The sequence below is a fragment of the Pseudomonas sp. MF06569 genome (genome assembly GCF_059862735.1).
In genome coordinates this window covers 227493-285163 of record NZ_JCBCUZ010000002.1, presented here as the reverse complement: position 1 = coordinate 285163, position 57671 = coordinate 227493, and the positions used below count along the sequence as shown (strand labels likewise).

At 58.3% G+C, this 57671-nt stretch carries 52 protein-coding genes and 1 tRNA gene (2 of these 53 cut by a window edge); 21 read left to right on the top strand and 32 right to left on the bottom strand.

Annotation, left to right across the window (positions count from 1 at the left end):
• Both AC19YQ_RS03710 and AC19YQ_RS03705 read right to left on the bottom strand, forming a co-directional pair.
• Positions 1-1289: the 5' portion of a sigma-54-dependent transcriptional regulator gene (locus AC19YQ_RS03710; protein WP_500594606.1), read on the bottom strand. Its footprint begins 52 nt before the window's first position; 1289 of the gene's 1341 nt are visible here — the first part of the coding sequence; the start codon lies at positions 1287-1289; its stop codon lies beyond the left edge, outside the window.
• Between the two features lie 7 nt (positions 1290-1296).
• Entirely contained in the window at positions 1297-3054 is a 1758-nt protein-coding gene (locus AC19YQ_RS03705) for an ATP-binding protein (RefSeq protein WP_133077792.1), read from the bottom strand.
• Between the two features lie 142 nt (positions 3055-3196).
• Here AC19YQ_RS03705 and AC19YQ_RS03700 point away from each other — a divergent pair, with 142 nt between their 5' ends.
• Complete coding sequence (locus AC19YQ_RS03700) at positions 3197-3439, top strand: ParD-like family protein (protein ID WP_133077793.1); 243 nt, start codon at positions 3197-3199, stop codon at positions 3437-3439.
• A complete protein-coding gene (map, locus tag AC19YQ_RS03695; RefSeq protein ID WP_500594605.1) occupies positions 3436-4227 on the top strand; it encodes a type I methionyl aminopeptidase in 792 nt (263 codons plus the stop codon). The genes AC19YQ_RS03700 and map overlap by 4 nt, the downstream gene beginning before the upstream one ends.
• A gap of 27 nt (positions 4228-4254) precedes the next feature.
• Here the strand turns inward: map and AC19YQ_RS03690 are convergent, their stop codons facing one another.
• Positions 4255-5151, bottom strand: coding sequence for a LysR family transcriptional regulator (locus AC19YQ_RS03690; protein ID WP_326398280.1), 897 nt, complete (start codon positions 5149-5151; stop codon positions 4255-4257).
• A gap of 118 nt (positions 5152-5269) precedes the next feature.
• On the opposite strand from AC19YQ_RS03690, the gene AC19YQ_RS03685 reads away from it, so the two are divergent.
• Positions 5270-6697, top strand: coding sequence for a mechanosensitive ion channel family protein (locus AC19YQ_RS03685; RefSeq protein ID WP_219262466.1), 1428 nt, complete (start codon positions 5270-5272; stop codon positions 6695-6697).
• Positions 6698-6833: 136 nt separating this feature from the next.
• Here AC19YQ_RS03685 and ycaC read toward each other — a convergent pair whose 3' ends face one another.
• From ycaC to AC19YQ_RS03660, 5 genes are all read right to left on the bottom strand, one after another.
• A complete protein-coding gene (gene ycaC, locus AC19YQ_RS03680; protein ID WP_133077800.1) occupies positions 6834-7460 on the bottom strand; it encodes an isochorismate family cysteine hydrolase YcaC in 627 nt (208 codons plus the stop codon).
• Positions 7461-7492: 32 nt separating this feature from the next.
• Complete coding sequence (locus tag AC19YQ_RS03675; RefSeq protein ID WP_339474270.1) at positions 7493-9331, bottom strand: amidohydrolase; 1839 nt, start codon at positions 9329-9331, stop codon at positions 7493-7495.
• On the bottom strand, positions 9328-9939 hold the full coding sequence (locus tag AC19YQ_RS03670) for an antibiotic biosynthesis monooxygenase (RefSeq protein WP_500594604.1): 612 nt from the start codon (positions 9937-9939) through the stop codon (positions 9328-9330). Before AC19YQ_RS03670 ends, AC19YQ_RS03675 begins: the two co-directional genes overlap by 4 nt.
• 115 nt (positions 9940-10054) lie before the next feature.
• Positions 10055-10879 carry an alpha/beta fold hydrolase gene (locus AC19YQ_RS03665; RefSeq protein WP_339474272.1) on the bottom strand — a complete coding sequence of 275 codons (825 nt, stop codon included), beginning with the start codon at positions 10877-10879 and terminating at the stop codon, positions 10055-10057.
• A 122-nt stretch (positions 10880-11001) separates the two neighbouring features.
• Positions 11002-11952, bottom strand: a complete 951-nt coding sequence (locus AC19YQ_RS03660) for a GlxA family transcriptional regulator (protein ID WP_339474273.1) — start codon at positions 11950-11952, stop codon at positions 11002-11004.
• Positions 11953-12201: 249 nt separating this feature from the next.
• Here AC19YQ_RS03660 and AC19YQ_RS03655 point away from each other — a divergent pair, with 249 nt between their 5' ends.
• Positions 12202-12924 (top strand): pirin family protein, encoded by a 723-nt coding sequence (locus AC19YQ_RS03655; RefSeq protein WP_500594603.1) that lies wholly within the window; start codon positions 12202-12204, stop codon positions 12922-12924.
• 231 nt (positions 12925-13155) lie between these two features.
• Here the strand turns inward: AC19YQ_RS03655 and AC19YQ_RS03650 are convergent, their stop codons facing one another.
• A complete protein-coding gene (locus tag AC19YQ_RS03650; protein WP_500594602.1) occupies positions 13156-14133 on the bottom strand; it encodes an AraC family transcriptional regulator in 978 nt (325 codons plus the stop codon).
• A 468-nt stretch (positions 14134-14601) separates the two neighbouring features.
• Here AC19YQ_RS03650 and AC19YQ_RS03645 point away from each other — a divergent pair, with 468 nt between their 5' ends.
• The 3 genes from AC19YQ_RS03645 to AC19YQ_RS03635 all read left to right on the top strand — a co-directional run bounded on the left by AC19YQ_RS03645 (position 14602) and on the right by AC19YQ_RS03635 (position 16662).
• Positions 14602-15417, top strand: a complete 816-nt coding sequence (locus tag AC19YQ_RS03645; protein ID WP_500594601.1) for a MinD/ParA family ATP-binding protein — start codon at positions 14602-14604, stop codon at positions 15415-15417.
• A 41-nt stretch (positions 15418-15458) separates the two neighbouring features.
• On the top strand, positions 15459-15836 hold the full coding sequence (locus AC19YQ_RS03640) for a hypothetical protein (RefSeq protein WP_500594600.1): 378 nt from the start codon (positions 15459-15461) through the stop codon (positions 15834-15836).
• 388 nt (positions 15837-16224) lie between these two features.
• A complete protein-coding gene (locus AC19YQ_RS03635; protein ID WP_500594599.1) occupies positions 16225-16662 on the top strand; it encodes a hypothetical protein in 438 nt (145 codons plus the stop codon).
• On the opposite strand, the gene AC19YQ_RS03630 is transcribed toward AC19YQ_RS03635, so the two are convergent.
• The 6 genes from AC19YQ_RS03630 to dapA all read right to left on the bottom strand — a co-directional run bounded on the left by AC19YQ_RS03630 (position 16634) and on the right by dapA (position 20609).
• The gene (locus tag AC19YQ_RS03630) at positions 16634-16756 is read right to left on the bottom strand and encodes a hypothetical protein (RefSeq protein WP_500594598.1); all 123 of its coding nucleotides are present in this window, start codon (positions 16754-16756) and stop codon (positions 16634-16636) included. The genes AC19YQ_RS03635 and AC19YQ_RS03630 overlap by 29 nt on opposite strands.
• Before the next feature lie 155 nt (positions 16757-16911).
• Positions 16912-17001, bottom strand: a tRNA-Ser gene (locus tag AC19YQ_RS03625).
• Between the two features lie 91 nt (positions 17002-17092).
• Positions 17093-17806 (bottom strand): phosphoribosylaminoimidazolesuccinocarboxamide synthase, encoded by a 714-nt coding sequence (gene purC / locus AC19YQ_RS03620; protein ID WP_019410660.1) that lies wholly within the window; start codon positions 17804-17806, stop codon positions 17093-17095.
• A gap of 28 nt (positions 17807-17834) precedes the next feature.
• Entirely contained in the window at positions 17835-18593 is a 759-nt protein-coding gene (locus AC19YQ_RS03615) for an MBL fold metallo-hydrolase (RefSeq protein WP_133077811.1), read from the bottom strand.
• Positions 18594-18597: 4 nt separating this feature from the next.
• Positions 18598-19713 carry an NlpB/DapX family lipoprotein gene (gene bamC / locus AC19YQ_RS03610; RefSeq protein WP_133077812.1) on the bottom strand — a complete coding sequence of 372 codons (1116 nt, stop codon included), beginning with the start codon at positions 19711-19713 and terminating at the stop codon, positions 18598-18600.
• A gap of 17 nt (positions 19714-19730) precedes the next feature.
• A complete protein-coding gene (dapA, locus tag AC19YQ_RS03605) occupies positions 19731-20609 on the bottom strand; it encodes a 4-hydroxy-tetrahydrodipicolinate synthase (protein WP_500594597.1) in 879 nt (292 codons plus the stop codon).
• A gap of 326 nt (positions 20610-20935) precedes the next feature.
• On the opposite strand from dapA, the gene AC19YQ_RS03600 reads away from it, so the two are divergent.
• Positions 20936-21496, top strand: a complete 561-nt coding sequence (locus AC19YQ_RS03600; RefSeq protein ID WP_133077814.1) for a glycine cleavage system transcriptional repressor — start codon at positions 20936-20938, stop codon at positions 21494-21496.
• 13 nt (positions 21497-21509) lie between these two features.
• Complete coding sequence (locus tag AC19YQ_RS03595; RefSeq protein ID WP_133077815.1) at positions 21510-21983, top strand: peroxiredoxin; 474 nt, start codon at positions 21510-21512, stop codon at positions 21981-21983.
• A 109-nt stretch (positions 21984-22092) separates the two neighbouring features.
• On the opposite strand, the gene queF is transcribed toward AC19YQ_RS03595, so the two are convergent.
• Both queF and copI read right to left on the bottom strand, forming a co-directional pair.
• Positions 22093-22923, bottom strand: coding sequence for an NADPH-dependent 7-cyano-7-deazaguanine reductase QueF (queF, locus tag AC19YQ_RS03590; protein WP_500594596.1), 831 nt, complete (start codon positions 22921-22923; stop codon positions 22093-22095).
• Positions 22924-23004: 81 nt separating this feature from the next.
• Positions 23005-23541, bottom strand: a complete 537-nt coding sequence (gene copI / locus AC19YQ_RS03585) for a copper-resistant cuproprotein CopI (protein ID WP_133077817.1) — start codon at positions 23539-23541, stop codon at positions 23005-23007.
• Positions 23542-23695: 154 nt separating this feature from the next.
• Here copI and AC19YQ_RS03580 point away from each other — a divergent pair, with 154 nt between their 5' ends.
• The gene (locus AC19YQ_RS03580; RefSeq protein WP_219262478.1) at positions 23696-24376 is read left to right on the top strand and encodes a heavy metal response regulator transcription factor; all 681 of its coding nucleotides are present in this window, start codon (positions 23696-23698) and stop codon (positions 24374-24376) included.
• Positions 24376-25725 carry a heavy metal sensor histidine kinase gene (locus AC19YQ_RS03575; protein WP_500594595.1) on the top strand — a complete coding sequence of 450 codons (1350 nt, stop codon included), beginning with the start codon at positions 24376-24378 and terminating at the stop codon, positions 25723-25725. The genes AC19YQ_RS03580 and AC19YQ_RS03575 overlap by 1 nt, the downstream gene beginning before the upstream one ends.
• Positions 25726-25828: 103 nt before the next feature.
• Here AC19YQ_RS03575 and AC19YQ_RS03570 read toward each other — a convergent pair whose 3' ends face one another.
• The 3 genes from AC19YQ_RS03570 to AC19YQ_RS03560 form a co-directional block, all read right to left on the bottom strand.
• Entirely contained in the window at positions 25829-27073 is a 1245-nt protein-coding gene (locus tag AC19YQ_RS03570) for a lipoprotein-releasing ABC transporter permease subunit (protein WP_339474284.1), read from the bottom strand.
• 63 nt (positions 27074-27136) lie between these two features.
• Complete coding sequence (gene lolD / locus AC19YQ_RS03565; protein WP_219262480.1) at positions 27137-27820, bottom strand: lipoprotein-releasing ABC transporter ATP-binding protein LolD; 684 nt, start codon at positions 27818-27820, stop codon at positions 27137-27139.
• 7 nt (positions 27821-27827) lie between these two features.
• Complete coding sequence (locus AC19YQ_RS03560) at positions 27828-29078, bottom strand: lipoprotein-releasing ABC transporter permease subunit (protein WP_500594594.1); 1251 nt, start codon at positions 29076-29078, stop codon at positions 27828-27830.
• A gap of 94 nt (positions 29079-29172) precedes the next feature.
• Here AC19YQ_RS03560 and AC19YQ_RS03555 point away from each other — a divergent pair, with 94 nt between their 5' ends.
• Both AC19YQ_RS03555 and AC19YQ_RS03550 read left to right on the top strand, forming a co-directional pair.
• Positions 29173-29757, top strand: coding sequence for a PilZ domain-containing protein (locus AC19YQ_RS03555; RefSeq protein ID WP_500594593.1), 585 nt, complete (start codon positions 29173-29175; stop codon positions 29755-29757).
• Positions 29758-29793: 36 nt separating this feature from the next.
• Positions 29794-30516 (top strand): glycerophosphodiester phosphodiesterase, encoded by a 723-nt coding sequence (locus AC19YQ_RS03550; RefSeq protein ID WP_500594592.1) that lies wholly within the window; start codon positions 29794-29796, stop codon positions 30514-30516.
• Between the two features lie 42 nt (positions 30517-30558).
• Here AC19YQ_RS03550 and sthA read toward each other — a convergent pair whose 3' ends face one another.
• Positions 30559-31953, bottom strand: coding sequence for a Si-specific NAD(P)(+) transhydrogenase (gene sthA / locus AC19YQ_RS03545; RefSeq protein WP_219262483.1), 1395 nt, complete (start codon positions 31951-31953; stop codon positions 30559-30561).
• Positions 31954-32275: 322 nt separating this feature from the next.
• Between sthA and AC19YQ_RS03540 the strand changes: the two genes are divergently transcribed.
• Positions 32276-32839: a chalcone isomerase family protein gene (locus AC19YQ_RS03540; protein ID WP_500594591.1), complete on the top strand. Its 564-nt coding sequence runs from the start codon at positions 32276-32278 to the stop codon at positions 32837-32839.
• 155 nt (positions 32840-32994) lie between these two features.
• Positions 32995-34293, top strand: a complete 1299-nt coding sequence (locus AC19YQ_RS03535) for an MFS transporter (RefSeq protein WP_500594590.1) — start codon at positions 32995-32997, stop codon at positions 34291-34293.
• A gap of 154 nt (positions 34294-34447) precedes the next feature.
• Here the strand turns inward: AC19YQ_RS03535 and AC19YQ_RS03530 are convergent, their stop codons facing one another.
• Positions 34448-35911: a glyceraldehyde-3-phosphate dehydrogenase gene (locus AC19YQ_RS03530; protein WP_133077828.1), complete on the bottom strand. Its 1464-nt coding sequence runs from the start codon at positions 35909-35911 to the stop codon at positions 34448-34450.
• A gap of 286 nt (positions 35912-36197) precedes the next feature.
• On the opposite strand from AC19YQ_RS03530, the gene mfd reads away from it, so the two are divergent.
• Positions 36198-39647 carry a transcription-repair coupling factor gene (mfd, locus tag AC19YQ_RS03525; RefSeq protein WP_500594589.1) on the top strand — a complete coding sequence of 1150 codons (3450 nt, stop codon included), beginning with the start codon at positions 36198-36200 and terminating at the stop codon, positions 39645-39647.
• Positions 39648-39658: 11 nt separating this feature from the next.
• Entirely contained in the window at positions 39659-42361 is a 2703-nt protein-coding gene (locus AC19YQ_RS03520; RefSeq protein ID WP_500594588.1) for an SNF2-related protein, read from the top strand.
• A gap of 208 nt (positions 42362-42569) precedes the next feature.
• Here AC19YQ_RS03520 and nagZ read toward each other — a convergent pair whose 3' ends face one another.
• Complete coding sequence (gene nagZ, locus AC19YQ_RS03515; protein ID WP_219262539.1) at positions 42570-43568, bottom strand: beta-N-acetylhexosaminidase; 999 nt, start codon at positions 43566-43568, stop codon at positions 42570-42572.
• Between the two features lie 181 nt (positions 43569-43749).
• Positions 43750-44457, bottom strand: a complete 708-nt coding sequence (locus AC19YQ_RS03510) for a TetR/AcrR family transcriptional regulator (protein WP_133077832.1) — start codon at positions 44455-44457, stop codon at positions 43750-43752.
• 260 nt (positions 44458-44717) lie between these two features.
• Between AC19YQ_RS03510 and lexA the strand changes: the two genes are divergently transcribed.
• Positions 44718-45326, top strand: coding sequence for a transcriptional repressor LexA (lexA, locus tag AC19YQ_RS03505; RefSeq protein WP_019827486.1), 609 nt, complete (start codon positions 44718-44720; stop codon positions 45324-45326).
• Positions 45327-45336: 10 nt separating this feature from the next.
• The gene (gene sulA / locus AC19YQ_RS03500; RefSeq protein WP_133077834.1) at positions 45337-45810 is read left to right on the top strand and encodes an SOS-induced cell division inhibitor SulA; all 474 of its coding nucleotides are present in this window, start codon (positions 45337-45339) and stop codon (positions 45808-45810) included.
• Between the two features lie 69 nt (positions 45811-45879).
• Here sulA and AC19YQ_RS03495 read toward each other — a convergent pair whose 3' ends face one another.
• The 7 genes from AC19YQ_RS03495 to AC19YQ_RS03465 form a co-directional block, all read right to left on the bottom strand.
• On the bottom strand, positions 45880-46113 hold the full coding sequence (locus tag AC19YQ_RS03495; RefSeq protein ID WP_003446620.1) for a hypothetical protein: 234 nt from the start codon (positions 46111-46113) through the stop codon (positions 45880-45882).
• Between the two features lie 119 nt (positions 46114-46232).
• Positions 46233-46754 (bottom strand): DUF6586 family protein, encoded by a 522-nt coding sequence (locus tag AC19YQ_RS03490; protein ID WP_500594587.1) that lies wholly within the window; start codon positions 46752-46754, stop codon positions 46233-46235.
• Between the two features lie 279 nt (positions 46755-47033).
• A complete protein-coding gene (topA, locus tag AC19YQ_RS03485; protein ID WP_133077836.1) occupies positions 47034-49661 on the bottom strand; it encodes a type I DNA topoisomerase in 2628 nt (875 codons plus the stop codon).
• 114 nt (positions 49662-49775) lie between these two features.
• Positions 49776-50012 (bottom strand): DUF1653 domain-containing protein, encoded by a 237-nt coding sequence (locus AC19YQ_RS03480; protein WP_133077837.1) that lies wholly within the window; start codon positions 50010-50012, stop codon positions 49776-49778.
• Between the two features lie 87 nt (positions 50013-50099).
• Positions 50100-51275: an acetyl-CoA C-acyltransferase FadA gene (gene fadA, locus AC19YQ_RS03475; RefSeq protein ID WP_500594586.1), complete on the bottom strand. Its 1176-nt coding sequence runs from the start codon at positions 51273-51275 to the stop codon at positions 50100-50102.
• A gap of 27 nt (positions 51276-51302) precedes the next feature.
• Positions 51303-53450, bottom strand: a complete 2148-nt coding sequence (gene fadB, locus AC19YQ_RS03470; RefSeq protein ID WP_133077839.1) for a fatty acid oxidation complex subunit alpha FadB — start codon at positions 53448-53450, stop codon at positions 51303-51305.
• 408 nt (positions 53451-53858) lie between these two features.
• On the bottom strand, positions 53859-54296 hold the full coding sequence (locus tag AC19YQ_RS03465) for a hypothetical protein (protein WP_339474295.1): 438 nt from the start codon (positions 54294-54296) through the stop codon (positions 53859-53861).
• Positions 54297-54399: 103 nt separating this feature from the next.
• Between AC19YQ_RS03465 and AC19YQ_RS03460 the strand changes: the two genes are divergently transcribed.
• Complete coding sequence (locus AC19YQ_RS03460; protein ID WP_019827477.1) at positions 54400-54840, top strand: universal stress protein; 441 nt, start codon at positions 54400-54402, stop codon at positions 54838-54840.
• Positions 54841-54917: 77 nt separating this feature from the next.
• Here the strand turns inward: AC19YQ_RS03460 and AC19YQ_RS03455 are convergent, their stop codons facing one another.
• A complete protein-coding gene (locus AC19YQ_RS03455) occupies positions 54918-56834 on the bottom strand; it encodes an ATP-binding cassette domain-containing protein (RefSeq protein ID WP_219262488.1) in 1917 nt (638 codons plus the stop codon).
• A gap of 214 nt (positions 56835-57048) precedes the next feature.
• Here AC19YQ_RS03455 and AC19YQ_RS03450 point away from each other — a divergent pair, with 214 nt between their 5' ends.
• Positions 57049-57671, top strand: partial view of a transglycosylase SLT domain-containing protein gene (locus tag AC19YQ_RS03450; RefSeq protein ID WP_339474298.1) — the 5' end (the start) only. 1306 nt of this gene lie beyond the right edge of the window; 623 of the gene's 1929 nt are visible here — the first part of the coding sequence; the start codon lies at positions 57049-57051; the stop codon falls past the right edge of the window.

The window sequence follows — 57671 nt, the reverse complement described above, 5'->3', positions numbered from 1 at the left end:
GCGTGCCGGGAAATCCCCAGCAATTGCGCGGCCAGGCCTTTGTGGCCCGCCGTGCGGGTCAGGGCATCAGTGACCAGTTCACGCTCGGCACGTTCGAGCTGATCACCCAGCATCAGGGCCGTGTTGTCGGGCAATGGGGATTCTTGCAACTGCGCCGGCAGCATCCCGGCACTGATCCCTTGCCCCGGCAAAAGAATGGTCAGGCGCTCAACCAGGTTCTTCAACTCACGCACATTGCCCGGCCAGCGATGACGGCGCAGCCGTTCGACGCAGTCAGGCAAAAACCGGATCGGACTCACGCCCTCTTCCAGCGCCTGGCGCTGGGCAAAGTACTGGGCCAGAAGCAGCAGATCATCTTCGCGTTCACGCAAGGCCGGAATATCCACGGTGATCACGTTCAGGCGATAAAACAGGTCTTCACGAAACCGTCCTAGGCGGACATCGTCGGCCAGGTCCCGATTGGTGGCAGCCACCACCCTGACATCCGCGCTGCTGGCCTGGCTGGCACCCACGGCGCGGTAGTTTCCGTTCTCCAGAAAATGCAAAAGCTTGGCTTGCAGACTCAACGGCAGCTCACCAATTTCATCCAGAAACAGCGTCCCGCCATTGGCCTGGCTGACCAGCCCGGCACGCTTTTGATGGGCACCGGTGTAGGCACCCTTTTCGGAGCCAAACAGTTCAGCCTCAATCAACTGTTCCGGCAAGGCCGCGCAGTTGACCTCGATAAAGGCGCAGCCAGCACGTGAGCTGTAGCCGTGAAGGGCCTGGGCCACCAGGGTCTTGCCCGTGCCGGACTCGCCCAGCAGCAAGATCCGCGTTGCCGAACTGCGGGCAATTCGTTGCACGGCCCCATGCAATGCCAACATGACCGCGCTCTGGCCTTGCAGGCCTGCCGCCAACTCCCCACTGGCGACCGGCTCCGACCCATCAAGGGCCAGGGTGCTGCTGATGGTGGCGAGCAAGTCATCCAGTTCAAATGGCTTGGTCAGGTAATCGGTCGCACCGCCCTTGACCGCCTGAACGGCCGCACGGGTATCCCCATGGGCAGAAATCATGATCACCGGCAGCAGCGGGCAGCGCAGGCGCAAGCCGTCCAGAGTGGCCATGCCGTCAATCCCCGGCAGGCCAAGATCGAGCAGGACAATGTCGATGTCATCCAGGGCATGCTGCAGTGCCGCTTCGCCACTGCCGGCCGTGCTGATGCGCATGCCCTCCTCACGCAAGGCATAGCTGAGCGAGCGCACCAGCGCTTCTTCATCGTCGACGATTAAAACGTGAACATCGGACATCAGCGACTCACTTCAATTCGTTCTCTGTTGGGACGTGTCCTGCTAGCAGGGGGGATGGCGGCATCGGGCAATCCAGTATCACCCGAGTGCCCTCGCCTACGGTGCTGGCGATTTCCATTCGGGCGCCGTTGGCCTCCAGCAACTGCTGGCAAATGCTTAGCCCCAAGCCGGTGCCACGGGCCTTGAGGGTGAAGAATGGCTGGCGGATATTCTGCAAGTCAGCGGCCGATATACCGCAGCCCTGATCAGTGACCACCATACGTACCCGCCCTTGCCAGGGCTCGGCGTCAAGCCGGACAACCTGCCCCTCGCTGCTGGCCTGCAAGGCGTTCAAGCATAAATTAAGCAACACCTGCTGGGCCTGATCCGGGTCGATATACACCTGCAGGTCCGGCGGCGCAGCGCACTGAAAATCAATGTTGCGTGCCTGCATCTGGGGCCCGACCACATGCGCGGCGTGGGCAAAAAGCTGCGCCACCGACACCTCTCGCGGCTGAGCCGGGCGCGGCCTGCCGTACTCCAGCAAGTCATTGGTGACCCGTGACAGGCGGTCGATTTCCTTGACCAGATCACTCAGCAGCAGGCGTCGTTGCGGCTCTTGCTCCCGGCGCAGCAGGGCCTGGACGGTGGTTTTCATGGTTGCCAGCGGATTGCGCACTTCATGGGCAACACCGGTGGCGAATGTACCGAGCACCGCGAGGTTTTCGGTGCGCACGGTTTTTTCCATGACCTGGGCCAGGCGCTCTGCCATCACGTTGAACGCCCGGGCTACATGGCTGATTTCATCGTCACGGGGCTGCCGGGCCAGACGGTAGGTCAGGTCGCCCATGGACAGCTGGTGGGCACCTTGCAGCAGCGTACTGACCCGTGAACGCAGTTGCCGGGACAGGGTGAAAAACACGATCAGGATAAAACCGATGAAACCCGCAGCGACCCAGTACAGCCACCACCGGGCATCGTTGAGCGGCTTGAGGATCGCTCCCGGTTCCACGCTGAAGACCAACTGCCAGCCCGGCAGAATGACCGGTCCTTCATGCCATTGGGTCGGGGCCTTGACCTGACGGCCAGTGGGGTCGACAAACTCGCCTCCGGGCACGCGCAACAGCGGCGCAACCACACCGCTCATGCCTGCACTGACCAGCAGTTCGGTCAAGGACGCCAGGCGTAGATGCAGCGCAATCCGTACCCGCTGGTTGGTGCGGCCGTTGCGCACGCTCTTGCGGATCAGAAAGCTGCCCGAACCTCCCGCCTTGGGCAGCAGCGGGCCAATGACCTCCACATCCCCCACCTTTTGCACCGCCAGGCCCGCGATGGACCAGTGCTCACTGCCCCAGTAAGGCTCTCCGGAGGCAGACTGACCTGGCAATACCTTGACCAGCCGGTCCTGCTCATCGAAAAACAGCACCCCGTACATGAAGGGCAAGTCCCCCTCCAGCTTGAGCAACGAATCCACGTCACTGATCAGGGGTGACGGGTCGGCGATAAAGTCAGGCATGTTGGGGTGATTCGACAGGGCCGAGAGCTGGTAGAAGCGGTCATCCAGAAACGATGACAAGCGGTTTGCCGTCGACAGCGCCTGAGCATCGAGCCGCTCACCGGTCAGGCGGTTGAGCAGATCCTTGGCCAATTGCTCGTAAAGAACGGCAAGGGTGATCAGCGCAATGCTCATCACAAAAACCGAAAGCAGGGTATAGCGCGCCACCAGGCTTCGGTGCGGCCGGGCCAGCCAATGGAGCAGCGCATGGAAAGAGGCATTGAGGGTCATGGTGTGCTTGATTGTTTTTTTAATGGCACCAGCATAGGGATCGACCCTGCGCACTGTCCATGACAAACAGACCTTTGAGTTGCGATCGGGCACCCCTCTCGATTAATATACGTTTCATATACATTTCATATTGAGCATTCAGATGGGCATCGTAAAGATCTCGGACGCCACCCATGAAAACTTGCGGGTCGCCAGCAACGCACTCAACCGTTCGATCAATGCACAGGCAGAGCACTGGATGCGTATCGGCATGTTGACCGAATTGCATCCCGACCTGGATCACAACCAGATCTGCCGCTTGCTGATACAGGCCGAACTGCAAGGCGGTCTCGATTTGAAGCACGTGTGCGAACTGGCTGATGCCACTGCGGGAGCAAATCAATGAGAAACAACGTCGTTATCAATAGCCCGGCACAGATTGCCCAGTCCAAGGTGGCGGGCAAACTGGCCGCCGAGGTGCTGGCCATGATCGGCGAACACGTAAAGGCGGGCGTTACCACCGACCAGCTCGACCAGATCTGCCACGACTACATCGTCAATGTGCAGAAGGCCATTCCGGGCAACGTGGGCTACCACGGCTTTCCGAAAACCGTGTGCGCGTCGGTCAATGAAGTGGTGTGCCACGGCATCCCGTCGAACCGGGTGCTGCAGGACGGCGACATCGTCAATATCGACATTGCGGTGGTCAAGGATGGCTGGTTCGGCGACACCAGCCGCATGTACTTCGTCGGCGAACCCAGTGCCGCCGCACGGCATCTGGTCAAGACCACCTACGACGCCATGTGCGCCGGTATCCGCATGGTGCGCCCCGGAGCAACCCTGGGCGATATCGGCCATGCCATCCAGACCCTCGCCGAGAAAGAAGGCTTCAGCGTCGTGCGCGAGTACTGCGGCCACGGGATCGGCAAGGTCTATCACGACGAGCCGCAAGTGCTGCACTACGGCTATCCGGGCCAGGGCATGAGGCTCAAGACCGGCATGATTTTCACCATCGAGCCCATGCTCAATGCCGGCAAACGCCATGTCAAAACCCTGCCCGATCACTGGACCGTGGTCACCAAAGATGGCGCGCTATCGGCTCAGTGGGAGCACATGGTGGCCGTGACCGACGATGGCTTTGAAGTATTGAGCCCGTGGCCGGACACGATGGCCGACTACCCCGCCATCGTTTGACGGGTTGTAGGGGGAGCCTGACTCCCCCTACAACCCTCCTTGTACCTGATCCAGCCGCTCGCGCAAGAACTCGATCAATGCCTGCACCGGCTGCGAGCGCTGGCGGTGCTGCGGATAGACCGCCGATAACGCCAGCGGCGCGCAGCGGTAATCGTCCAGCACCCGGACCAATTGCCCGCTCTCCAGCGCCGAGCCGACGATAAAGGTCGGCAAGTAGGTAATCCCCAGCCCGGCGATGGCCGCATCCTTGAGCAACTCACCATTATTGACCCGCATGCGCCCGCTGACGTTGAGGGTCAGGGGCTTGCCCTGCCCTTCGAAACGCCACTGCACTTGACGGCCATGACCGTAGGGCAGGCAATCATGCTCGTGCAGCTCCTGGGGTTTGAGCGGTGTGCCCCGCTCGGCCAGATAGGCCGGGCTGGCACAGTACACGCGATCGATGCTGGCGATACGGCGGGCAATCAGGGTCGAGTCTTCCAGCACGCCGATGCGCAAGGCCAGGTCATAGCCTTCGCTGAGCAAGTCCACTGGCCGGTCGCTGAGGTCCACCTCTACGGTCACGCCGCTGTAGCGCTGCAAAAACAACGGCAGCAGGCAGCCCAGATGGGCCATCGCAAAGGACAGCGGCGCACTGACCCGCAGGGTGCCGCGCGGCTCGCTGGTCTGGCCGGCGATGCCCTGCTCCATGTGCTCGACGTCGTTGAGCAAGCGCATGGCCGACTCGTAATAGGTCTGCCCCAGGGGCGTGACGTCCAGTCGCCGGGTAGAGCGGTTGAGCAGGCGCACGCCCAGTCGCGCCTCCAGTTGCATCAATCGTCGGCTCACGAATTGCTTGGACAGGCCCAGTTGGTCGGCCGCCGCCGTGAAGCTGCCGGAGTCCATGACCTGGCAAAAAATACGCATGTCTTCAAAGGGGTTCATTGTCACTACCTGGTGGACAGTTAAACCCTTTATAGCGGCTTTTTCCCTTTTCAACACCCGTCTATTCTCTGTGCACGGTCCCCCTCTCTCGCCTGCTTTCTGAAACTGGAGTTTGCCCATGTCCTTTCTCCTCGATCACCCGCTGTCCTGGGGTGCCGTGCTGTTGGTGATCGACACCGCACTCTGGCATCTGGCGCCGTTCAAGCAACGTGTCACCCGGGTGGGAGTGCGTCTGGCGCTGTTTGCGATGTTCAGCGCGTTGATCATCAACGCTGGCGTCAGCCCGTTGCAGGCCCCGCTGTTTACCGATGACCGGGTGGAGCAATTGGGGGCGACGGCGCTGGGAATTGTATGGTGGCTGTACGCGGCGCGGGTGCTGACCGAAGTGATCGGCCTGGTGCTGATGCGCCGCATCGGTCACAGCGGCCGCCTGCTGCAGGATGTGATTGGCGCCCTGGTGTTTCTGGCGGCCATCGTCGCCGCAGCCGGGTACGTGCTGGAGTTGCCGGTCAAAGGTTTGCTGGCGACGTCCGGGGTGGTCGCCATTGTGGTCGGCCTGGCCTTGCAGAGCACCCTCAGTGACGTGTTTTCCGGCATCGTGCTCAACACCACCAAGCCGTATCAGGTGGATGACTGGGTGGTGATCGACGGTGTCGAAGGCAAGGTGCTGGATATCGACTGGCGCGCCACCCACCTGCTGACCAGCGCGGGCAGTACGGCGGTCGTGCCCAACTCGGTGGCGGCCAAGGCCAAGATCGTCAACCTGAGCCGGCCCACGAATCTGCATGGCGTGTCGATCAGCATTCAGGTGCCCAACCATGTTCGCCCGCGCCGGGTGCTCGATGCACTGGAGCGCACGCTGCAGGGCAGCAGCAGCCTGCTGCTCAATCCTGCGCCCAAAGCGGTGCTCAAGGAGGCTGGCGAGATCATGTCCGAATACGTGGCCAGCGGGTTCATTGCCGACTTGGCCAGGAAAAGTGAAGTGCGCAACCAATTATTTGACCTGGCCCACCGACACCTGGAAGCGGCGGGTATTTCACGCCAGCCTGACGCGATAATCGAACCCGCGGGCCGGGCGCGGGCCTTGCTCGACGAGGTGAAAGTCTTCCGTTCTCTGAGTGAGCAAGAGCGAGACCAGATCGCCCTCTCCATGGTTGCCCAGCAATACGCGGCCGGTCAGGTGGTGCTGGCGCTGGACGAGGTGCCGGACAGCCTGATGGTCATCGCCACCGGAGTGGTCAGCGTGACCGTGCCCGACGCAGCGGGGCCTGTTGAGGCCGGACGCATGGGGCCGGGAGAGATCATGGGCGAGGAAAGCATTCTCACGGATTCGCCGTCCCAGGCGACCTTTACCACCTTGACCTCAAGCATCATTTATCGGCTCGACAAGTCTGTGACCCGCGAATGCATGGCGCAGCGCACAGAGGTTGGACGGGCGTTGAACAGGTTGCAGGCCGTGCGCCAGCAAAGTAGCCGCATGGCGCTGATGGCCGCGCCGGCACCGGCCATCAAAGGCGGTTTTTTGAGTTGGTTGCACAGGCGCTGAGAAGTGAGGGTGATATCTGTAGCCGCTGCCGCAGGTTGCGACGGGTTGCGAAGCGACCCTCGTTCCAAAACCAAACGAAGGTCCTGCGGCCCTTATCGCAGCCTACGGCAGCGACTACAACAGCAACGGAGCTGCCTTACTTGGCGGTCAATACCGAATAGCTGTTCATCAGGTTGCGGTAGTTGGGAATGCGCGGCGACAGCAGGTTCGCCAGGCCTTCCATGTCATTGCGCCAATCCCCTTGCAGCTCGCACGCCACCGAGAACCAGTTCATCAACTGTGCACCCGCTGCCGTCATTCGCGCCCAGGCGGCCTGTTGCACGGTTTCGTTGAAGGTGCCCGACGCATCCGTCACCACAAACACGTCATAACCTTCAGCCAGCGCCGACAGGGTCGGGAAAGTCACGCATACATCCGTCACCACACCCGCAATGATCAGTTGCTTGCGACCGGTCGCCTTGACCGCCTTGACGAAGTCTTCGTTGTCCCAGGCATTGATCTGGCCAGGACGCGGGATGTACGGGGCGTCCGGAAACTGTTCCTTAAGCTCCGGCACCATCGGGCCGTTGGGGCCGTTTTCAAAACTGGTGGTCAGAATGGTCGGCAGTTTGAAAAACTTGGCCACATCGCCCAACGCCAGCACGTTGTTCTTGAATTCGTTTGGCGAGAAATCCTGGACCAGCGAAATCAGACCGGTCTGGTGGTCAACCAGCAACACCACAGCATCATCTTTGTTCAGGCGCTTGTACGGAACAGTGCTCATGTGAAACTCCTCGATAGATAGGTGTTACGGGATCAAAAGGCGAAACAGGAGCAGCCAAAGGCGCCCCAGAATCCGGCAAAGTCGCTGACCGGTGCATTCGACAAACGTGCTTTTTCATGACCGTGGGCATGCACCGCGCATGGCCCGCTGCATTGGTGGACCTGCGCCTGCAGCGGCGCACCCGGGCGCCAGTGGCCGGGGACTTTCACCACCGGCGACCAGTCGGGCAACACCGGTACGCGGGCCGGGCCAAGTTTTTCGAAGTCGCCGGCGGCATACACCACCTTGCCGCCCACCACGGTCAGCACGGACTCGATCCACTTGATGGCTTCTTCGTCGACGCTGAAAAAGTCCGCGCTCAGGGCCGCCACGTCTGCCAACTGGCCGACCTTGATCTGGCCCTTTTTGCCCTGCTCGGATGAAAACCAGGCGCTGCCGTGGGTGAACAGCTCCAGCGCAGTGAGCCGGGGCAGGCCTTCGGCGTGCAGCTCAAGCCCCCCGACCGTGCGACCGCTGACCATCCAGTAGAGCGAAGTCCACGGGTTGTAGCTGGACACGCGGGTGGCATCGGTGCCCGCCCCCACCGGCACGCCTTCGGCCAGCATGCGCTTGATGGGTGGCGTGGCTTCGGCCGCTTTGGCGCCGTACCGCTCGACGAAATACTCGCCCTGGAACGCCATGCGATCCTGAATCGCAATGCCGCCGCCCAGGGCCCTTACCCGCTCAATGTTTTGGGGGGTGATGGTTTCGGCATGGTCGAAAAACCACGGCAAGCCATTGAACGGAATATCGCGATTGACCTTCTCGAACACGTCGAGCATGCGACTGATGGATTCGTTGTAGGTGGCATGCAGGCGAAACGGCCAGCGCTGCTCCACCAGGTGGCGCACCACGGGCTCCAGTTCGTCTTCCATGGTTTGCGGCAAGTCCGGGCGCGGTTCAAGGAAGTCCTCGAAGTCCGCTGCCGAGAACACCAGCATTTCTCCGGCGCCGTTGTGCCGCAAAAAGTCATCGCCCTGATGCAGGGTGACGCTGCTGGTCCAGTTCTTGAAGTCGGTCAGTTCTTCCTTGGGCTTTTGCGTAAACAGGTTGTAGGCAATGCGGATGGTCAATTGCTGGTCTTTGGCCAGTTGCTCGATGACCTGGTAATCATCTGGATAGTTCTGGAAACCACCACCCGCATCAATCGCGCTGGTGAGGCCCAGGCGATTGAGTTCGCTCATGAATTGGCGGGTGGAGTTGACCTGATACTCCAGCGGCAGCTTTGGCCCCTTGGCCAGGGTCGAATAGAGGATCATCGCGTTGGGCCGCGCCACCAGCATGCCGGTCGGATTGCCGTTGGCATCGCGCACAATCTCGCCACCCGGCGGGTTCGGGGTATCGCGGGTATAGCCAGCCACTCGCAGCGCGGCCCGATTGAGCAACGCCCGGTCGTACAAGTGCAGGATAAAGACCGGAGTATCCGGGGCCGCCTGGTTCAGTTCCTCCAGGGTGGGCAGGCGCTTTTCGGCGAACTGGAATTCGTTCCAGCCGCCGACCACGCGCACCCATTGCGGAGTCGGTGTGCGATCGGCCTGATCCTTGAGCATGCGCAACGCATCGGCCAGGGATGGCACGCCTTCCCAGCGCAGTTCGAGGTTGTAATTCAGGCCGCCACGGATCAGGTGCAGGTGCGAGTCATTAAGGCCCGGGATGACACAGCGCCCCTTGAGGTCGATGACTTGCGTGCCCGTACCGCGCAGAGCCATTGCCTGAGCATCGGTGCCGACGGCCACAAAGCGGCCATCGCGGATGGCCACGGCACTGGCATGGGGGTTTTCGCGATCGACGGTATTAAATTGGCCATTGAATAAGATCAGATCGGCGTTCATCGCGGTTCCTCGGGTTCAGTGGCAGCAGTCAGCCAGGGCGCGAACACACGCGTCGCCAATGGCATAAACAGATAAACCACCGAAACAACGATGGTCAGCGTGATCACAAAGGTGGCGACCACGTACTGGGAGAAAAAAGGGCTCATGCCCAGCAAGGGCTTCCAGATCAGCGGCACCAGCAAGGTATGGGGGAAAATCACCATCAGCGTCAGCACGGCCTGCTTCCAGCGGGGTGGTGGCGTTCGGGACTCGGTGTGGGGTGCGAACCAGAATTCGTTGAGCGGATTGACCTCGGTCTGGTCGCCATCCGCCAGCATGGGAGTGGCTTCGTTGACCAGTTCGCGACGTTGCGGCGAGTCCAGCCAGCGCTGCATGGCGTCAGTGGAGCAAAAGCGCAGCACGCAGGTATAGGTGTCCAGACCGGCACTCTTGCCGGGCACGACATCCACCCCCAGATGCCCGTCCCACTGCCCGGCGATGCGCACGATCTTGCGCAGCCACGCGTTGTAGGGCACTTCAAAACCGGCCTTGACCCGATGCTTGACCACCAGGGTCACAACCTCATCGAAAGCCCGGGTCGGCGGATTGATCTCAGTGGATTCAGACATGACGCAAGGCTCCAACCCTATCCAGTCGAATATTCCCTGCAGACACTTCAACCGCGGGAACGAGAGGCTCGCTCCCACGGTGGATCGCTACAGAGTTGAAGTGAAGCAACGCGTATCAGCCCTTGAGAAACGCCAGCAGATCGGCATTGAGCTGATCCTTGTGGGTATCCGTCAGCCCGTGGGGGGCACCGGGGTAGATCTTCAGCGTAGAACCTTTGACCAATCCTGCCGACGCAATGCCCGCAGCTTCGATCGGCACCACCTGGTCGGCGTCGCCGTGGACCACCAGGGTCGGTATGTCGAACTTTTTCAGGTCTTCGGTAAAGTCGGTTTCAGAGAACGCCTTGATGCAGTCGTAGGCGTTTTTGTGGCCGCTGGTCATGCCCTGCATCCAGAACCAGTCGATCATGCCCTGGGAGGGTTTGGCCCCCGGTTTGTTGAAACCAAAGAACGGGCCGCTCGCGAGGTCGATATACAGCTGCGAACGGTCCGCCAGTGACGCCTGGCGAATCCCGTCAAACACCTCAAGCGGCAAGCCGCCAGGGTTGGCCTCGGTCTTGAGCATCAAGGGCGGCACCGATGAAATCAGCCCCGCCTTGGCCACCCGGCCCGTACCATGACGACCGATATAACGCGCCACTTCACCGCCGCCGGTGGAAAAACCGAACAGCACGGCATCCTGCAGGTCCAGCAGCTCGATCAACTGCGCCAGGTCATCGGCGTAGGTGTCCATATCGTTGCCTGCCCACGGCTGGCTGGAGCGCCCGTGGCCGCGGCGATCATGGGCGATCACCCGATAACCCTTGGACGCCAGGAACAGCATCTGCGATTCCCAGCTGTCGGCGTTCAGCGGCCAGCCGTGGCTGAACACCACGGGCTGCCCCGTGCCCCAGTCCTTGTAGTAGATTTCGGTGCCATCGCGGGTGGTGAACGTAGTCATGGGGCGGTCATCCTTGTGCAAGTGCAAAGAGTTCTCATCTATCTTGGCAGGCATCGATGACAGCACAACTGCTCTGGTAGGAGCGTTACGGCCATATCGGTGCCCACCACGGACAGTAGAGGCTAGCTGAACTGCTCGCGGTACTGAGCCGGGGTCAGGCCAAGCTTTTCATTGAACAGAAAACGCATGTGCCTGACGCTGCCGAAGCCACTTTTGAAAGCGACTGTTTTCAGGGGCAACTCACTGGTCTCCAGCAGGTTTCTGGCCCGGTCTATACGCGCCCCCTGAAGAAAATCCATGGGCGTCATGTTGACCTCACGGGCAAAAACCCGGGCAAAGTGCCTGGCACTCATACTGGCCAGGCTGGCCATGGATTCAATGCTGAAAGCCTGATCGAGGTGTTCGAGCATATGGTTCTGAACCCGGGTGATGGGGGTTTCCTGGGGGCCAACCGAGGCCATCAGCGGGCTGAACTGCGCCTGGCCGCCCTGACGTTTCATGACCACCAGCAGGACTTTGGCCACGTCCAGGGCGATTTTTTTGCCGTGGTCATTGGCGACGACCGACAGCGCAAGATCGATACCGGCCGTGACGCCGCCAGAGGTAATGAGATTGCGGTCCTGCACGAAAATCTGGTCGACCTCTACCCGGGCCGAGGGGAAGGCCTTGATCAGCCGCTCGGTGTAGTGCCAATGGGTCGTGACGCGATAGCCATCCAGCAAACCGGCAAAGCCCAGCACGAATGCCCCGGTGCAGATGGACCCGTATTGCCCGGCCCGGGTCACGGCGCCCTTGAGCCACTCCAGCAATGCCTGCGGTTTATCGTTGTAGGCCCCCGGACCACCGGGTACCAGCAGCAAGTCATAGTGCCCGCTGGCCTGGTCAATATGCCGATCCGCCTGCAGCTTTACGCCATTCGAGGCGCGCAGCAGGCCGGGCTCGGTCGCCAGAGTGGTCAATTCATACTGCTGATCCGGCTGTAGATAGCGGTTGGCAATCGAGAACACCTCCATGGGCCCCGCCATGTCGAGCAGCAGAAAGTCTGGAAACAACACCATCGCCACGGTTTTCATAAGATAGATTTCACTGTAGGCAGCTGCATGCGCGAGTCCGCTGTGGATTAACAATAGTGCGCCGCATCCGGGCCACTGCAAACGCGCAGTTCATGAGCGGGCGTCGGAAAAATCATACGTGATAAATCCGCTAAAATTGTCAACTACAAAGAGACACTGTTTCAGTTTCCATCTACTTAATTTACTGATCAGTAACCATTAACCTTCTCCTCACTCGGACGAATCAACGTCCACACAGGAGATGTCATCATGCTGACCCTTCGCAAAGCATCCGATCGCGGCGCCGCCAACCATGGCTGGTTGAAATCCTTCCACACCTTCTCATTTGCCAACTATCGCAACCTGGATGAACAAGGCTTCTCCGACCTGTTGGTGATCAACGACGACCGCGTGGCAGCGGGCAAAGGGTTCGGCCAGCACCCCCATCGCGACATGGAAATTTTCTCCTATGTGCTCGACGGTGCGCTGGAACACAAGGACACCCTGGGCACAGGTTCGGTGATCCGTCCGGGTGACGTGCAATTGATGAGCGCCGGCAGCGGCGTGGCGCACAGCGAGTACAACCACTCGCACAACGAGCCTGTGCACTTTTTGCAAATCTGGATCGTGCCTGACGTCGGTGGCGCCAAACCCCGCTACCAACAAGAGCACTTCACCACGCAAAAGAAACGCGGACGCCTGCAACTGATCATCTCGCCCGATGGCGCCGATGGTTCGCTCCACGTACGCCAGGATGCCCGGGTGTATTCAGCCCTGATAGACGGCCAGGAAAGCGCCACGCTGGAACTTGCCGCCGACCGCTACGCCTACGTGCACGTGGCACGTGGTAGCGTCGAACTCAACGGCATGACACTGCAGGAAGGCGACGGCGTGCGCGTGCGCAAGGAGCAACGGCTGACCTTGGGTAATGGCAGTGACGCCGAGGTGCTGGTGTTCGATCTGCGGGCGCAGGAATTGCCGCAGATGCCTTGACGGGCTGAAGCTGGGTTATGCGTACGATCAATGGCGTCGCTAACAAGTCGTCTGGGGTGCTGCCGGTGATAAAACACGCTGGCGGTACCATCATTCGAGCATTGCTTGCGAAGGAGAGTGCTATCAAACATTTTAATTGCGGCAGGCACACGACGTATTAAAAACCCGGCCTACCAAAACTCGTCTCTTTATAGCCGCACGACAAGACCGTCAGCACTGCAACTTTATTTCTTACTCTGCCAATTCACGATATTTCTGGGGCGTCATACCAAACCAACGCAACGACACCTTGTGGAAGCTGCTCTTATCACAAAAACCCAGAGTCGCGCATATATACTTCAAGTTATACGCCGAATCCTTCAACAAATGACGCGCCAGCTCTTTTCGAGAGGCCTCAAAAATAGCCGTAAATGTAGTGTCTTCACGCTGCAAATAGTTTTGCAGTGTTCTGGCACTCACCTTCATGGCTCTCGATACCGTTTGAACGGTAGGAATACAGCCAACCAACAACCCATCAGATACGATTTTTTTAATCCTGGATGACATGAGCCCGCTTATTGAATTTTGCAAATAAACATTCAGCACATCCGTGTGCACGACATTCAATGTCGGCGAGGCAGATATCAAAGGATAATCATACACCTCCCTCCTGAAAAGCAGACTATTCGACGCTGAAGAAAAGGTAATATTTTTCCCAAATATTGCTTTTAATGCATTTAATTCTACCGGCTCAGCATATGTAAACTCCGCAGCGACTGGTTGAACAGCCTGATGGGGGACTAGCCACTGCATCAAGCCTAAGAACACTGACGCTCCTGAATCAATGAACACTCTTGGTGGTTTATCACCCACTTCAAAACCTAGAACCTTTAGATATTTTCCGCGAAACTCGACTTTCAAAAAAGAGCCATTACTAATTAAGGGATGGTACGTGACCAACCGCTCCAGCGCATGCCCCAATGTTGAACATGACATCACCGCGTACCCGAGAACACCCAGCATGGCGGGGTGTGCATTGCCAAATGCTTTCAAACCAAGGTCTGGGTCCCCCACCTTGGCCGTCAAATCATTCAACCATTCATACACCCGTGCAATATCTATATATTCACCAGACTCCAGCACTTCCACATCAAAGCTGTCTTTATTCGAAAAGTGATAACCAAGTGCATGACCAAGCAACCGCACATACGCCGTACTAATATTAAACATCTACGACACATCCCTGATATAAAATACTGCAAGCTCAGAGTAGAGCAGCTTATATGAACGATTAAATCTTTAATGACGGGGTGCTTGGACGTCAATAGTGCATGCGCCCATGGACACCATTCTATCGCACCAGAACACTTATCATTCAATCAGAATCGTGCCACTATACCGTTGAAAAAAACTGGATCCAATACTTTAATTAAGTAGTTCAATCAACGATGACACTCAATCAAAAGCGCAATCAAGGCAAAGGATGGGTATGGGCCTTCAAAAAGATAAGGTCCTATCAATTTTCAATCACCACCGCTTTTTTTCGAGCGACGCTCTACCTCTTGACAGGCGATACCGGCATATTTGGACGCAAGGACAGCTACACAAAGTTTCGAATAAAACGGTGAATGTTCAATCCAGGTAATGATTTGCACCGAGACACAAACCACTTAGAACTTATCAAGCGGCGCACTTATAATGAGCCAACACCCTCAAGTCATAGTGATTGCGAGTGGCAAAGGTGGGACGGGCAAAAGTACCTTATCGATCAACCTCTCAATGGCACTGGCAGACCTTGGTAAACGCGTTGCGATTCTCGACGCCAACCTGGAACTTCCCAGCATTGCCACGCTTTTGAACATCTCACCTGACTATACCATTACAGATTTAATCGAAGGGACCAGTTCCCTTCGAGAGGTCATCTATAACGGACCTAAAGGCATCAACTTGATGCTCGGCAGCCACCTGTCGAAATCGATGAGAAACTTATCGACTGCCCATCACTTTGGCATCATTAACGCGCTCAGCACTATTGCCAAAGAACTCGACATCCTTGTCATTGACACCGCGCCCGGTATTAACAAGGGCACGCTCAACTTCATCCGCGCCTCACAAGAAATCTTGCTTGTCACCTGCAGCGAACCAACGGCCATCGCCAGCACACAGGCTCTTATACATATACTGCACAGCACTTACGACTTACACAACTTCAGAATACTGATCAACAAAGCCCATGACACACATGAAGGTCAAAAAGCATTCAACACCCTTCAACAATTAAACAAGAACAATGATGTGCTTTTGAGTTACGCCGGGTACGTTCATGAACACAAGTCATCCCGAATGGCGGCCAGTAAAGGCAAGGCTTTGTATGACATGTTCCCCAAATCAGACTTTGCTCACGATATTAAAAAAATAGCCAAATCAATTGAAAAATGGCCCCTGCGCGAAACACCCACAGGCCACATAGAATTCTTTTTGGAATCCCTCATCCAAAAATCCCATACCGTATAAACACACCGTAAAAAAACCGACTTTTCAGGGTGAAAATTCACATGGCATGGACGTTCAAAGACCGCTTCACCTCTGACAAATTTATGACGGTTAACGATGAATTCCCCCGACTTTTAAAACTACTGGAAGAAACCTTCCAAGACTTTCGCCACCACAACTGTATGGGCAGGCCAGCACAAAAAAAATTAATATCCAGCCGAGGCAGTGCATTTGCCAAGGTTATCTATATCCACACACAGATCAGTTACTGCCTGGGCACCCATGACTGCCTGGAGGACGCTGACTATGAGCACTACTGCACGACCGTCAAGAAACACTTCATTGACGTTCATCCCCTGTTTGCCATGAGAGCATACGCTGAGTGCATCTCACTCATCAGCAGCGATAATGAATCAATTAAACAGACACCACTAAATTAAGAACTCAACCGCCTCACTGATCACATATGAAAAGCATCTGACTCCATTCCGGAATGGTCTGTCGTGCGCTGCAAGGTACATAAACTTTAAATGCTCATCTTACGGCGCAGTCGGCATGGCGCCCGGTTTTCTCGCCGCGTGAGATGGCCGACTCAACCGCGTCGAGGTGGTTTGGGGTATGGAACGTGTGGGTTCTCTTGAGTTGAGGTGACGCCAAGGGGGATATGGGTCAGAGTAGTGGCTGGCTTCGCTTTTGAATGTCCTGCCGCGTAGTTGCTCGCCAGTGCATCTGTGAACGCTTTAGCCAACATTTCGCTGGAGCCGCTATGGCTCAACAGCAGCTTTGATTCTCTGCACGCTGAGTGCTTTTTTGTCGGAGTTCTGTGACATGTCTGGTTCCAATATCGATAAATTCAATGAGCTGACCGGCAAGGTGCTGGGTGAGCTGTATCTGAACTTCCCTGTGCCCCTCAACCTGACCGCAGAGCATTTTGTTGAATCGCCAATGGAGTGGAGTGAAGAGCGTCAAATGGATCTGCCCAGCAAAGAGGCTGAGTTTTTTATCGCGACAACGGGATGGCTGATCAACGCGGGGTACATCAGTGGGGGGCTGTTTTCCAACACCCATGTCTCGGATGCCGTACTCACTGTGAAAGGCCTCGAAGCTCTCAACGCAACCCCGCGCAGCCTGACTCATGCTCACTCCCTGCGCGAGCAACTGGCCGAGATTGCCAGAGAAGGCAGCAAAGAAAGCGTTAAGGGCTTGCTTGCCGAGGAACTCATCACGGGCGCAAAAATCATCGCCCCTGCCGTTGGGCTCCTTTGACTTCAGCGCCGCTTGAGATAAACGCGGCTTGAGCTGCGTCGTTGAGGAAGCCGAGAGCCATCATCACGTTGTAGACCTTGGCTTCATAGCTCATTAATAGCGCCTTCCATTGGCACATGCAGCGCTAGCCCAAAGTTGGCAGGTAGTTATTTGAGCTTTTTTGCCCTTAAAAGGCCCCGACTTTATACCCGCCCACGAAAAAGCCCCTGAAATGTTTAACCATTTCAGGGGCTTCGTCTTGTTCAATAATGGCGGAGAGATAGGGATTCGAACCCTAGGTACTGTCGCCAGTACAACGGATTTCGAATCCGTCCCATTCGGCCACTCTGGCATCTCTCCAACGGCGCGCATCATAACGCGGTTTCTGATTATGGCAAAGCCTTTTTTCAAAAAAACCGCGTGCTATCAGTTGCTTGCGCGCCTTTACTGCTTAAAGCGGGACGCCGAGGCGGTTTGCAACTTCTTCGTAGGCTTCAATGACGTCGCCCAGACCCTGACGGAAGCGGTCCTTGTCCATTTTCTTGCCAGTGGCCTTGTCCCACAGACGGCAACCGTCCGGGCTGAATTCGTCACCCAGGACGATGGAGCCGTCATGGAATACGCCGAATTCAAGCTTGAAGTCCACCAGCAGCAAGCCAGCGTCGTCGAACAATTTGTTCAGTACATCGTTGACCTTGAGCGACAGTTCTTTCATGCGAACCAGTTGCTCGGCAGTGCCCCAACCGAATGCCACGACGTGGGATTCGTTGATGAACGGGTCGCCCTTGGCGTCGTCCTTGAGGAACAGTTCAAAGGTGTACGGGTTGAGCTTCATGCCCTCTTCGACACCCAGGCGCTTGACCAGGCTGCCTGCCGCGTAGTTACGCACAACGCACTCGACAGGGATCATGTCGAGCTTTTTGACCAGGCACTCGTTGTCACCCAGCAGTTTGTCGAATTGGGTCGGCACGCCGGCTTCTTCGAGTTTCTGCATGATGAAGGCGTTGAACTTGTTGTTCACCATACCTTTGCGATCAAGCTGTTCAATACGCTTGCCGTCGAACGCCGAGGTGTCGTTGCGAAACAGCAGGATCAAGCGGTTTTCGTCGTCGGTCTTGTAAACCGATTTCGCTTTACCGCGATAGAGTTCTTCACGTTTTTCCATGATGGGCTCCGCATGCTAAGTAGGTGGGCTAGGCGATTGTGCGCCAGTCGAGCCCTGAATCTTGATCGGCCAGTTGCAGCCAGTCCGGGTCGCACCCTAGGGTGTCGACAAAACATTGCCGGGCCAGTTGCGGCAGGTTGTTCTTGCTGCTGAGGTGTGCCAGTACAAGGTGTTGCAGATCTTGCCAGCCCAACTCGGCCACCAGGCTTGCAGCCTGATGGTTGTTCAAATGTCCTTCCTGGCCCCCTACCCGCTGCTTGAGAAAAGCAGGGTAGTGACCACGGGCAAGCAGGTCGCGGCAATGGTTTGCCTCGATCATCAGTGCATCCAGGTTGCGGTAGCTGTCCAGTACCCCCGCGCAATACGAGCCCAGGTCGGTCAGCAAGCCAAACCGCCGCTTGCCGTCACTGAACACGTACTGGGTGGGTTCCTGAGCATCATGGGCCACAAGGGTCACACTGATAGTCAACGCCCCGACTTGCAATGTCTGGCCACCGGCAACGTATCCGGCCGGCTCCAGAGGCTTGCGCATCCCGCGCTGAGTGCCACGACTCATGTACACCGGCAAATTGTAGCGCCGAGACAGCAAACCCACGCCATGCACGTGGTCGGCATGTTCGTGGGTTACCAGAATCGCGCTCAGCTGGTGGGCGCTGACGCCCAACCTGGCCAGGCGACGCTCGGTTTCTCGCAAGGAGAAACCGCAATCGACCAGTACATAAGTGTTGTCGCTGGTTATCAGCGTGCCATTCCCTTGGCTACCACTGCCGAGAACGGCAAAGCGCATGCAATCAACCCAGGTTGTCTTGGATAACGCCCAACACTTTGCGCGCCACTTCTGGCGAGGCAACGGTGTTGATGTTTTCTTCGACAGTCACTTGTACGCTGTCACCGACCTTGCTCAGGCGAACCTGATAGCGCTGGGCACGGGCTTCAACTTCTTCCTTGTCCGGCTTGCTGCCGAAGAGACCGGAGAAGAAACCAGGCTTCTCGTCCTTCTTCTCGGCTTTTTCGGCAAGGTTGATGTAGTACAGGCCCAGGGTGCGGTTGATATCTTCAACGCGCCATTCGCCCTGCTCAAGCGCGCGACCCACACTGGACCAGGCGCGATCGAGGTCTTCGGTCAGCGTCAGCACCGGGTTGCCGCTGCCGTCTTCGCTCAGGCTGACGCGCGCCGGGGTGTCGAAATCACGTGCTGCAAGCAACGACACCGAACCGCCCTTCTCGGCGTTACGGTTCATGCTGATGAGCATCTCATCAACCAGGGCTGCATCCAGACCGGTGTTGACCGAACGGGTGGCGAAATCGACGTCGGCAGTGCTGCCGGCCGGGCGGTTGGCACTGACGACATAGATTTCACTGGTGTTGCGCTGCACACCCGGCTCGATGCGAACCCGCAGGCGGGTCTCGCTGTCGGCGGCCAGGCCGCTGCTGCCCACATGGCGGGCCATCGGAGCCGAAAGCTCGTCAGCACGCTGCCAGGTGGTTGTGAATTCGCCGGTTTGCGGGCGCTGCTCGTCAATGCTGAAACCGTTGTCCTGGAAGAACTGCATTGCCACCGGCCAGACTTCGGACGGAGAGCGCTGCGCCATCACCCAACGGCTGTCGCCGCTTTTTTGAAGGCTGAAGTCACTGGCACTGGCGGTTACAGCCAATGGCTGTGGACGCGGCACCTCAAACTCGCCCTTGACGTTGTCGTCAGGCACGTTGCCAGGGATCGGCAACAGCGGGACCAGGCGTTTGTCAGTCTGGACACCGGGTGGCAACTGCATGGGAGGGGTTTGACGCGCCTCCAGATAATCGCTGCCACGGTCACGGAAATACCCGTCTTGACCCCACAGCCAACCGCAGCCGCTGGTGCTGGAAATAATCACGGCTAGTGCGGAAAGTCCGGCCAATCGCTTCATGCGTAGTGCTTCCTCAATTAAACCAAGACACCGGACTGGCGCATTGCCTGACGCAGTGGTTCGTGGCAAGGCTCGCTGAGCCAGGTGAGAGGCAGACGGATACCGTCCGACATCAAGCCCATTTCATGCAGCGCCCATTTCACGGGGATAGGGTTGGATTCGATAAACAGGGTTTTATTGAGCGGCATCAGCTTTTCGTGGAGCGCGCGAGCAGTGACGGCATCGCCACGCATCGCAGCGGCGCACAGGTCGCTCATGTCTCGTGGCGCAACGTTGGCGGTCACCGAGATATTGCCCTTGCCGCCGAGCAGGATCAGCTCGACTGCGGTCGCGTCGTCACCGGAGTACACCAGGAAGTCGCTGCTGACGCCTGCCAGGATGGCCGGTACGCGGGTCAGGTCGCCGGTGGCTTCCTTGATGCCGATGATGTTCGGCACCGTCGACAGGCGCACAACGGTTGCCGGCAGCATGTCGCAGGCGGTACGGCCCGGAACGTTGTAAAGGATCTGCGGGATATCGACCGCTTCGGCGATGGCCTTGAAATGCTGGTACAAGCCTTCCTGGGTCGGTTTGTTGTAATACGGAGTCACCAGCAGACATGCGTCGGCGCCAGCGGCCTTCGCATTGGCGGTCAGTTCGATCGCTTCACGCGTCGAGTTGGCGCCCGTACCGGCAATCACCGGGATACGTCCTGCAACCTGTTTGACAACGTGACGAATCACTTCGATGTGTTCGTTCACATCCAGAGTTGCCGATTCACCTGTGGTGCCAACGGCAACAATGGCGTTGGTGCCCTCTTGCAGGTGAAAGTCCACCAGTTTGCTCAGAGCGTCCCAATCAAGACGACCTTGTGCATCCATGGGTGTGACCAGTGCCACCATACTGCCCGCAATCATGCAACCGCTCCTGCCGGAAAAAGAGAGCCGTAATGGTACTGGCGCCATGACCCTTGCACAAGCAACAGCGCGCCCGATGAGCATTCCCCTTAGCGTTGCTTTTCGCTACCCTTCAGCCTTTGATTGGTACTGATGTGTGCGCAAGTCTGTTTCACAGGCCTTCAGCAAGCGCCCAAAGCCCCGCCCAAACGCCGCCGAGCGCGGTTTGCAGAGCCTGCAAACCGCCTGTAACGCTGTATTGGCGGGCTTCGGCGCTCAAGTGTCGGCTGATATTCAGCTCGCTCCCCATCGACCGTACTGACCGCTCATCGTTTTAGGAAGGCTGCATGTCCACCCCCACAGTCCGCGAACAATTCCTTGTCATCAGTGCCCTTGGCGCCAACCCAATGGAGCTGACTAACGTCCTGTGTCGCGCCAGCCATGATAATCGCTGCGCCGTCGTAACCTCGCGCCTGACTCGCCACGGCGAATGCAGTGCGCTGATCCTGGAAATAACAGGCAGCTGGGACGCCCTGGCGCGCCTCGAAGCCGGCCTGCCCGCGCTGGCCAAAAAACATGCGTTCAGCGTCAATGTTGTGCGCAGTGCCGCCCTTGAAACCCGCCCGCAAGCACTACCCTACGTAGCCTATGTGAGCTCGGCCTACCGCTCGGACATCATCAACGAGCTGTGCCAGTTCTTCATGGACCACAACGTAGAGCTGGAAAACCTGACATGCGACACCTATCAGGCTCCACAAACCGGCGGCACCATGCTCAATGCCACGTTCACCGTGACCTTGCCGGCCGGCATACAAATCAGCTGGCTGCGTGATCAGTTTCTGGACTTCGCCGATGCGCTGAACCTGGATGCACTGATCGAACCGTGGCGCCCACAGAACCCGATGTAAGGAAACCGACTCAATGGCCGTTGCAATTGACCAACCCGTAGACGACTTCCAGATCCCGGCAACCAGCGAGCAGACCGTCACTTTGGCGGGGCTCAAAGGCAAGCAGGTGGTGATTTACTTCTATCCCAAGGACAGCACGCCGGGCTGCACCACCGAGGGCCAGGGTTTTCGTGACCATTACGCCGAGTTTCAGGCGGCCAACACCGAAGTGTTCGGTGTGTCCCGCGACAGCCTCAAGTCCCACGAGAACTTCAAGGCCAAGCAAGGTTTTCCGTTTGAGTTGCTGAGCGACAAGGACGAAGCCCTGTGTCAGCTGTTTGATGTGATCAAGCTGAAAAAACTGTACGGCAAAGAGTACATGGGCGTTGATCGCAGCACATTCCTGATCGACAAGGACGGCGTGCTACGCCACGAGTGGCGCGGCGTGAAAGTGCCGGGGCATGTCGAGGCAGTACTTGAGCAGGCCAAGGCGCTGAATAACGGCTAAGCAAAACTCTGTGGGAGCGGGCTTGCTCGCGATTCAGGCGACGCGGATTGCCAGGCAAACCGCATAGACCTGTCGCGAGCAAGCCCGCTCCCACATGAGTCACAGCGTATTACTGACGCACCAACCGCACATTCTGGAACTCGACCGCTTCGGTGCTGCGGTACGGGTTGATATCCAGCCCGCCACGGCGCACATAGCGCGCATACACGGTCAACTTCTCGGGCTTGAGTAAACGCTGCAAGTCGAGAAAGATCCGCTCCACACATTGCTCGTGGAAGTCCGAGTGCTGGCGAAAGCTCACCAGATACGCCAGCAAACTGGCGTGATCCAGCGCCGCGCCACGGTATTGCACCACGACAGTGCCCCAGTCAGGCTGACTGGTAACCGGGCAGTTGGATTTGAGCAAGTGGCTGTAAACGCTTTCTTCCACGACCTGTGAGCCATCGCACCGGAGCAACTCAGGACGGGGCTGTTCGTAATCGCTGACCGAGATATCCAGGTCATCAATGCAGATACCCGGCAAAACGCCTACGCCATCGGCCTGGACATCATTCAAGCTACGTACGCGCACGCTGACAGGCTTGCCGGATGCTGCGGACAAATCTGCCTGCAATGTGGCTTCAAGGCTTGGCGTATCCGCAAAAACGCTCTGGTTCAGGGAGTTCAAGTACAGCTTGAACGACTTGGACTCGACGATATTCGGCGAATCGGCGGCAAAGCAGAACTCGCCAATGGCGACGACCGGCTTGCCCGATGGCAACAGCCACGACAGCTCGAAGCAGGTCCAGAAATCCACCCCGACATAAGGCAGCGTTTCGGCGCTCAGCCCCAGCTCTGCCCATTTCGCCGCACGCGGGATCGGGAACAGCAAGGACGGGGTGTAGGTGCTGATGTATTCACTGGACTTGCCCAGCGGGGAATGTTCGGCGGCGGGATGCATGACAAAAACCTGGCTAGAAAAACCCGGTAATTCTATCGGGTTTGAGCCAGGCTTTCAGCGTTCACTGACGATCAGGGTGTTTTAAGGCGCTACGTTGACCTTGCCGACCATGCCAGCCTGGTAGTGACCGGGCACGTTGCAGGCGAATTCCAGGTTATCGCCCCGGGTGAAGGTCCAGGTCAGCTCGGCGGTTTTACCCGGCTCGACCAGCACGCTGTTGGGGTCATCATGCTTCATGCCGGGCATGGCCTTCGAACCGTGCCCCATGGATGAGTGATCCATGCCCCCATGTCCCATGCCCGTCGGCGTGAGCATGCCGCTCTGCTGCATTTCGAGCATTTCTTTCTGGTGCGCCGCGTGCATCGCCGCATTGCCCAGGTTGAATTCATGGAGCAACTGCCCTTTGTTGACCAGCACAAAACGTACGGTCTCACCGGCTTTCACGTCCAACGACTTGGGTGTGAAGGCCATATCGGTCATGTCGATCTCCACCGTGCGCGTCGCACTGGCGGCGGGCGCAGGCTGGCCAAAATCAGAGTGCCCCGCAGGCGACGCCATGACAGGCAAGCTCAGGGCCAGCAAACAGCCCGCGAGCGACAAACGGATACGTACAGTCATACTTACTCCCAGAAACCAAAGGTGAGGCTTTGCGTCACTTTAAAATCCCGGTACTGGCATTCAACTGACCGTAAGATTACAAATTTGTCAGCTTGAACCTGCATCACCAGCACCAAGGTATAAGACCGAGGTTAATTTTTACGATGAGTCGACCATAAAACTGCTGATTGTCGAAGACCAGGTCAAAACCGGACAGTACTTGCGCCAGGGCTTGAGCGAGGCCGGGTTCACCACCGAACTGGCCGCCGATGGCATTACCGGACAACACCTGGCATTGACCGGCGATTACTCGCTGCTGATTCTCGACGTCATGCTGCCGGGCCGCGATGGCTGGCAAATCCTGCAAGCGGTGCGCAGCGCAGGACTGAGCTTGCCGGTGTTGTTTTTGACCGCACGGGATGCGGTCGAAGACCGAGTCCACGGCCTGGAGCTGGGGGCCGACGATTACCTGGTCAAGCCGTTTGCATTTTCCGAATTGCTGGCACGGGTGCGCAGCCTGCTGCGCCGGGGCAACAACGCCCCCCAGGAAACCAGCCTGCAGCTGGCCGACCTGCGCCTGGACCTGATCCGCCGCCGCGCAGAACGCAACGGCCAACGCATTGACCTCACCGCCAAGGAGTTTTCCCTGCTGGAGTTGCTGCTGCGTCGTCAGGGTGAAGTCCTGCCCAAGTCATTGATTGCTTCGCAGGTGTGGGACATGAACTTTGACAGTGACACCAACGTCATCGAAGTCGCGATTCGCCGCCTGCGCCTGAAAATCGACGACAACCATGAGCAAAAGCTGATCCACACCGTGCGCGGCATGGGCTACGTACTCGAAGAGCGCAGCAGTTGATGCGCAACTTGTCACTGAGCAGCCGCCTGGCACTGCTGTTCGCGGGCTGTACCGCGGTGGTGTCGCTGTTTGCCGGGGTGCTGTTCGGACGGGCCAGTGAAGTGCATTTCGTCGAGCTCGACCAGCAACTGATGGAAAGCCGTCTCGCGGTCTTGCGCAGCACCTTGCAAGGGGCGGACACCCTGGAACGTTTCACCCTGCGCCTGCCGGCACTGCTACAGGACCTGGCCCACCAGCCGGACCTTGCAGTACGGGTCCGCGGTCAGGACGGGCATTTGTGGTTTGACAGTTCGCCGCGGCTACCCCTGGAACTTTCGACGCAACCAGGGCTGGGCAGCCTGCAAATCAATGGCACCGATTACCGCGTACTGGTGCCGCAGGACAACACCCCAAACACGCCGCATCTGACGCTGTTACTGGACATCACCCACCACCAGCACTTCCTGCAGCGCATGCAACGCCTGATCTGGATGACCGTCAGCCTCTCGGCGCTGGCCACGGCGATCCTGGGCGCCTGGGCGGCCCGTAGCGGCCTGCGGCCCTTGCGTCGCATGAGCGCGATTGCAGCCAGTGTTTCGGCGGACTCACTCAACGCCCGCCTGCCCCAGGAACAAATGCCTGCCGAGCTGGCAGACCTGGCAACGGCCTTTAACGCCATGCTGGAGCGCCTGGACGATTCTTTTCAGCGACTGTCGGCCTTCTCCGCCGATATTGCGCATGAACTGCGCACACCACTGTCCAACCTCCTGACCCACACCCAAGTCACCCTGACTCGTCCAAGAGACATCGAAGAGTATCGCGAGACCCTGCACAGCAACCTTGAAGAACTGCAATGGATGGCGCAGTTGGTCAACGACATGCTGTACCTGGCCAAGGCCGATCACGGTTTGCTCACACCGCGCCGCGAACCGCTGGACCTGGGCAGAGAAGTCGATGCGTTGCTGGAGTTTTACGCCCTGCTGGCCGAAGACTCGCAGATCGAACTGACACGCCAAGGCAGTGCGCACCTTGCAGGCGACCGCAGCATGCTGCGCCGCGCCCTCTCCAACCTGCTGGATAACGCCCTGCGCTACACGCCGGGTGGCGGTGCGATCAAGGTGCTGATTGAGGCTTTGCCGGGCAGTGTGCGCATCCGCATTGAGAACACTGGTCCGGGGATTCCTGCAGAACTGCTGCCGCGCCTGTTTGACCGGTTTTATCGGGCAGACCCTGCCCGCCGCGAAGGCAGTAGTGAACATGCAGGGTTGGGGCTGGCGATCACCCAATCGATCATTCGCGCCCATGGCGGGCAGATCAGGTGTGAGTCGCAGGAGGGGCTAACGCGGTTTGTGATTGAGTTGCCAGTCTGACCGGTTTACTTAACTGTGGGAGCGGGCTTGCTCGCGATGGCATCGACGCGGTGTGACTTAAACACCGCGCAGCTTGCATCGCGAGCAAGCCCGCCCCCACCTGTCAGGAATAACGCAACGCGTGGGCCGGCTGGATTTTCGCCGCCCGGTACGCAGGATAAAGCGTGGCCAGAAAGCTCAGCACAAAGCCCGCACCGCAGATCAATGCCACATCGCCGCCTTGCAACTCTGATGGCAAGTTGCTGACGAAGTACACATCTGAACTGAAGATGTGCTGCCCGGACACCCGCTCCATCCAGCCCACCAGTGCGCTGACATTCAACGCCGCGATCACCCCCAGCACACCGCCAATCAAGGTGCCGACAATACCGATCACCGTGCCCTGAACCATGAAGATGGCCATGATCTGCCGTGGCGTGGCACCGATGGTGCGCAGGATCGCGATATCCGCCCCCTTGTCATTCACCACCATGATCAGCGTGGCAATGATGTTGAACGCGGCAACGGCAACGATCATCAGCAGCAACAGGCCGATCATGGTTTTTTCCATTTTCATGGCACTGAACAGACTGCCCTGGGTGTGGGTCCAGTCATCTGCCTTGTAGGCCGCGCCCAGGCCAGTTGCGACCTGCTGTGAAACCTGCGGCGCCGCGTACAGGTCCTTGACCGCCAGACGCACGCTTTGCACCTGATTGGGTTCCCAGTGTTGAATGGCGGCAGCATCTTCCCTATGGATCAGGCCCATGGTGCCATCCAGCTCGGCACCGACCTTGAAGATGCCCACCACATTCAGGCGCTGCAAGCGCGGGGTAATCCCGCCCGGTGCGGTACTGGCCTCGGGCACGATCAACGTGATCTTATCCCCGACCGCCAGACGAAAGCGCCGTGCGGTAATGTCACCCAGCACCACGCCAAACTCACCGGGCTTCAAGTCTTCAAGACTGCCCTGCACGATGTTCTGGGTCACGATCGAGACTTTGCCTTCCTGCGCCGGATCGATACCGCTGATCTGGATCGGCTGCATCGAACCCTTGAAGGACAGCATGCCGTCCAGCTCGGTAAACGGCACGGCTGCCGTGACCTCGGGGTTCTTCATCGCGGCTTCGGCAACCGGGCGCCAGTCATCGATCGGCTTTACGCCAACGATGGTCGCGTGGGGCACCATACCCAGGATGCGGTTACTCATTTCGCGCTGAAAACCGTTCATCACCGACAACACCACGATCATCGCCAGCACGCCCAGGGCGAGGCCGATCATCGAGGTCATGGAGATAAACGAAACAAAACGATTGCGGCGCTTGGCGCGGGTATAGCGCGTGCCGATAAAAATCGATAACGGTCTGAACATTCGCGGGCACCGTATAAAAATTGAAGACCCGACGCCCGTTTGCAGGCGTCGGGTTCTGGCCGATCAGATCGGGGTCAGACGACCGTCCTGCAGGTGCAACACGCGGTCCATCTGGCGGGCCAGATTCATGTCGTGAGTCACCACCAGGAACGCAGTGCGCATCGAAGTGCTGAGTTCCAGCATCAGGTCCTGGATACCCTGGGCGGTGTGGGAGTCAAGGTTGCCCGTAGGCTCATCGAGCATCACCAGCCCCGGCTTGTTGACCAGTGCGCGGGCAATCGCCACACGCTGACGCTCGCCACCCGACAGTTCCGACGGCTTGTGCTCCAGTCGATGACCCAGGCCAACACGGGTCAACAGTGCTGTCGCACGTTCGCGCGCCTCGGGGATCGCCGTCTTGCCGATCAACAATGGCATGCAGACGTTTTCCAGTGCGGTGAACTCGGGCAACAAGTGGTGGAACTGATAAACGAAACCCAGCGAACGATTACGCAACAGGCCGCGGGCCTTTTCGCCCAGTGCCGACAGCTCTTCACCGGCCAGCCAGACGCTGCCGGTGGTCGGGGTATCGAGGCCGCCGAGCATATTGAGCAACGTACTTTTGCCCGAACCCGAAGTACCGACGATCGCCACCCGCTCACCGGGGTGCAGCTCAAGCTGCAGGCCCGACAGCACCACCACCGACTCAGGGCCTTCCTCGTAGGACTTGCCCAGGTCGCGGCAACTCAACACTGCTTGATCTTTCATGCCCAACTCACTCATAACGAAGCGCCTGCGCAGGCTGGGTGCGCGCAGCACGCCAGGCCGGGTACAAGGTCGCGAGAAAACTCAGAACCAATGCCGCACCGCACACCATCAACACGTCCTGCGCCTGCAATTGCGAAGGCAGGTAGTCGATGAAATACACGTCGGCATTGAGAAACTTGTGCCCGATCAGGCCTTCGAGCGCAGAGATTGCGGCGCTGACATTGAGCGCCGCAAACATGCCGACCACCGCACCGATCGCGGTCCCGACCACGCCGATAACAGTGCCTTGCACCATAAAGGTCGCCATGATCGTGCCCGGGGTCGCACCCAGGGTACGCAGGATCGCGATATCGCCTTTCTTGTCATTGACCACCATCACCAGCGTGGAAATGATGTTGAACGCGGCCACGGCCACAATCAGCAGCAACAGCAGGCCGATCATGGCTTTTTCCATGCGGATGGCCTGGTACAGATTGCCGTGGGTACGGGTCCAGTCACGGGCGTAATACTGGCTTTCGCCCAACTGCTGGGCGATTTCCCACGCGGTACGTGGCGCCTCGAACAAATCATCGAACTTCAGCCGCAGGCCTTGCACCTGGTCAGGTTTCCAGCGCTGCAGGCGCGCCAGGTCCTGCAAGTTGGTAATACCCAAGTAGCCGTCGATCTCACCGGCGCCGACATGAAAAATGCCCTGCACAGTGAATCGCTTCATGCGCGGGAACATCCCGGCCGGCGTCACCGTGACTTCCGGCGCGACAAACGTCAGCTTGTCACCAACGGCCACACCGAGCTTTTTCGCGGCCTTGTCGCCAATGATGATGCCGAAGGTGCCGGGGGTCAGCGAGTCGAGCTGCCCCTGCTGCATGAATTGATCAATGATCGAGACATTGCGCTCCTGCGCCGGGTCGATGGCATTGAGCAGTACCTTCTGCACATTGCCGTCATTGGTCAGCAAACCCTGCATCTGGGTGAATGGCGCCACGGCCTCCACTTTCGGGTTTTGCTTGACCCTGGCGGCCAGGCTTTGCCAGTCGCTGATCGGTTGATCGCCGACGATGGTCGCGTGGGGCACCATGCCCAGCACGCGGGTGCGCATCTCATGATCGAAACCGTTCATCACCGACAACACCACAATCATCACAACCACGCCGAGGGCGAGTCCGATCATTGAAGTCAGAGAAATGAACGACACAAAATGATTGCGGCGCTTTGCACGGGTATAACGCGTGCCGATAAATAAAGAGAGAGGTCTGAACATGTCGGGGCTTGTTCGAGGGAAAAGAAGACGTCCTTGTGGCGGGGCCTGATAAGCAGCTTTACACTCAGACCACAGCCGCCATCACGGGTTCGCCATGTCGACATTAAATGACGCAGATCGCCGCGAATACTACCGTATCGAGGATATGATCGCACTGGAAATAACCCCGCTGTCGGCCCTCGAAGCCGCGAGCGGTGAAGTGTTGCAGGATACGTCGCCATTGTTCAATTTGCTCAGTGAATTACACCTGAGCGAATTCGAGTCCCAACACTTGCTGCGCCAGATCAGCGAACGTGACCGCACGCTTTCCAGCTACCTCAAGACCCTGAACAAACGCGTCGAGCTGCTCAGCCAGATTGTCGCGCAAACCGTGCTGGGAAAGATCGGTGAGCTGCAGCCGGTCAAACTGTCCGAGGGCGGTATCGAGTTTCATCATCCCCAGGCCTGCCTGGCGGGCAGCCACCTTTCACTCAAGCTGGTACTGATGCCACAAGCTCTGGGCTTGTTGTTGCGCGCCCGCGTCATCGAGTGCCTGGCGCAGGATGACCGCTTCACGATCATCGCCGAATTTGAATCGATCACTGACACCCAGCGCCAGCTGCTGGCGCGCTACATTCTGCAAAAACAGGCTCAGGCACGTCGCCTGGCCCGCGAACAAAACGAATCTGCGCCCGAGTAAGCACCGGGCCCCGAGCACTCTTTACAAGGAGCAATTGTGACTCTGATTTATGGCCATCGCGGCGCCAAGGGCGAAGCACCGGAAAACACGCTTGCCAGCTTTGAGCAATGCCTCAAGCATGGCGTGCGTCGTTGTGAACTCGACCTGCACTTGTCCAAAGATGGCGAGTTGATGGTTATCCACGACCCCACTCTCAAGCGCACCACCGACCGGCGCGACAAGGTGATCGAGCATACCGCTGCCGACCTGGTGACTTATGACGCACGCAAGGGCGGCCCGGGCTGGATGCACCCGTGCCCGATCCCGCGCCTTGAAGAACTGTTTGAAAAGTGCGATTTCGAACACTGGCAACTGGAAGTCAAAAGCGCATCGCGCACCCGCGCAGCAACGACCGTGCTGGCGATTCGAGAAATGGCAGTACGTCACGGCGTGATGGACAAAGTCACCGTCACTTCAAGTTCGCGCGAAGTGCTCAAGGCTGCGCTGGAATTGACCCCGGACCTGTCACGGGGACTGGTAGCCGAATACGCCTGGCTCGACCCGATCAAGGTCGCCCAGAGTTATGGCTGCGAGATGCTGGCACTCAACTGGACACTCTGTACGCCTGAACGCCTTGAAAAAGCGCAGCGCCAGGGCTTGCATGTGTCGGTGTGGACAGTCAACGAACCTGCGCTGATGCGCAGGCTCGCCGACTTCGGCGTAGATAGCCTGATTACAGACTTTCCCGGTTTGGCCACTGCCACCCTCGGGAATGGCTGAAATCGGTCTCCCCGGCCGGCTCAGGCCACCGGCCGGAGCCGCTTAAAAAAGCCGGTTGAGGCCATCGTAAGCCGCTACCCGATAGGCTTCAGCCATGGTCGGGTAGTTGAACGTGGTGTTCACAAAGTACTTCAGGGTATTGAGTTCACCCGGCTGGTTCATGATCGCCTGACCGATATGCACGATCTCTGACGCCTGATAGCCGAAGCAGTGAACACCCAGCACTTCAAGGGTTTCACGGTGGAACAGGATTTTCAGCATGCCCTGAGGCTCACCGGCAATCTGCGCCCGCGCCATGCTCTTGAAGAACGCCTTGCCCACTTCGTACGGCACCTTGGCCTGGGTCAGCTCCTGCTCGTTCTTGCCGATCGAGCTGATCTCGGGAATGGTGTAGATCCCGGTCGGCACATCATTGACGAAGCGCCAGCTGCCGTTATCGACGATGCTGCCCGCTGCCGAGCGCCCTTGGTCATGAGCAGCACTGGCCAGGCTTGGCCAGCCGATCACATCGCCTGCGGCATAGATGTTCGGCACGGTGGTGCGGTAGTTTTCATCAACGGTGATCTGGCCACGGCCATTGGCCTTGATGCCAATGTTTTCCAGCCCAAGCTGGTCGGTGTTGCCAGTACGGCCATTACACCAGAGCAAGGCATCGGCCTTGATCTTCTTGCCCGACTTGAGGTGCAGGATCACGCCGTTTTCAACGCCTTCAACCCGCTCGTACTCTTCGTTGTGGCGTACGGTGATGTTGTTGTTACTGAAGTGGTAGCTCAACGCCTGCGAGATCTCGGAGTCGAGGAAGCTCAGCAGTTGTTCGCGGTTATCCACCAACTCGACCAACACACCCAGGCCGCTGAAGATCGACGCGTATTCACACCCGATCACGCCAGCACCGTAAACAATCAGCTTACGCGGGGTGTGGCCCAGGCTCAGGATGGTGTCGCTATCGTAGATACGGGAGTGGCTGAAATCGATATCGGCCGGGCGATAAGGACGCGAGCCGGTGGCAACGATGATTTGCTTGGCCATCAGGGTTTCGACTACGCCATTGGCGCAGACCACTTCGATTGTTTGCTCGTCGGTGAAGCTGCCGGTGCCGAAGAACAGGTCTACGCGATTGCGGGCGTAGTAGCCGGTGCGCGAGGCGACCTGCTTGGAGATGACTTTTTCGGCGCTTTTCAGTACGTCCGGAAACGAGAACCAGCGCGGTTCGCCAATGGCCCGAAACATCGGATTGGTGTTGAACTGCATGATCTGGCGAACCGAGTGACGCAGGGCTTTGGACGGGATAGTGCCCAAGTGCGTGCAGTTGCCGCCGACCTGACGTCGACTGTCGACCATCGCTACCTTGCGCCCTGCTTTTGCGGCGTTCATTGCCGCACCTTCTCCTGCCGGGCCGGAACCCAGTACCACTACGTCGTAGTTGTAGACAGCCATGCGTACTCCTCAGAACAGGCCGTGGCACCCCTGTGGGCACCTGCGGCTAAATCATGTCGCGGCCAGCGCCATGAAGGATCAAAACGTGGGGCACAGTCTATAGAAGCCTGAACGCCGCGAACATTAACCCTTGGTCTGGTCGTTGGCTATTTTTGTATTCACTACATCGGCGATTGAGCTTCACTCTTCGATGTAGTCGCTGCCGTAGGCTGCGAAGGGTTGCGCAGCAACCCGTTTTCCTGGAAACGCCACTGAACCCCTCGCAGCCTTCGGCAGCGACTACAGCCCGGCGATCAAACCCATCGACCAGAGCACATCCATCATGCGCAAGTTATTGATCGTATTGTTGCTGCTCTATAGCGCCGCCAGCCCGGCAGACGAGGCTGCACGATTAAAGGAAGCCAACTTCCCCGCCCTGGCACAAGCCGACACAACACCAATGGAACGTAAAGGCCAGATCGTACTGACCTATCTCTGGGCCGACATCTACGCCGCCGCCCTGTTCACCCCACCCGAGATCAGCCCTGAGCAGGCGTTTAACGAACAACGCGACTTGCGTCTCGAGTTGTTCTATCTGCGGGACCTGGATCACAGCGATATCACCCAGGCATCTGCCACCATCCTGAAACGCCAACACCCCGCCACCACCCTGGCCAGCCTCGACGCCCCGTTAAAAAAACTGCAAGCCAGCTTCGGCAACATCAAGCGCGGCGATCGCTATGCCCTGGACTACAACCCCCAACGCGGGCTGAACGTCGAGCGTAATGGCGCCGTTATTTTCAATAGCCAGAATCAGGAACTGGCCAAGGTCTATCTGGGAATCTGGCTCGCACCTCAAGGTTTGCCCGACAAACTCCGCCTGGCTTTATTGGCGCAACAGCCCTAGCCCGCCCGTGTAGCGACAACAAATGTTGCCTACAATTCCTGATACACATATGGTTACAAAACTGTTTTGCACAATGGCGTACGCCTTGATCTTGCAGTGAGGACGAGTAAAAACACGGATTGCGCATAAAAACAGATAAAAGCGGGTGATTTCTGATGGCCTCCAGTACGGGCAAAGGCAAGGCGATTTTTCGCGTTGTCAGCGGTAACTTCCTAGAGATGTTCGACTTCATGGTCTTTGGCTTTTACGCCACGGCCATTGCCAAAACCTTCTTTCCAAGCGATAGCGCCTTTGCCTCTCTGATGCTCGCCCTGGCGACCTTCGGTGCGGGCTTCCTCATGCGCCCACTGGGTGCGATTTTCCTCGGCGCCTACATCGACCGTCATGGCCGCCGCAAAGGGCTGATCATTACCCTCGCACTGATGGCGATGGGCACGGTGCTGATTGCCTGCGTGCCGGGCTACGCCACCCTGGGTGTGGCGGCTCCTCTGCTGGTATTGCTCGGTCGCTTGCTGCAAGGCTTTTCGGCTGGCGTGGAACTGGGCGGGGTGTCGGTGTACCTGGCTGAAATCGCCACTCCAGGGCGCAAAGGCTTCTTCGTCAGCTGGCAATCTGCAAGCCAGCAGGCTGCGGTGGTATTTGCCGGCTTGCTCGGGGTTGGCCTCAACCACTGGCTGAGCCCCGAAGAAATGGGTGAATGGGGCTGGCGCATCCCGTTCCTGCTGGGGCGCATGATCGTCCCGGTGATCTTTGTCATCCGACGCTCAATGGAAGAAACCCCCGAGTTCGAAGCCCGCAAACATCACCCTACCCTGGGGGAAATCATGCGCTCTATCAGGCTGAATTTTGGCCTGGTACTGGGTGGCATGGCACTGGTGGTCATGACGACCGTGTCGTTCTATCTGATCACCGCCTACACCCCGACATTCGGCAAGGCAGAGCTGCACCTCACCGACCTTGAAGCCTTGCTGGTGACGGTGTGCATTGGCCTGTCGAACTTCTTCTGGCTACCAGTCATGGGCGCGCTGTCAGACAAGATTGGGCGCAAACCGCTGCTGCTGGGCGCAACCATCCTTGCGATCCTGACGGCCTATCCGGCGCTGTCATGGCTGGTGGCCAACCCGAGCTTCAGCCACCTGCTGATTGTCGAGCTGTGGTTGTCCTTCCTGTATGGCTCGTACAACGGTGCAATGGTGGTTGCCCTGACCGAAATCATGCCGATTGAAGTGCGCACCACCGGGTTTTCACTGGCTTACAGCCTGGCGACTGCGACCTTCGGCGGCTTTACCCCGGCGGCCTGCACCTACCTGATCCACGTACTGGACAACAAGGCCGCTCCCGGCCTGTGGCTGACCGGCGCAGCAGTGCTGGGGCTGATCGCGACCGTGGTGTTGTTCCGCGGCGACAAGCACCAGTTGCGTACGGCGCAATCGGCAGTGGCCAGCAACGCCTGACCACTGTGGGAGCGGGCTTGCTCGCGATACCGGCGGCGCGGTCTGCCTGAACAACCGCGCTGATCCAATCGCGAGCAAGCCCGCTCCCACGGGGTTTGCAGCACAAACAAAAACGCCCCGAACCAGTCGGGGCGTTTTCAGTTGCGGCGCTTGCTTAGCGTGGGAACGCTGGCGGGTTAACCCCGGCCATGTCTTCCATCACGCGTACTACCTGGCAGCTGTAACCGAATTCGTTGTCGTACCAAACGTACAGCACAACGCGGTTGTCATTGCAGATAGTGGCTTCAGCATCCACTACACCGGCGTGACGCGAACCCACGAAGTCAGTGGAAACCACTTCCTGCGAGCTCACGTAGTCGATTTGCTTGTGCAGATCGGAGTGCAACGCCATGTGGCGCAGGTACTCGTTCATTTCTTCACGGGTAGCCGGTTTCTCAAGGTTCAGGTTGAGAATGGCCATCGAAACGTTTGGCGTCGGAACGCGGATCGCGTTACCGGTCAGCTTGCCGGCCAGCTCAGGCAAAGCCTTGGCAGCAGCGGTAGCAGCACCCGTCTCGGTGATAACCATGTTCAGCGCGGCGCTGCGACCACGGCGATCGCCCTTGTGGAAGTTGTCGATCAGGTTCTGGTCGTTGGTGTACGAGTGAACCGTTTCAACGTGACCGTTGACGATGCCGAACTTGTCGTTGACAGCCTTGAGCACCGGCACGATGGCGTTGGTGGTGCAGGATGCCGCCGAAACGATCTTGTCGTCAGCAGTGATTTCGCCGTGGTTGATGCCGTGAACGATGTTCTTCAGCTTGCCCTTGCCCGGAGCGGTCAGGACAACGCGATCGATACCAGGGCACTGCAAGTGCTGGCCCAGGCCGTCTGCGTCACGCCAAACACCGGTGTTGTCCACCAGCAGGGCGTTCTTGATGCCGTACTGGGTGTAATCCACCTCGGTAGGGTTCTTCGCGTAGATCACCTGGATCAGGTTGCCGTTGGCAGTGATGGTGTTGTTGACTTCATCGACAACGATGGTGCCATCAAACGGGCCATGTACCGAGTCACGACGCAGCAGGCTTGCACGCTTGACCAGATCGTTGTCGGCGCCTTTGCGCACAACGATGGCACGCAGACGCAGACCGTCGCCACCACCGGTTTTCTCGATCAGGATGCGCGCCAGCAGACGGCCGATACGACCGAAGCCGTACAGAACAACGTCAGTACCTTTGCGTGCAGAAGCGTTTTGCTGACCCACTACATCGGCCAGCTCTTCGCGTACAAACTGCTCAGCCGTGCGGCCATTGCCTTCGGCCTTGAACTTGACGGCCAGCTTGCCCAGGTCTACCGAGGCAGCGCCGAGCTTGAGCTCGCTCATTGCCTTTAGCAGAGGGAAAGTTTCGTGCACGGACAATTCGATATCATCGGACTGACGATGGCGAGCAAAGCGGTGAGCTTTGAGAATCGCAATGACTGAACGGTTGATCAGGCTGCGGCCATAGATCGAGCTAACCACATTGTTATTGCGGTATAGCTGACCGATAAGCGGAATCATCGCTTCTGCGAGTGCTTCACGGTCGATCCATTCACCAAGACACTGGTCGGGCTTCTGAGTCACGGGAACCTTCCACATGTAGGGGCTGAAAAAAGGGGCTACATTATGCCGCTGCGCCCATTCAGGGGCAATGCACGCCTGTCATACGCCGTTACTGAAACGATTAAGCACCCGTAAATATAGGCGAATATTTTTATAACACCGGCTTTTTTATGGGCCTGCAGCCCTTGAGTAGCCCCTCTGGCACCCCCATGTTCGATAACTCACGCTGAATTCAACGCCGTTCAAAGACTGCAACTGACAGCCTGCCCCTTGGCCCGTTACAATTGCAGACTTTGCCGCAACGCTTGGAGCTCAACCTTCCGTGCCCGTCCTGCGTCTACCGAAACTCCCTGCTACGGCAGGTAAACAGCACTGGAGCAACTTGCCCGGTGCCGCCCTGAGCCTTGCGATTGCCGAGGCCGCCAGCGCCGCCAAGCGCTTCACCCTGCTCCTGACCGCCGACAGCCAAAGTGCAGAACGCCTTGAGCAAGAGCTGAGGTTTTTCGCGCCCGAGTTGCCGGTGCTGCATTTTCCCGACTGGGAAACCCTGCCCTACGATCTGTTTTCTCCGCACCAGGACATCATTTCCCAGCGTATCGCCAGCCTGTACCGGCTGCCGGAGCTGAATCACGGGGTTTTGGTAGTGCCGATTACCACCGCCCTACATCGCCTTGCGCCGACCAAGTTCTTGCTCGGCAGCAGCCTGGTGCTGGATATCGGCCAGAAGCTGGACGTGGAACAGATGCGTACCCGGCTTGAGGCCAGTGGTTATCGCTGCGTTGACACCGTGTATGAACATGGTGAATTTGCAGTGCGAGGCGCCCTGATCGACCTGTTCCCGATGGGCAGCAAGCTGCCGTACCGGATCGACCTGTTCGACGACGAAATCGAGACCCTGCGCACCTTCGACCCGGAGAACCAGCGCTCGATCGACAAGGTCGAGTCGGTAAGGCTGCTGCCCGCTCGCGAGTTCCCGCTGCAAAAAGACGCCGTGACCCGCTTCAAGGCCCGCTTCCGTGAACGCTTTGATGTCGACTTCCGTCGATGCCCGATCTTTCAGGATCTGACCAGCGGGATTACACCTGCGGGTATCGAGTACTACCTGCCACTGTTTTTCGATGAAACCTCAACCCTGTTCGATTATCTGCCGGCCGACACGCAAGTGTTCTCGCTGCCAGGCATTGAGCAGGCGGCCGAGAATTTCTGGTCTGACGTGCGCAACCGCTACGAAGAACGCCGCATCGACCCGTCGCGTCCTTTGCTGCCGCCTGCCGAGCTGTTTTTGCCGGTTGAAGACTGCTTTGCGCGCCTCAAAAGCTGGCCGCGGGTAGTCGCAAGCCAGGATGACCTGGACACCGGCAGCAGCCGTGAACGGTTCCCGGCCCAACCGCTGCCCAATCTCGCGATTGAAGCCAAGGCCAATCAGCCACTGGCTGCCTTGTCCGGGTTTCTTGAGCAGTTTGATGGCCGCGTGTTGTTTACCGCTGAGTCGGCGGGTCGGCGCGAGGTGCTGCTCGAACTGCTGGAGCGCCTGAAGCTGCGACCAAAAACGGTCGACAGCTGGCCGGACTTCGTCGCCAGCAAGCATCGCCTGGCAATCACCATTGCCCCGCTGGATGAAGGCCTGCTGCTGGACGACCCGGCACTGGCACTGATTGCCGAAAGCCCGTTGTTCGGCCAGCGCGTAATGCAGCGCAGGCGTCGCGAAAAACGCGCCGATGCCAACAACGATGCCGTCATCAAGAACCTCACCGAGCTGCGTGAAGGCGCACCCGTTGTCCACATTGACCACGGTGTCGGTCGCTATCAGGGCCTGGCAACGCTGGAAGTGGACAATCAGGTGGCCGAATTCCTGACCCTGGAATACGCCGAGGGCGCCAAGCTCTACGTGCCGGTGGCCAACCTGCACCTGATCGCCCGCTACACCGGCAGCGATGATGAACTGGCGCCGTTGCACCGTCTGGGTTCTGAAACCTGGCAAAAAGCCAAGCGCAAAGCTGCCGAGCAAGTGCGTGACGTGGCTGCCGAACTGCTCGACATTTATGCCCGCAGGGCTGCCCGTGAAGGCTATGCGTTTGCGGACCCTAAAGCCGATTACGCCACCTTCAGTGCCGGCTTCCCGTTTGAAGAAACCCCGGACCAGCAAACCACCATCGAAGCCGTGCGCGCCGACATGCTGTCGCCCAAGCCGATGGACCGCCTGGTGTGTGGCGACGTGGGCTTCGGCAAAACCGAAGTGGCCATGCGGGCGGCCTTCATTGCCGTGCATGGTGGTCGTCAGGTCGCAATTCTGGTTCCCACCACCCTGCTCGCCCAACAGCACTACAACAGCTTCCGCGACCGTTTTGCCGACTGGCCGGTAACCGTTGAGGTGATGAGCCGCTTCAAGTCGGCCAAAGAGATCAACCAGGCAGTGGCCGACCTGGCCGAAGGCAAGATCGACATCGTGATCGGCACCCACAAGCTGCTGCAGGACGACGTCAAAATCAAAAACCTGGGCCTGGTGATCATCGACGAAGAACACCGCTTCGGGGTTCGCCAGAAAGAACAGCTCAAGGCCCTGCGCAGTGAAGTCGATATTCTGACCCTCACCGCAACACCCATCCCGCGTACGCTGAACATGGCGGTGTCGGGCATGCGTGACCTGTCGATCATCGCCACGCCACCGGCACGCCGGTTGTCGGTGCGCACCTTTGTCATGGAGCAGAACAAAAGCACGGTCAAAGAGGCACTGCTGCGCGAGTTGCTGCGCGGCGGGCAGGTTTACTACCTGCACAACGATGTCAAAACCATCGAAAAATGCGCCGCCGAACTGGCAGAGCTGGTACCCGAGGCGCGGATCGGCATCGGCCACGGGCAGATGCGCGAACGCGAACTCGAACAGGTGATGAGCGACTTCTACCACAAGCGATTCAACGTGCTGATCGCCTCGACCATCATCGAGACCGGCATCGACGTGCCGAGCGCCAACACCATCATCATCGAGCGCGCCGACAAATTCGGCCTGGCACAACTGCACCAGTTGCGCGGTCGCGTGGGGCGCAGTCACCACCAGGCTTACGCCTACCTGCTGACTCCCCCGCGCCAGCAAATCACCGGGGATGCGCAAAAGCGCCTGGAAGCCATCGCCAACACCCAGGATCTGGGGGCCGGTTTTGTGCTGGCCACCAACGACCTTGAGATCCGTGGCGCAGGCGAGCTGCTGGGCGATGGCCAAAGCGGCCAGATCCAGGCCGTCGGTTTTACCCTGTACATGGAAATGCTCGAACGGGCGGTCAAGTCGATCCGCAAGGGCGAACAGCCCAACCTCGACCAGCCACTGGGCGGCGGGCCGGAAATCAACCTGCGGGTGCCCGCGCTGATTCCCGAGGCCTACCTGCCCGATGTCCACACTCGACTGATTCTCTACAAGCGCATTGCCTCGGCCGCCGACGAAGAAGGCCTCAAGGACTTGCAGGTCGAGATGATCGACCGCTTTGGCCTGCTTCCGGAACCGACCAAGAACCTGGTACGCATCACCCTGCTCAAATTGCAGGCCGAGCAGCTGGGAATCAAAAAGGTCGATGCCGGCCCACAAGGCGGGCGAATCGAATTTGCAGCGGACACACCGGTTGACCCGATGGTGCTGATCAAACTGATCCAGGGCCAACCCAACCGTTACAAATTCGAAGGCGCAACCCTGTTCAAGTTCATGGTGCCCATGGAGCGCCCGGAAGAACGCTTCAATACCATCGAGGCGCTGTTTGAGCGCCTGACGCCGAAGTCTTCCTAAATGAACTACCCATGACCCTGAGCCAGACACCCCGGTTGACCAAGCCGCTCGCACCGACCTGGACCAGCCGCTTCAAAGAGCAAAGCCTTGAGCGTGGCCGCCGCTACGCCAAGGAAAACCGTGTCAGGATCGTCCAGATCGGCGACAGCATGATCAGCGCGAGCTGCCAGGGCTCAGGCGAAAACCCCTACCGCCAGACCATACATCTGCGTGAGTCCGCCAAAGGCACTTTGCTTTTGGTGGACGCCACCTGCACCTGTCCGGTACGCACCCATTGCAAGCACACCGCTGCCGTCTTACTGAAGATTGAAGAAACCTTGAACTACCCTGCCGCCGCTCAGGATGCCGAGCTTCTGGAAAAACTCCAGGCCGTACTCGACTCACGTCGTCCCAACAACCTGCCAGAACTTCGGGTCGACGATGTAAAGCCGGTGCCACGGCTGTGGCTGGCCAGCGCTGAATTCAGCGCCTTCGAACCGCGCAACGGCAAGATGCAACGCTACATCCAGCACCGCGCAGCACTGTCGTTCAACTACCTGGATCAATACGTCAGCGGGCAAAAGAACACCGACATCCTGCTGCGCCAGGAACAGCAGACCCTGCGGATCAAGCGTCATCCCGACACAGAGAACCTCTACCGCGAGCAATTGCGCAGCCTGGGCTTCAAGATTGCGACCCGCCAGAGCAAGGCGCTGCCTGAAAGTGCTGGAGAGCTGTTTGAACTGGTCAATGACAGTGCCTGGCTGAATTTCACCCTCAACCAGATGCAAGGCCTGAGGGAACAAGGCTGGGAGCTGCAGATCGATGAAGGTTTCGGCTTTGACCTGACCCCGGTCGAAGACTGGTATGCCAATGTCGACGAGGCCCCGGAACGTGACTGGTTCGACCTGGAACTGGGCATTATCGTCAACGGCCGACACCTGAGCTTGCTGCCGATACTGCTGAACCTGATGCGCTCCCACAGCGACATCCTCAACCCCGAAAAACTCGCCCGGCGTCGGGATGACGAACTGATTCTGGTGAATATCCCGGCCAACCCCGGTAGCAATCATGGCCCGCTGCAGGTCGCCCTGCCGTACGGACGGCTGAAACCGGTACTGGCAACCCTGGACGAATTTTATCTGGGTGAACCGGACGCGACCTCCCTGCGGATCAAAAGCGCTGACGCACCACGCCTCAATGCTCTCGATGCCCTGCCCTTGCGCTGGGAAGGTGGCGAGCAGATTCGCGGTTTTGCCCAGCGCCTGCGCGACATCAAGGACTTTAGCGTCGAAGTTCCCCAAGGGCTCAATGCCAACTTGCGCCCATACCAGCTTGAAGGCCTGAGCTGGATGCAGTCGTTGCGCCAGCTCGAAGTGGGCGGCGTACTGGCCGACGACATGGGGCTGGGCAAAACCCTGCAGACCCTGGCCCATATCTTGTGCGAAAAAAATGCCGGCCGCCTGGATCGCCCGGCAATGGTGGTGATGCCCACCAGCCTGATCCCCAACTGGCTGGACGAAGCTGCGCACTTCACCCCGCAGCTCAAGGTGCTGGCACTGTTTGGCGCCACCCGCAAAAAACACTTTGCACACCTCAATGACTACGACGTGATCCTGACCACCTACGCCTTGCTGCCCAAGGACATCGAGCACCTGGCAAAACTGCCCTTGCACCTGCTGGTCCTGGACGAGGCCCAGTACATCAAGAACCCCGGCAGCAAGGCCACCCAGGCGGCCTGTGAACTGATTGCGCGGCAACGCCTGTGCCTGAGCGGCACCCCACTGGAAAACCACCTGGGCGAACTGTGGTCTCTGTTCCACTTCCTGCTGCCCGGCTGGCTGGGCGACGTTAAAACCTTTAACCGCGACTACCGCATACCCATCGAGCGTCAGGGCAGCAACGAACGCCTGCAGCATCTCAATGCGCGGATCAAACCGTTTTTATTGCGCCGCACCAAGGAACAGGTCGCGACCGAACTGCCGCCCAAGACCGAGATCATTCACTGGGTCGACCTGAACGAGGCCCAGCGCGATGTCTACGAGACCATGCGCCTGGCGATGGACAAGAAGGTGCGCGACGAAATCACCCGAAAAGGTGTCGGGCGCAGCCAGATCATTATCCTCGAGGCGCTGCTCAAGCTGCGTCAGGTGTGCTGCGATCTGCGACTGGTCAGCGACACCCCGCCGAAAAAAGGCAGCACCTCGGGCAAGCTCGACAGCCTGATGCTGATGCTCGAAGAACTGTTTGCCGAAGGCAGGCGCATCCTGCTGTTTTCCCAGTTCACCTCGATGCTCGGCCTGATCGAAATCGAACTGAAAAAACGCAAGGTGCGCTACGCCATCCTCACGGGGCAAACCCGCGACCGACGCACACCGGTCAAAGACTTCCAGAGCGGCACCCTGCAAATATTCCTGATCAGCCTCAAGGCTGGCGGCGTGGGCTTAAACCTCACCGAAGCCGACACGGTGATTCACTATGACCCGTGGTGGAACCCGGCGGCTGAAAACCAGGCCACCGACCGCGCCTACCGTATCGGCCAGGAAAAACCGGTGTTTGTTTACAAGATGATTGCCCGCGGCACCGTGGAGGAAAAAATCCAACACTTGCAGCAAGAAAAATCGGATTTGGCCGCAGGTGTTCTGGACGGACGAGTCGCCGGTGACTGGAAATTACAGGACGACGACATCGACGCGCTCTTCGCGCCGCTGCCACCCAAAACAGAGAAGCGCTGAGACATCCCACTTATTGATTAACTGCAGGCGCGGGCTTGGCTGCGACTCAGGCAGCGCGGTCTTTGTGCTTAATCGCGCTGACGCCATCGCGAGCAAGCCCGCTCCCACGGGCTTTGTGGTGCTTGCGAAATCTTGGGAGCTGGCTTGCCTGCGATTCAGGCGATACGGTCTTTCTGCTTCGCCAAACGTCAAAGCGGCATCGATGTGCTCAATCTATTAATTGAGCATCCTTAAGCGCACCCATTGCCACCAGCCAGCGCGGGCTCTGGCGATAGTCAGTGCTGGCCCAGGCCTGACCACGCATGCGTGCAATCCTGGGCGAAGGGGTAACGTTCAACCGCTGAGCAGCGCTGAGTGCCAACTCCGCCGCCGCACGGTCGTTGCATACCAGTCCCATGTCACAACCCGCCGACAAGGCCGCCTCAATCCGGCTGGCGGCATCACCCACTACGTGCGCACCGGCCATCGACAGGTCGTCACTGAAAATCACGCCGTCGAACTGAAGCTCGCCGCGCAAAATATCCTGCAACCAGCGACGCGAGAATCCTGCAGGCTGGCTGTCCACTTGTGGATAGATCACGTGGGCCGGCATGACAGCAGCCAGATGCTTGCTCAAGCGGGCAAAAGGCACGAGGTCATGGGCGCGAATCTGCTCAAGACTGCGCTCGTCAGTTGGAATGGCGACGTGAGAATCAGCCTCGGCCCATCCGTGTCCCGGAAAATGCTTACCGGTCGCCGCCATGCCCGCGTCGTTCATCCCGCGAATAAAAGCCCCGGCCAATGTGGCTGCGCGCTCAGGGTCGCCCTCGAACGAACGGCTACCGACCACAGCGCTACGCTGATAATCCAGATCCAGGACCGGGGCAAAGCTCAGGTCCAGCCCTACGGCCAGCACTTCAGTGGCCATGATCCAGCCACACTGTTCAGCCAGGTACTCGGCGTTGGGGTTATCGGCAATGGCACGCATGGCTGGCAGGCGCACGAACCCCTGACGCAGGCGCTGCACCCGGCCGCCTTCCTGATCGACCGCCAGCAACAGGTCGGGACGCAGCGCGCGAATCGACGCGCTCAACTCACGCACCTGGCGCGGATGCTCGATATTGCGTGCAAAGATAATCAACCCGCCTACTTCAGGCTGGCGCAGTAATTGCCGATCTTCAGCCGTCAGCCAAGTACCGGCGACGTCCACCATCAAGGAGCCTTGCAAGGCAGAACTCATGGGAAATCCTTTAAAAAGAGAGCGTTCATTGCCCGGTCCGGATCCGCAGCCACGCGCCTGCGTGCCGCACTCCAGAGAGGCAGCGGCGAATCGACAGACGGGAATAAGTCAGGGTTGGGCATGGCAACTAGCTTAGCGGAACAAAGCTGCCGCGCCCACCCGCCGCGGGTCAAACCTTGGCGGTAACCGGGGCGGTTTTACTGCGGGGGCGAAGCTGGGCACTGGCCATTGCAGAATCCGTGACGCCGCTTTGTGCACGCATGCCTGCCGCGAGGAATGGCACCATCAGACGCATCACCTGCTCGATGGAGGTGTTGACACCGAAATCAGTCTCGGCAATTGCACGCAACGCCTTGATTCCCGACATGCTGAAGGCCGCAGCACCCAGCATGAAGTGCACGCGCCAGAACAACTCGATGGGCGGGATTTGTGGGGCAGCCTCGTTGACCAGCAGCATATACCGGCGAAAAACCTTGCCGTACATGTCTTCAAGATAGCGACGCAAGTGACCCTGGCTCTGACTGAACGCCAACCCGAGCAAGCGCATGAAAATCGACAGGTCGTTACCACTGCGTGGCTGGATCACCAGCGCCTGCTCGACCAGCATCTCCAATAACTCTTCAAGGCTGGGGCGGTTCTCAGGCTTGGCCTGGCGACGCTCCAGCTCACGATCGAGGTTGGCGCAAAAAGGCCCCAGGAAGCGCGAAAAGACGGCCTGGATCAGCGCCTTTTTAGAACCGAAATGGTAATTGACCGCCGCCAGATTGACCCCGGCTTTACTGGTAATCAGCCGCAATGAGGTTTCAGCAAACCCTTTTTCCGCGAACAGCTGCTCGGCAGCATCAAGGATACGTTCAACGGTTTCCGACTGGGCCATGACTACTCCGCCTGACAAACATTTAAACACCTGTTTGAAACATACGTTTCAGATTGTAAAAAGTCAAGATGAGGCATTCGTTTCAGGACCGGGCAGTTCTGCATTTAACCACAGCCTCGGCCAGTGCGGCCCCACCTGATAAAGTACGGGTCGCCCGACTTATTAATGACCGTCCAGCGGACCGCTGGAAATGGGTGATTGCCAAGAAGCTTTCACTGTATATAATCCCAGTCACTGTATAAAAAGACAGAGCGATCAACATGCTAAAACTGACGCCACGCCAAGCTGAGATCCTGGCCTTCATCAAGCGATGCCTGGATGACAACGGATACCCGCCCACCCGTGCCGAGATCGCACAGGAGCTGGGCTTCAAATCCCCCAACGCCGCCGAAGAACACCTCAAGGCGCTTGCCCGCAAGGGTGCCATCGAGATGACCCCCGGTGCCTCCCGCGGTATTCGCATACCCGGCTTCGAAGCCAAGTCTGACGAATCCACGCTGCCCATCATTGGCCGAGTAGCTGCCGGTGCTCCGATTCTTGCGCTGGAGCACGTCGAAGAGTCCTGCAACATCAACCCGACCTTCTTTCACCCCAGAGCCGACTACCTGCTACGGGTACAAGGCATGAGCATGAAGGATGTCGGCATCTTCGATGGCGATCTGCTTGCCGTGCATACCTGTCGCGAAGCCCGTAACGGCCAGATTGTCGTGGCCCGTATCGACGACGAAGTCACGGTCAAACGCTTCAAGCGTGAAGGCAACAAGGTCTGGCTCATTGCCGAGAACCCTGAATTCGCCCCGATTGAAGTCAACCTCAAAGACCAGGAACTGGTCATTGAAGGCTTGAGTGTCGGCGTAATTCGCCGCTAAAGGAGGCTTCATGCAGTTCCCACACACCCCGCTGCCAGCACAACTCACCCTTTTTGAAGCGTTCATGGCTCAACCCATGACGCCAGCGATCAAGGACGTGCTCGATTCCCCCTGGAGCGCCGAACCCGAGGTGTTCAGTGAACTGTCGCTACGCGGTGCCGCCGGAAACTGCCTGAACCTGCTTGCCCCCATGCTGCGCGAACTGAGCGAGCAACAAAACGCTCGCTGGCTGACACTGATTGCGCCACCTGCAAGCCTGACCCAAAGCTGGTTACGCGATGCCGGACTGAACCGCGAGCGCATTCTGCTGCTGCAACCCAATGGCAACAAAAGCGCCTTGCAACTGACCTGCGAAGCGCTGCGACTGGGTCGCAGCCACACGGTAGTGAGCTGGATCAACCCGCTGACCAGCGCTGCGCGCAATCAGTTGATCAGCGCAGCTCGCACCGGTCACGGGCAAAGTCTGAATATTCGCTTGGGTTAAACAGTTGATGCCTGCGCAGGGCCAGTGCAGAACGCACTCGCCTGGCTGCGGAGCACGAGTCAGGGTCGCTTAGTGAAGAATGCGTGGCCCATCGTCTTTTTCGAGCTCGCCTTCGGCCAGCCGACCCGCCATTTGTACACCGACGCTAAGCATGGCTTTCGCCACCTCTACGTGCTGCCCCTGAAGAAAAGCCTTGGCATCTTCAGAAAAATTCAGCGTTACCAAAGACCCTTCGTCCTCAGCACGGCGCAATTCGATGCGACCGTCTGGCAACTCGACAATTTCTAGAAAAGACGTTGGCATATAAATTTGTTCTCCACGAAAGCGTGGGAGTATATCAGCCATCCCGCGGGAATTTCCCGTGATCTGTAGCGCTTTCGATTACAGACTGATGAATGACTGTACCGTTTCGGTTTCGACCTTTAGCACTCATTGAGTCCATCACGGAACCGAATGGCCATACTTTTTAGGTTCTGACGCCACTCCTCCATGGTTTCGCGACTCAACTCCCGGGGTGCCTCATCCTCTAGGTTGACCGCAATGATCAAGGGCTGGAACACATCCGCCTTGACCTTTTTGGGTGCCTGTAACGGCTGATACAGAGCAGCGTGGGTCGCAACCAGTTGCGCCAGCCATGTCTGCGGCGCCTGTGCCAGTTCAACCAGCTCGGCCAGTTCCGGAATGGCCTTCTCGTCCAGCACTTGCTGGGTGAGCAGCAGTTCGACCCGAGGTGCATTGGCTTGGGACAGACGATAAAAGCCAGCAATCTCATGACACAAGCCAAGCAGCGCACCATACAGATGAAATACCGCCGACTCGCGCTCTGCCTGAACCAGCGCCTGAGCATTCATGGCCCGACCCTCACTCGCCTTGTTCATGGCCTCAAGGGCCAGGCCAGCGAAATAGATCTTCTGATTGGTACGGGTATAGAGTTCGTGAGCCATGCGGGCGCTCCACATCGAATAGGTAAAGGCAGGTAGTGCAGTCTCAGGGATCAGGCCGTGCTGGCGCAAGGCCTACGTTCCCTGCGCTTTTGTGGGAGCTGGCTTGCCCGCGATGCAGGCGCTGCGGTGCTTCAGCCAAACTGTGTCGATGCCATCGCGAGCAAGCCTGCTCCCACAAAAGCACTCAAGCAGCGGCAATCAGGCCCGGGGTTGGTAAACAAAAAAACCGCGCAAGGCATACAGCCCTTGCGCGGTTTTCTATTCAGCTATCAACTCAGATCAAGCGTCTTTTTCTTTACGCTTGTCTTCAACTTTCCAGCTACCGCCGTCGTAGAACGCACGCCAGCCAGTCGGCTTGCCATCCACTTCAGTCTGCACGTACTGCTCTTTGGTTTTGCGACTGTAGCGAATCACCGCAGGACGGCCATCCGGGTCTTTCTTCGGCGCTTCGCACAAGAAGTGATACTTGGGATCGATCTCGTCCTTGTGGGGCACAATTTCGATCACCAACGGAGCACGGGTCTCACGGTTTTTCGGGAACTGGCTTGCCGCCAGGAACAACCCCGAAGCACCGTCACGCAGGATGTACGTGTCGTTGACCTTCTCGCATTTAAGCTCCGGCATTTTCACCGGGTCCATTTTCGGTGGCGCCGCTTCACCGCTTTTCAGCAGTTTCCGGGTGTTTTTGCACTCGGCATTGGTACAGCCGAAGAACTTGCCGAAACGCCCGGTTTTAAGCTGCATTTCGCTGCCGCACTTGTCGCACTCAAGGCTCGGACCTTCGTAGCCCTTGATGCGGTAGTTACCTTCTTCGATTTCGTAGCCGACACAATCCGGGTTGTTACCGCAGATGTGCAGCTTGTGCTTCTCATCCAGCAGGTAGGCGTCCATTGCCGTGCTGCAGATCGGGCAACGGTGTTTGCCCAACAGCACCAGGGATTCGGATTCGCCTTCGTCGTCGGCCGCGATTTCGTCACCCGGCACCAGATTGACAGTGGCCTTGCAACGCTCTTTGGGCGGCAGGCTGTAGCCCGAACAACCCAGGAACACGCCGGTTGAAGCCGTGCGAATCTGCATTGGACGACCACATTCCTTACAAGGAATATCAGTCATTACCGGCTGGTTGGCACGCATGCCGCCTTCCGGTGCAGCAGCTACTTCGAGCTTCTTCTTGAAGTCGCCGTAGAACTCGTCCAGTACGTTTTTCCAGTCACGCTCGCCTTGCGCCACGTCATCGAGGTTCTCTTCCATACCGGCCGTGAAGCCGTAGTCCATCAGGTCGGAGAAGCTCTCGGACAACCGTTCGGTAACGATGTCGCCCATTTTTTCGGAATAGAAGCGGCGGTTGTGCAACGCCACGTAACCACGATCCTGAATGGTCGAGATAATCGCCGCATAGGTCGAAGGACGACCAATGCCACGTTTTTCCATCTCTTTTACCAGGCTGGCTTCGGAGTAACGCGCAGGCGGCTTGGTGAAATGCTGGCTCGGGTCGAGCTCGATCAGCTTCAGGGCATCGCCCTGAGCCATGTCTGGCAGCACATCGTCGTCGCCCGGCTTGGCAATTTGCGGCATCACACGGGTGTAACCGTCGAATTTGAGGATGCGGCCCTTGGCACGCAGCTCAAAATCACCGGCCGCCACAGTGACGGTGGTAGACAGGTACTTGGCCGGCAGCATCTGGCACGCCACGAATTGGCGCCAGATCAGCTCGTAAAGGCGCTCAGCGTCGCGCTCCATGCCCGACAGCTTACTCGGGTGCATGTTTACGTCAGAAGGACGAATCGCTTCGTGAGCCTCCTGTGCGCCTTCCTTGCTGCTGTACACATTGGGTGCCGGCGGCAGGTACGACGCGCCGAACTCACCTTCAATATAAGTACGCGCCATCTCGACCGCATCGGCCGAGAGGTTGGTGGAGTCGGTACGCATATACGTGATGTAGCCAGCTTCATACAAACGCTGGGCCATCATCATGGTTTTCTTCACCCCGTAGCCCAGGCGATTGCTCGCGGCCTGTTGCAGGGTGGAGGTAATGAAAGGCGCCGACGGCTTGCTGCTGGTCGGTTTGTCTTCACGCTTGACGATGCTGTAGTTCGAAGCCTTGAGCTTCTCCAGCGCCGCCATTGCCTGAGCTTCGTTGAGCGGCTTGAACGCCTCGCCTTTTTCACGGGCAACGTCAAAACGCACTTTCGCCCCCTTGGCAGTGCCAAGGTCGGCGTGAATTTCCCAGTACTCTTCAGGGTTGAACGCACGAATTTCGCGCTCACGCTCCACCACCAGCTTCACGGCCACCGATTGCACACGGCCTGCCGACAGGCCACGGGCGACCTTGGCCCACAGCAGCGGCGAAACCATGTAACCCACGACGCGGTCGAGGAAGCGGCGGGCCTGCTGGGCGTTAACGCGGTTGATATCCAGCTCGCCCGGCTTGGAGAAGGCTTCCTGAATCGCTTTCTTGGTGATTTCGTTGAACACCACGCGCTTGTAGCGGGTGTCATCACCACCTATGGCTTCGCGCAGGTGCCATGCAATGGCTTCCCCCTCGCGATCCAAGTCGGTTGCGAGATAGATGGTGTCAGCATCCTTGGCAAGCCGGCGCAGCTCTTCGATGACCTTTTCCTTGCCGGGCAGGATCTCGTACTTGGCTTTCCAGCCATGCTCGGGATCGACGCCCATGCGCGAGATCAGCTGCTTCTGCGCCTTCTCTTTTGGCGACAGGGCCGGCACTTCGCCCGCCGCTGCCTTGCCACGCTTGGCAGCCGGTTCTTTGCTGGCGCTAGCCGAACCGCTGGTGGGCAGGTCTCGGATATGGCCGATACTCGACTTCACCACGTACTCGTTGCCCAAGTACTTGTTGATGGTCTTGGCCTTAGCCGGGGATTCCACAATGACCAGCGATTTGCCCATGGATCAGAAAATTCCTGAATTCTAGAAGTGAAAGGCGGTTCGCGCCTGACGCGGCACCGCTATATATAGTGGCTACAAGGTGAGGTCAAGCACAGGGTTCTGCGCGACCTTGCCTTATGGCCGGGAAAAAAGGCTGGGTTCGGCCTGAATCAAGGCAAAGCGCGGGACGTGTTCGCCCTCAACGATGACTGACTCCAGGAACATGCTCAGCGGGCGTACCCAAAAGCCGTAATCGCCATACAGGGCTTGGTAGAACACTACATCTTCTTCGGTTTCAGAATGGCGAGCCACACTGAAAACACGATACTGAGGACCTTTGTAGTGTTGATAGAGCCCAGGTTGTAGCGACATGTTGCGGCCCCTCTGCAAATAAAAAAATTAAACACGCTTAAAAACAAAAACCGGGGCACAAGGCCCCGGCTTCCATCAACGCAACGCTTAGACGCGTTCGAAGACGGTGGCAATGCCCTGGCCAAGACCAATGCACATGGTGGACAACCCGAAAGTGCCGCCATTTTGCTTCATTACATTGAGCAAAGTGCCGGAGATACGAGCACCCGAGCACCCAAACGGGTGACCCAGAGCGATGGCACCGCCGTGCAGGTTAACCTTCTCATTCATCTTGTCGAGCACTTTCAAATCTTTCAGCACTGGCAGGGCCTGTGCAGCGAAAGCTTCGTTGAGCTCAATGAAGTCGATATCGGCCATATTCAAGCCTGCACGCTTCAATGCTTTTTGTGTAGCCGGTACTGGACCATAGCCCATGATCGCAGGATCCACACCCGCAACTGCCATCGAGCGGATCACTGCCAGCGGCTCAAGCCCCAGGTCTTTTGCACGCTGGGCAGACATCACGATCATGCATGAAGCACCATCGGTGATTTGCGACGAAGTGCCCGCAGTCACGGTACCGCCTTTAGGGTTGAACGCAGGTTTCAACGCCGCCAGGCTTTCCAGGGTGGTATCTGGACGAATAGTTTCATCGTAGTCGAAAACTTTCAGGAAACCGTTTTCGTCGTAACCCTGCATCGGGATGATTTCGTCTTTGAACTTGCCTTCTACCGTCGCCTTGTGGGCGAGCTGGTGAGAACGCACAGCAAATGCATCCTGCTGTTCGCGGGTGATGCCGTGCATCTTGCCCAGCATTTCAGCGGTCAAACCCATCATGCCCGAGGCTTTTGCCGCGTACAGCGACATGTGCGGGTTAGGGTCGACACCGTGCATCATGCTCACGTGACCCATATGCTCGACGCCGCCCACCACGAAAACGTCACCATTACCGGTCATGATCGCTTGCGCCGCCGTGTGCAGGGCGCTCATGGACGAGCCGCACAGGCGGCTCACGGTCTGTGCAGCCGAGGTGTGCGGGATCTGGGTCATCAGCGACGCCATGCGCGCAATGTTCCAGCCTTGCTCCAGGGTCTGGTTCACACAGCCCCAGATCACGTCTTCCACTTCACCCGGGTCAACCTTGCTGTTGCGCTCCAGCACTTTACTGATCAGGTGCGCAGACATGTCTTCAGCACGGGTGTTGCGGTACATGCCACCCTTGGAGCGGCCCATCGGGGTGCGACCGAAGTCTACAATCACCACGTCTCTAGGATTCAAGCTCATAATTTCACTCTCACTCTAATGGGGCGCTTAACCGAAGAAGCTCTGGCCGTTCTTGGCCATCTCACGCAGCTTCGCAGTCGGGTGGTACAGCGCGCCCAGTTCAGCGTACTGATCGGCCAGGGCCACGAACTCTGCAACACCGATCGAATCGATGTAGCGCAGCGCGCCGCCACGGAACAGCGGGAAGCCAATGCCATAGACCAGGCCCATGTCAGCCTCGGCTGCGGTTTCAACGATGCCGTCTTCCAGGCAACGCACGGTTTCAAGACACAGCGGGATCATCATCCAGTTGATGATGTCTTCGTCGGTCACGTCGCGCTGCTCGTAGACGATAGGCTTGAGGACCTCAAGCACGCTCGAATCAACGATTTTCTTCTGCTTGCCGCGCTTGTCTTCTTCGTAGGCGTAGAAGCCCTTGCCGTTCTTCTGACCCAGGCGCTTGGCCTCGTACAGAGCGTCAATCGCCGAACGACGGTCGTCTTTCATGCGGTCCGGGAAGCCTTCGGCCATAACGTCGCGACCGTGGTGACCGGTGTCGATGCCGACCACGTCCATCAGGTACGCCGGGCCCATTGGCCAACCGAATTTTTCCATCACTTTGTCGATACGCACAAAGTCGACACCGGCGCTGACCAGCCTGGCGAAACCGCCGAAGTACGGGAACAGGACGCGGTTGACCAGGAAGCCCGGGCAGTCGTTGACCACGATCGGGTTCTTGCCCATTTTCTTGGCATAGGCAACGGTGGTTGCTACGGCCAGATCGCTGGACTTCTCGCCACGAATCACTTCAACCAGCGGCATCATGTGCACCGGGTTGAAGAAGTGCATGCCGACGAAGTTTTCCGGACGCTTGAGGGCCTTGGCCAGCAGGCTGATGGAAATGGTCGAGGTGTTGGAAGCCAAAATGGCGTCTTCGCGAACGTGATTTTCCACTTCCGCCAGTACAGCCTGCTTGACCTTCGGGTTCTCGACTACCGCTTCGACCACAAGGTCGACGTTACCGAAATCGCCGTATGACAAAGTAGGACGAATGCCGTTCAGCACTTCGGCCATTTTCGCCGGTGTCATGCGACCCTTATCAACGCGACCTACCAGCAGCTTGGCAGCCTCGGCCAGCCCCTGCTCGATGCCGTGCTCGTTGATGTCTTTCATCAGGATCGGCGTACCTTTGGAGGCCGACTGATAGGCAATACCGCCACCCATGATGCCTGCGCCCAGAACGGCTGCCTGCTTCACGTCTTTGGCAATCTTGTCGTAGATCTTGGCTTTTTTCTTCAGCTCCTGATCGTTCAGGAACAGGCCGATCAGGCATTGCGAAGCTGAGGTTTTTGCAAGCTTGGCGAAACCTGCGGCTTCCACTTCCAGCGCCTTGTCACGACCGAAGTTCGCGGCTTTCTGGATGGTCTTGATCGCTTCAACCGGGGCCGGGTAGTTCGGGCCAGCCTGGCCGGCCACAAAACCTTTAGCGGTTTCGAAAGCCATCATTTGTTCGATTGCGTTCAGCTTGAGTTTTTCAAGCTTGGGTTGACGCTTGGCCTTGTAATCCAGTTCGCCACTGATGGCGCGCTTGATCAGGTCCAGCGCTGCAGCGCCCAGTTTGTCAGCCGTTACCACAGCATCTACGGCGCTCACTTTCAGAGCGTCTTCGGCGCGGTTTTCCTTACCGGAAGCAATCCACTCAACCGCGTTATCAACGCCAATCAGGCGCGGCAGACGTACGGTACCGCCAAAGCCCGGATAGATACCCAGCTTGACTTCCGGCAGGCCGATTTTGGCGCTGTCCGCCATGACCCGGAAGTCAGCAGCCAGACACATTTCCAGACCGCCACCCAACGCGATGCCATTGATGGCCGCGACGGTGGGTACGTTGAGGTCTTCAAAATCGCTGAAGATCCTGTTGGCTTCGAGGTTGCCAGCGATCAGCTCGGCATCCGGCAACTTGAAGTTTTCGACGAACTCGGTGATGTCGGCGCCAACGATAAAGACGTCTTTACCACTGGAAACGATGACACCCTTGACCGAAGCATCTGCCTTGATCGCATCTACAGCCTGACGCAACTCGTTCAGGGTTAGACGGTTGAATTTGTTGACGGACTCACCCTTGAGGTCGAACTTCAGTTCGACGATGCCACTTTCAAGAGCCGTAACCGTGATGGCTTTACCTTCGTAAATCATCAACTGATCTCCAGGATATGGAAGCTGAACAGTACACGTCAGAAGCTAGCGTCTGGCTGTCACTGACCTTTGTGTCAATGCTGTTGCCAATCCGCCAGGCACACCCGCCAACGCGATAATCGGGATTGAAAATGAGAGCTGTCTTACATGACAAACGCTCAATTCATACGCCCGTTTGATTTGGGTGTCGACACCTTCAGGGAAAAGCGATCGATTGTCAATTGTCCGAAACAACGATGACAAAACGACCCGGCAGTCAGTTTAGACACCTGCGGTACGAGTGCTCGAAACCATTGAAGCGCCTTGCAGGTGAAAATTGTGGGAGCGGGCTTGCTCGCGATTCAGACGACGCGGTTTGTCCGCCACACCACGCCGATTCCATCGCGAGCAAGCCCGCTCCCACAAAGGTCATGCCAGCGCCTTGAGCACCTCATCAATCGCCTTGAGCACCTGAGCCTCACCCTTCTCGCCCCACACCAGCACAATCATCTGTGCATCGGCCTCAACTTTGTAAACATTGGCCGGCAGCTTTTTGAACTGCGTCAGCAGGCGTTCATCTTCACATTCTTCCTGCCAGCGATTGAGCCATTTTCCAGGTGCCGATTGCCAATAGCACCAAACATCAGGCTTAGTACTGCGGCGCGGGCGATGGTACTGCGCGCAGGAACCGGGCGGCTGGGGCTCAAGCCAGTACGGCCATTCCTGAGGCGCCAGCTGCATGGACAAACCAATGCGCCGTGCCTCCATGCGCAAATCCATACGCCCACTCTGCCCCCGGGAAGGCCGCAACCAGGCCAGGGGACTCAGAACCAGCGCCAGGATTGACACCACTATCCATACCGTCATATCTGTACTCTCATTACGTGATAAACGAGTGACCCGGACTTGAACCAAGGCTCTGGAAAAGGGCCATACTCATAACTAATCGCCATCTACAGGAGCACCCCACATGCCCTACGAACATATTTTGGTCGCTGTTGACCTGACCGACGAATGTGACCCCGTGATCAATCGCGCCAGCGAAAGCGCCAAGGCTAACGGTGCCAAACTGTCACTGATACATATCGTCGAGCCGATGGCGATGGCGTTTGGCGGCGACGTGCCCATGGATCTCTCGCAACTGCAGCAACAACAGTTCGATCAGGCCAAGGAGCGCCTTGAGCGGCTGATCGCCAAATACCCGCAACTGCACAAGGATTACTGCCACCTGAACTACGGTCAGCCGCGCCAGGAAATCCATGCCTTGGCCAAAGCACAAAAATGCGACCTGATCGTGGTCGGCAGCCACGGCCGTCACGGCCTCGCCCTGTTGCTGGGCTCCACCGCCAACGACGTACTGCATGGCGCTCCGTGCGACGTACTGGCAGTCAGCCTGAAAAAACCTGACTAAGTTTATCTGCATGTAACAACAAAAAAGCCCGGCACCTTGTTAAAGGGCCGGGCTTTTTCAGTTCAGCACGCAGTCAATCAGGCATCCAGCTCAGCCCAGCGCTCAACCAGTTGCTCAAGCTCGGCTTGCAACGTTTCAAGCTTGGCAATGACTTCTGCAGTTTTGGCAGCAGGCAACTGATAGAAACCCGCATCAGCCATCTCTGCTTCAACCGCAGCAATTGCCTGTTCTTTCGCGTCGATATCCGCCGGCAACGATTCCAGCTCACGCTGCAACTTGTAGCTCAGCTTCTTTTTCGCGGCAGGAGCAGGTTGTGCGGCCACAGGAGCCGGCGCAGCCTCGACCACGGCCGAGTTCAGGTCGGCCTTGCCGGACTTGCTCTCGGTCACGCCCAGCAGACGCGGCGAACCGCCCTGGCGCAGCCAGTCCTGATAACCGCCCACGTACTCGCGAACCTTGCCTTCGCCCTGGAAAACCAGGGTGCTGGTGACCACGTTGTCGAGGAATGCCCGGTCGTGACTGACCATCAACACGGTGCCCTTGAAGGTCAGCAAGACCTCTTCGAGCAGCTCCAGGGTTTCAACGTCCAGGTCGTTGGTAGGCTCATCGAGCACCAGCAGGTTGGCTGGCTTGCTGAACAGCTTGGCCAGCAACAGACGCGCACGCTCACCACCCGACAGCGCCTTGACCGGCGTGCGGGCACGCTGAGGGCTGAACAGGAAGTCACCCAGGTAGCTGAGTACATGGCGGCTCTGACCGTCGATATCGATAAAGTCGCGGCCTTCAGCCACGTTATCGATCACGGTTTTTTCCAGATCCAGCTGATGACGCAACTGATCGAAGTAAGCCACGTCGATGCGTGTACCTTCCTCAACCGTGCCCTCGGTCGGTACCAGGCCGCCCAGCATCAGCTTCAGCAGCGTGGTTTTACCTGTACCGTTGGCACCCAGCAGACCGATACGGTCGCCACGCTGGAGCACCATCGAGAAGTCCTTGAGCAGGAACGGGCCACCCGGGTGAGCAAAGCTGACGTTTTCCAGCACCATCACTTGCTTGCCGGACTTGTCTGCCGTATCCAGCTGGATGTTGGCCTTGCCGGTACGCTCGCGACGCTCGCTGCGCTCTACGCGCAATTCCTTCAGGGCGCGTACACGGCCTTCGTTACGGGTGCGACGGGCCTTGATACCCTGACGGATCCACACTTCTTCCTGGGCCAGACGCTTGTCGAACAGCGCGTTGGCTGTCTCTTCAGCAGCCAGGGTGGCTTCCTTGTGGACCAGGAAGCTGGCGTAGTCGCCGTTCCAGTCGATCAGGCCGCCACGGTCCAGTTCCAGAATCCGGGTGGCCAGATTTTGCAGGAATGAACGGTCGTGGGTAATAAACAGAACCGCGCCCTGGAAGTCCTTCAAGGCCTCTTCCAGCCACGCGATTGCGCCGATATCCAGGTGGTTGGTCGGTTCGTCGAGCAGCAGCAAGTCCGGTTCGGAAACCAGTGCTTGCGCCAGCAGGACGCGGCGACGCCAGCCACCGGACAATTCGGCGAGGGTTTTGTCGGCAGGCAACTGCAGACGGCTCAGGGTGCTGTCTACCAATTGCTGCAAGCGCCAGCCATCACGGGCTTCGAGGTCTTGCTGAACATGCATCAGCTTGTCCAGGTCAGCATCGGTCACGATGTTCTGGCTCAGGTGATGGTACTGGGCCAGCAACTCGCCAACACCGTCCAGGCCTTCGGCCACAACGTCGAACACGGTCCGCTCGTCGGCTACCGGCAACTCTTGCGGCAATTCGCCAATCTTGAGGCCGGGCGCGCGCCAAACAGAGCCGTCATCGGGTTTTTGATCACCTTTGACCAGCTTCATCATGCTGGACTTGCCGGTACCGTTGCGGCCGATGATGCACACCCGCTCTCCACGGGCGATCTGCCAGGACACCTTGTCCAACAACGGCATAGAGCCGAAAGCAAGGGACACATCGCTGAATTTGAGCAGGGTCATGAGCTTCTCCAAAAACTGGGCGCGCATTCTACCTGATTTAACCCCTTGGGCGGCCGGGTATTTCTTGTACGGCCCCCGCTCCCCTTCATTTAGTGCCAAGTTGCACCGGTTAACCGGCAAGGCTTTCACGTGCTGCTGGCAAAAGGCTAAGCTAGGAAATAATCAGTGCAGGCCAGACCTGCGCTCGTCGCGTTTTTATCAGTACGGAAGCCTCATGCGCAGTCGTCTCTTCAATTTTTTATCCTGCCTGCTTCTCACCAGCTGTGCCGTGCAAGCCGCCCATGGCGCAGACCTGACTCAACAACGCCAACTTTACGACCAGGCCAAGCGTGCCTTGGCCAAGGGTGACTCCGGCCCTTACTTTCAAAGTGCCGCGGCCCTGCGCAGCTACCCGCTGACGCCTTATCTTGCCTATGACGAACTGACCGCCCGCCTGAAGTCAGCCAACAACACGGAAATTGAGCAGTTTTTGGCCGAGCACGGCGACCTGCCTCAAGCCAACTGGATGAAACTGCGCTGGTTGCGCTGGCTCGCAGACCGTGGCGACTGGGCAACCTTCGCCAAGTATTACGACCCAAAACTCAACTTCACCGAACTGGACTGCCTCAACGGTCAATATGAGCTGCAACACAACCGCAAGGCCGAAGGCTATGCCAACGCCGAAAAACTGTGGCTGGTCGGTAAAGCGCAGCCAGCCGCATGCGATGCGCTGTTCAGCCAATGGGCCGCCGATGGCCAGTTGACCGAGCAAAAACGCTGGCAGCGGGTCAAGCTTGCCGCCGAAGCGCGCAATTACGCCCTGGCCACCCAACTGGCCAACGGCCTCAATACGCTGGG

Bases quoted from the DNA above. Each gene is read 5' to 3' on its own strand.
- AC19YQ_RS03535 (WP_500594590.1), top strand. From the start codon at position 32,995: ATGGCCTCCAGTACGGGCAAAGGCAAGGCGATTTTTCGCGTTGTCAGC.
- ycaC (WP_133077800.1), bottom strand. From the start codon at position 7,460: ATGAGCACTGTTCCGTACAAGCGCCTGAACAAAGATGATGCTGTGGTG.
- AC19YQ_RS03630 (WP_500594598.1), bottom strand. From the start codon at position 16,756: ATGAGCTATGAAGCCAAGGTCTACAACGTGATGATGGCTCTCGGCTTC.
- AC19YQ_RS03455 (WP_219262488.1), bottom strand. From the start codon at position 56,834: ATGACCCTGCTCAAATTCAGCGATGTGTCCCTTGCTTTCGGCTCTATG.
- AC19YQ_RS03595 (WP_133077815.1), top strand. From the start codon at position 21,510: ATGGCCGTTGCAATTGACCAACCCGTAGACGACTTCCAGATCCCGGCA.
- purC (WP_019410660.1), bottom strand. From the start codon at position 17,806: ATGGAAAAACGTGAAGAACTCTATCGCGGTAAAGCGAAATCGGTTTAC.
- AC19YQ_RS03540 (WP_500594591.1), top strand. From the start codon at position 32,276: ATGCGCAAGTTATTGATCGTATTGTTGCTGCTCTATAGCGCCGCCAGC.
- dapA (WP_500594597.1), bottom strand. From the start codon at position 20,609: ATGATTGCGGGCAGTATGGTGGCACTGGTCACACCCATGGATGCACAA.
- AC19YQ_RS03665 (WP_339474272.1), bottom strand. From the start codon at position 10,879: ATGACTACGTTCACCACCCGCGATGGCACCGAAATCTACTACAAGGAC.
- sthA (WP_219262483.1), bottom strand. From the start codon at position 31,953: ATGGCTGTCTACAACTACGACGTAGTGGTACTGGGTTCCGGCCCGGCA.
- sulA (WP_133077834.1), top strand. From the start codon at position 45,337: ATGCAGTTCCCACACACCCCGCTGCCAGCACAACTCACCCTTTTTGAA.
- AC19YQ_RS03495 (WP_003446620.1), bottom strand. From the start codon at position 46,113: ATGCCAACGTCTTTTCTAGAAATTGTCGAGTTGCCAGACGGTCGCATC.
- AC19YQ_RS03560 (WP_500594594.1), bottom strand. From the start codon at position 29,078: ATGTTCAGACCTCTCTCTTTATTTATCGGCACGCGTTATACCCGTGCA.
- AC19YQ_RS03655 (WP_500594603.1), top strand. From the start codon at position 12,202: ATGCTGACCCTTCGCAAAGCATCCGATCGCGGCGCCGCCAACCATGGC.
- AC19YQ_RS03600 (WP_133077814.1), top strand. From the start codon at position 20,936: ATGTCCACCCCCACAGTCCGCGAACAATTCCTTGTCATCAGTGCCCTT.
- AC19YQ_RS03650 (WP_500594602.1), bottom strand. From the start codon at position 14,133: ATGTTTAATATTAGTACGGCGTATGTGCGGTTGCTTGGTCATGCACTT.
- AC19YQ_RS03690 (WP_326398280.1), bottom strand. From the start codon at position 5,151: ATGAACCCCTTTGAAGACATGCGTATTTTTTGCCAGGTCATGGACTCC.
- fadB (WP_133077839.1), bottom strand. From the start codon at position 53,450: ATGATTTACGAAGGTAAAGCCATCACGGTTACGGCTCTTGAAAGTGGC.
- AC19YQ_RS03555 (WP_500594593.1), top strand. From the start codon at position 29,173: ATGTCGACATTAAATGACGCAGATCGCCGCGAATACTACCGTATCGAG.
- map (WP_500594605.1), top strand. From the start codon at position 3,436: ATGAGAAACAACGTCGTTATCAATAGCCCGGCACAGATTGCCCAGTCC.
- AC19YQ_RS03570 (WP_339474284.1), bottom strand. From the start codon at position 27,073: ATGTTCAGACCGTTATCGATTTTTATCGGCACGCGCTATACCCGCGCC.
- AC19YQ_RS03575 (WP_500594595.1), top strand. From the start codon at position 24,376: ATGCGCAACTTGTCACTGAGCAGCCGCCTGGCACTGCTGTTCGCGGGC.
- AC19YQ_RS03705 (WP_133077792.1), bottom strand. From the start codon at position 3,054: ATGACCCTCAATGCCTCTTTCCATGCGCTGCTCCATTGGCTGGCCCGG.
- AC19YQ_RS03635 (WP_500594599.1), top strand. From the start codon at position 16,225: ATGTCTGGTTCCAATATCGATAAATTCAATGAGCTGACCGGCAAGGTG.
- AC19YQ_RS03465 (WP_339474295.1), bottom strand. From the start codon at position 54,296: ATGACGGTATGGATAGTGGTGTCAATCCTGGCGCTGGTTCTGAGTCCC.
- AC19YQ_RS03640 (WP_500594600.1), top strand. From the start codon at position 15,459: ATGGCATGGACGTTCAAAGACCGCTTCACCTCTGACAAATTTATGACG.
- AC19YQ_RS03530 (WP_133077828.1), bottom strand. From the start codon at position 35,911: ATGTGGAAGGTTCCCGTGACTCAGAAGCCCGACCAGTGTCTTGGTGAA.
- AC19YQ_RS03460 (WP_019827477.1), top strand. From the start codon at position 54,400: ATGCCCTACGAACATATTTTGGTCGCTGTTGACCTGACCGACGAATGT.
- AC19YQ_RS03675 (WP_339474270.1), bottom strand. From the start codon at position 9,331: ATGAACGCCGATCTGATCTTATTCAATGGCCAATTTAATACCGTCGAT.
- AC19YQ_RS03685 (WP_219262466.1), top strand. From the start codon at position 5,270: ATGTCCTTTCTCCTCGATCACCCGCTGTCCTGGGGTGCCGTGCTGTTG.
- AC19YQ_RS03700 (WP_133077793.1), top strand. From the start codon at position 3,197: ATGGGCATCGTAAAGATCTCGGACGCCACCCATGAAAACTTGCGGGTC.
- AC19YQ_RS03670 (WP_500594604.1), bottom strand. From the start codon at position 9,939: ATGTCTGAATCCACTGAGATCAATCCGCCGACCCGGGCTTTCGATGAG.
- lexA (WP_019827486.1), top strand. From the start codon at position 44,718: ATGCTAAAACTGACGCCACGCCAAGCTGAGATCCTGGCCTTCATCAAG.
- AC19YQ_RS03645 (WP_500594601.1), top strand. From the start codon at position 14,602: ATGAGCCAACACCCTCAAGTCATAGTGATTGCGAGTGGCAAAGGTGGG.
- bamC (WP_133077812.1), bottom strand. From the start codon at position 19,713: ATGAAGCGATTGGCCGGACTTTCCGCACTAGCCGTGATTATTTCCAGC.
- AC19YQ_RS03480 (WP_133077837.1), bottom strand. From the start codon at position 50,012: ATGTCGCTACAACCTGGGCTCTATCAACACTACAAAGGTCCTCAGTAT.
- fadA (WP_500594586.1), bottom strand. From the start codon at position 51,275: ATGAGCTTGAATCCTAGAGACGTGGTGATTGTAGACTTCGGTCGCACC.
- AC19YQ_RS03520 (WP_500594588.1), top strand. From the start codon at position 39,659: ATGACCCTGAGCCAGACACCCCGGTTGACCAAGCCGCTCGCACCGACC.
- topA (WP_133077836.1), bottom strand. From the start codon at position 49,661: ATGGGCAAATCGCTGGTCATTGTGGAATCCCCGGCTAAGGCCAAGACC.
- AC19YQ_RS03660 (WP_339474273.1), bottom strand. From the start codon at position 11,952: ATGAAAACCGTGGCGATGGTGTTGTTTCCAGACTTTCTGCTGCTCGAC.
- lolD (WP_219262480.1), bottom strand. From the start codon at position 27,820: ATGAAAGATCAAGCAGTGTTGAGTTGCCGCGACCTGGGCAAGTCCTAC.
- AC19YQ_RS03490 (WP_500594587.1), bottom strand. From the start codon at position 46,754: ATGGCTCACGAACTCTATACCCGTACCAATCAGAAGATCTATTTCGCT.
- queF (WP_500594596.1), bottom strand. From the start codon at position 22,923: ATGCATCCCGCCGCCGAACATTCCCCGCTGGGCAAGTCCAGTGAATAC.
- copI (WP_133077817.1), bottom strand. From the start codon at position 23,541: ATGACTGTACGTATCCGTTTGTCGCTCGCGGGCTGTTTGCTGGCCCTG.
- AC19YQ_RS03615 (WP_133077811.1), bottom strand. From the start codon at position 18,593: ATGCGCTTTGCCGTTCTCGGCAGTGGTAGCCAAGGGAATGGCACGCTG.
- AC19YQ_RS03510 (WP_133077832.1), bottom strand. From the start codon at position 44,457: ATGGCCCAGTCGGAAACCGTTGAACGTATCCTTGATGCTGCCGAGCAG.